Genomic DNA, 43,021 nt, shown 5'->3' on the forward strand with positions numbered 1-43,021 from the left:
AAAACACCCGGTAACCGATAATGCCCTTGAGGATGTCCATGCGTACCGGCTGCAGCAGCTTTTCCCGCTGTGCATTCGGAGCGAAGGCCACCACATCCACCTTGCCGGAACTCAATAGCTGTTCGGCCCGCCATTGCGTCACCTTGTCATTGAGCGGTAGCAGCGCGTAGTGGCGGTGATCCAGCTTTTCCATATGATCCAGCGCCAGCTTGAGCAAGGCCCAGCGGTAGGTGTAAATGCTGCCGCTGGGGTAATAGCGGATCACATTGTCGGCAGCCTGGGCCGGCAGGCAAGCCAGCAGGCCAATGAACGGCAACAAGCGATTACGCCACGGCTGCCGGCAAGAGAAAAACCTGGAAATACTGGATGATGGCATTGTGTCCCGTCCTGTGCCGCCTTAGCTTACGCAGACAATATGAAAGTTCATCGCTGTCTGCGTGAGGAGCGGTCTGTTCCCCCAGCATACTGCAGCACAGGGGAATGACAAGTTTTGTAAAGCGACGGAGTAATGCGAAGTTGGGCCGGTGGCGGCATGGCACCGCGGACGGAAAACTGCCAGGAACGATAAAAAGCGATGAGGACGGGATGCGCAGCCTGCTGCCACGCATCCCCTGCCATCAGAGTTGCGCTGTCGGCAATGCCAACTTGCGCACGGCCAGGCAGGCCGCCGGGCGCAAGTCTTGCGCTTCGCCCTGCTCCACCGCCTGGGCCAGCCGCTGGCGCATGGCCGGGGCCCAGAAGCGTTGCAGATGGCTGGCGATTTCTGTTGCAGCTTCTTCCTCGCTGCAATCGGCGCTGAAAAAGTCGCTGATCTGATTGGCCATCTTCACCAGGTGTGACGGGTTCATTGCACCACCTCCCCACGGCCTTGCCGTAGCAGTTCCTGTTGCTGACGGCTGAAATGGCGGTAACGCTGCTGCCATTCCGACGGCTGGTTGACCTTGATGATTTCCACCGCGGTCACTTTGTATTCCGGGCAGTTGGTGGCCCAGTCGGAATTATCCGTGGTGATGACATTGGCCCCGGATTCCGGGAACAGGCGCGTGCCGGTCACGAAGCCATCCTGGCGCTGGCCGATGTCGCCCTGCTGACCCTGGATGACGAACAGGCGCTCTACGGGCCGGAAAGTGCAGAAGCCGTCGCGGAACGCACGCTGGCGCTGGGCTGCAAGGAAGTGGTGATCAAGCGCGGCGGCGAACCCTGCCTGCTGGCCAGTTCCGGCCTGCGTGAGGAAGTATTCGCCACTGCCGTGCCACAAGTGGTGGATACCACCGCCGCTGGTGATTCCTTCGCCGCAGGCTATCTGGCCAGTCGCACCCTGGGCTACAGCCCGTCGCAAGCAGCTGCCTATGCCCACCGGCTGTCGGCCGCAGCCATTGCCCATGCCGGGGCGATCATTCCACCCACCGCGATGCCGCTACGCTAGTCACCTGTTGGCAGTGACAAGCCCGGACCACTTCATGGCTGCTTGCTGAAGTGATCCGGGCTGTTCTTTGTGACGGGGAAATTGGATAAAGAAAATTCTCAATAGATTAAGAGAATCATCCGATGCTAATTTTTATTATAAATCAATAGTCTGCTTCCAGACTCACGCATCAGCCAAACAAGCCTGATCGACATCCTTTCCCTCGCAATGGAACCGCGCCATGCGCAAAACAATGTTATTTCTTGCAGCCTTGCTGCTGGCCGCTTTCTGGCTTGGACCAATCCAGGCACGCTGCGCACCATGGATAATCACCTCCTCATCGGCAAGCACTGGTCCCCTGTTTACCATCACCGATACCAAGAGCAACATCGCCAGCAACCAGCCCAACTTCACCGCCATCAGCGGCTGGTCCAGTAACCGCCTGGTCTCCCCCCTAGGCATATGTGATCTATACGGTGCATATTGGATTCAGGACGGGACAACATCCCCGCTGGGGCTGACCGCAAGCGGGATGAGTAGCGCAGTGGGAAACTATAACGAAAGCGGCGTCAACTATCCGGTTTACCCCAGCTCGGTACCGGGCATCGGTTTCATCATCAAACACAGCATTGTCAACCCGGCCAGTGCCACCGTTCCCGGCGGCACGACTATCAGCTTCACGCCCACATCCAGCCAGATGAGTTTCAATAGCTATATTGCCGGCAAACTGATCAAAATTGGCAACATCAGCAATGTGAATGTCTCGGCCATCACACTGCCGGTCACCTACACCCTGACCTATACCGGCCGTTCCGTTGGCGACAACGCCACTGCCACTAGCAGTTTTGCAGGCATAGCCATTGGTAACTACACCGTGCAGAACGTCAGTTGCACGGTGAATACCAACTCCCTGCAAGTCGCACTCCCGGACGTCGCCCCAATCGACCTGCCCAGCCTCAACAGTACTGCCAAGCCGACGCCATTCAATCTGAGGCTGACTTGCCCGAGCACCAGCGTATCGATTTACATGACCATGACAGACAACAGCGATCCCGGTAATACCGGTAATCAGCTGAGCCTTAGCCCCGGCTCCAGTGCCAGAGGGGTCAAATTGCAGATTTTGCGCAATAGCGGCACGCCCGCCCTGGTCAACTTTGGCCCCGACTCCAGCGCAGCGGGTAATCTCAACCAGTTGCAGATGGCTACAAATGCCACCGGCAGCCAGTCCTTCCCCTTCCTTGTGCGTTACATTCGTACCGGTACGCTGTCAGGAGGCACCGTCAATGGCCTCGCCACTTTCACCATGAGTTATCAGTAACATGACCTGCCGCTTGCAGTAGGCTGTATGCCTTAATTGAAAAGCAAAGAGGCCCTTATGGGCCTCTTTTGGCGTTTAGCTGGTGGCGTGCGGGAAACCGGTTCAGCGCCGCTTCCACCACCAGCTGGTATCCGGTTTGATATTGCCGGGTGGTAATTCGGTATTGCTGATTTGCGTGGTTTGCCAGCCATTGTCGGTCAGCAGCTGGATGGCTTCGGCATGGTGACGCAGGAATAAGGCCTTGAAACTGCCATCACGCTCGGCCAGTTTAAGGCCCTGCAGCACGCGCTTGGCCAATGGCGTGTTTTCCTTGCTCACCCAGAAGTACACCGGGAAGGGAAAATAGATGGCCTTGGTTTTCTCCAGCGTCAGTCCGGGATAGCGCGGCAGTTGTTCCTTCATTTCGCTGCCCACCTCGTTCAGCCCGCGCGGGAAGGCATCAAAGCGGCCGGCGGCCAGCATCTCGAACAGGCTTTCATAGCCAATGGATGCGAGCATGTCGTAACCGTTGTTCTTCATGATGGGATAGTCGGCCCACTGGCTGTTAAGGCCCAGCCGGACACTGCTACGGAACTGCTGTGCATTCAAGCGGGCAATGCGGGCGGCATCTTCCTTGCGCACAAAAAACACCCGGTAACCGATAATGCCCTTGAGGATGTCCATGCGTACCGGCTGCAGCAGCTTTTCCCGCTGTGCATTCGGAGCGAAGGCCACCACATCCACCTTGCCGGAACTCAATAGCTGTTCGGCACGCCATTGCGTTACCTTGTCATTGAGCGGTACCAGATCGTAGTGGCGGTGATCCAGCTTTTCCACGTGATCCAGCGCCAGCTTGAGCAAGGCCCAGCGGTAGGTGTAAATGCTGCCGCTGGGGTAATAGCGAATGACATTATCGGCCGCCTGGGCCGGTATGCTCCCCAACAGGCAGCTGAGCGCCAATAGCCGCTTGTACCATGCGTGCCGGCAAGAGAAAAACCTGGAAATACTGGATGATGGCATGGTGTTCCGTCCTGTGCCGCCTTAGCTTACGCAGACAATATGAAAGTTCATCGCTGTCTGCATGACGGGCGGTCTGTTCCCCCAACATACTGCAGCACAGGGGAATGACAAGTTTTGTAAAGCGACGGAGTAATGCGAAGTTGGGCCGGTGGCGGCATGGCACCGCGGACGGAAAACAGCAAGGAACGATAAAAAGTAATGAGAACGGGATGCGCAGCCTGCTGCCACGCATCCCTTGCCATCAGTGTTGTGCTGTCGGCAATGCCAACTTGCGCACGGCCAGGCAGGCCGCCGGGCGCAAGTCTTGCGCTTCGCCCTGCTCCACCGCCTGGGCCAGCCGCTGGCGCATGGCCGGGGCCCAGAAGCGTTGCAGATGGCTGGCGATTTCCGCCGCAGCTTCTTCCTCGCTGCAATCGGCGCTGAAAAAGTCGCTGATCTGATTGGCCATCTTCACCAGGTGTGACGGGTTCATTGCACCTCCTCCCCACGGCCTTGCCGCAGCAGTTCCTGTTGCTGACGGCTGAAATGGCGGTAACGCTGCTGCCATTCCGACGGCTGATTGACCTTGATGATTTCCACCGCTGTTACCTTGTATTCCGGGCAGTTGGTGGCCCAGTCGGAATTATCCGTGGTGATGACATTGGCTCCGGATTCCGGGAAATGGAAGGTGGTGTATACCACTCCGGCGGCCACCCGTTCGCTTACCCTGGCGCGCAGCACGGTCTGGCCGGCACGGCTGGCCACGCCCACCCAGTCGCCATCGACGATGCCACGGTTCTCGGCATCGGCCGGGTGGATTTCCAGCCGGTCTTCCTCGTGCCAGGCCACGTTGTCGGTGCGGCGGGTTTGCGCGCCGACATTGTACTGGCTGAGGATGCGCCCGGTGGTGAGCAACAGCGGGAAGCGGCCGTTGACGCGCTCTTCGGTCGGCACATAGCGGGTTACCATAAAGCGGCCCTTGCCCCGTACGAATTCGCCGATATGCATGGTGACCGTGCCATCCGGCGCTGCCGCATTGCATGGCCATTGCAGGCTGCCGTGGCGGTCCAGCGCGGCATAGCTGACGCTGTTGAAAGTGGGGGTCAAGCGGGCGATTTCATCCATGATTTCCGATGGATGACGGTAGTCCATCGCATAACCCAAGGCCTGGGCCAGGGCCACGGTGACTTCCCAGTCAGCCTTGCCGCCCAGCGGGTCCATCACCTTGCGCACGCGCGAGATGCGGCGCTCGGCATTGGTGAAGGTGCCATCCTTTTCCAGGAAGGAGCTGCCCGGCAAGAACACATGGGCAAACTTGGCGGTTTCATTCAGGAAGATATCCTGTACCACCACGCACTCCATGGCCGACAGCGCGGCGGTAACATGCTGGGTGTTGGGGTCGCTCTGCGCGATGTCCTCGCCCTGGCAGTACAGCGCCTTGAAGCTGCCATCCAGCGCAGCTTCGAACATATTGGGAATGCGCAGGCCGGGTTCGTTATGCAAGGACACACCCCAGGCCTGTTCGAATTCGGCACGCACCACGTCGTCCGACACATGGCGGTAGCCGGGGAATTCGTGCGGGAAGCTGCCCATGTCGCAGGAGCCTTGCACATTGTTCTGGCCGCGCAGCGGGTTCACCCCCACGCCTTCGCGGCCTATATTGCCGGTGGCCATGGCCAGGTTGGCAATCGCCATCACCGAGGTACTGCCCTGGCTGTGTTCGGTCACCCCCAGGCCGTAATAGATGGCGGCATTACCAGCGCTGGCATACAGCCGGGCGGCGGCGCGGATGTCGTCCGCCGCCACGCCGCATACTTCAGCCATCGCTTCCGGCGCGTGTTCCGGCTGGGCGACAAAGTGCCGCCAGTGGCCAAAGGCTTCGCTATCGCAACGGGCGGCGACAAAGTCCTCGTCCAGCAGCCCTTCGGTGACGATGACATGGGCCAAGGCATTGAGCATGGCCACATTGGTGCCGGGGCGCAGCGCCAGATGATGGGCGGCGCGGGCGTGGATGGCGTCCACCAGATCGATACGGCGCGGGTCGATGACAATCAGCTGCGCACCCTCGCGCAGGCGGCGTTTCAATTGCGAGGCAAATACCGGATGGGCATCGCTGGGGTTGGCACCAATCACCAGCACTACGTCGGCCTGCATCACCGAGTCGAAACTCTGGGTACCGGCGGATTCACCCAGCGTCTGTTTCAGGCCATAACCGGTGGGCGAGTGGCAGACGCGGGCGCAGGTGTCGACATTGTTGTTGCCAAAAGCGGCGCGCACCAGCTTTTGCACCAGATAGGTTTCTTCATTGGTGCAGCGGCTGGAAGTGATGCCGCCCACCGCGTCTCGGCCATATTTTTGCTGGATACGGCGGAATTCGCTGGCGGCATGATTGAGCGCCACTTCCCAGCTGACCTCCTGCCACTGCGCGTCGATGCTGTGGCGGATCATCGGCTTGGTGATGCGGTCCGGGTGGGTGGCATAGCCCCAGGCAAAACGACCCTTGACGCAGGAGTGGCCATGGTTGGCCTGGCCGTTCTTGTCCGGCACCATGCGTACCAGCTGATTGCCCTTGAGTTCGGCACGGAAGGAGCAGCCCACGCCGCAATAAGCGCAGGTGGTGATGACGCTGCGCTCCGGCTGGCCCCACTGGATGACGCTCTTTTCCATCAGCGTGGCGGTGGGGCAGGCCTGCACGCAGGCCCCGCAGGACACACACTCCGAGCCGAGAAAATCCGCCCCGCCCGCCGCGCTGACACGGGATTCAAAACCGCGTCCGGCAATGGTCAGCGCAAACGTGCCCTGGGTTTCTTCACAGGCGCGCACGCAGCGGTTGCACACGATGCACTTGGACGGGTCGTAATCAAAATACGGGTTGGAAACGTCTTTCTTGTCCTGCAGATGATTGGCCCCGTCCATGCCATAGCGCACTTCACGCAGGCCCACCTGCCCGGCCACGGTTTGCAGCTCGCAATTGCCATTGGCACTGCAGGTGAGGCAATCGAGCGGATGGTCGGAGATATACAGCTCCATCACGCCACGGCGCAGCCTGGCCAGCTTTTCGCTCTGGGTGCGCACCACCATGCCGGGCGATACCGGTGTGGTACAGGAGGCCGGATAGCCGCGATGGCCGTCGATTTCCACCATGCACATGCGGCAGGAGCCAAACGGCTCCAGGCTGTCGGTGGCGCACAGCTTGGGAATGGCAGTGTCCAGCAGCGCCGCCGCGTGCATGACAGAAGTACCCGGCGGCACGCTGATGTTCTGGCCGTCGATGGTAAGGGTGATGCTGGCCTCGCCGGGGCGGGCCGGCGTGCCCATGTCCTTGTTGCAGGATGCACCTGCTCCGCATTGGCAGCTCATCGTGCTTGCTCCTGAGTGTCCAGCCCGAAATCGGCCGGGAAATGACGCATGGCACTTTGTACCGGGAACGGCGTCATGCCGCCCAGCGCGCACAAGGAACCGTATTGCATGGTGTCGCACAGATCATCCAGCAGCGCGCGCTGGCGTTGCCGCTCGGCACTATCCGGTGCAGCCAGCAGCCGCTCGATGACCTCCACCCCACGGGTGGAGCCGATACGACAGGGCGTGCACTTGCCGCAGGATTCCTCGGCACAGAACTGCATGGCAAAGCGTGCCATCTGCCCCAGGTGCAGGCTGTCATCACACAGCACTGCGCCACCGTGGCCCAGCATGGCGCCAATGGCGGCCAGCGCTTCGTAATCCAGCGGGGTATCAAACTGCGACGGTGGAATCCACGCGCCCAGCGGGCCGCCCAGCTGCACCGCTTTTACCGGTTTGCCGCTGGCAGTACCGCCGCCGTAATCGAACACCAGTTCGCGCAAGGTCAGACCGAACGCCCGCTCCACCAGCCCGCCACGCCGTACATTGCCCGCCAACTGGAAAGCCATGGTACCCAGCGAGCGGCCCATGCCGAAATTGCGATACCAGCTGGCCCCGCGCGACAGAATCAGCGGTACCGAGGCCAGCGACAGCACGTTGTGCACCAGGGTGGGCTGGCCGAACAGGCCGTGCAAGGCGGGCAGTGGTGGCTTGGCGCGTACCGTGCCGCGGCGGCCTTCCACCGACTCCAGCAGCGAGGTTTCCTCGCCGCAGATATAAGCCCCGGCGCCTTCGCGCACTTCGATATCAAATTCATGGCCGCCGTGGGCCACATCCTCGCCCAGATAGCCATGGGCGCGGGCAATGTCGATGGCCTGACGCAGCACGGCAATGGCCGGGGCGTATTCGGAGCGCACATAGATATAGCCACGGCTGGCACCCACCGCCAGCCCGGCAATGGTCATGCCTTCGATCAGCAGGAAGGGGTCGCCTTCCATCAGCATGCGGTCGGCAAAGCTGCCGGAATCGCCCTCGTCGGCATTGCATACCACGTATTTCTGTTCCGCCTGGGCCTGGCGCACGGTGCGCCACTTGATGCCCGCCGGGAAGGCCGCGCCACCACGACCACGCAAGCCGGATTCCAGCACCTCGGCCACGATTTCGTCGTGGCTCAGCCGCGCCGCGTGCTCCAGCCCCTGATAGCCGCCGTGAGCCAGGTAATGTTCCAGCGACAGCGGGCTGGTAATGCCGGCGCGGGCAAACAGCAGGCGCTGCTGGGTTTTCAGATAGGGCAGCTGTTCCACCAGCCCTACCGACAACAAATGATCGCCATTGGCGGCCAGGTCCACATCCAGCAGGCTGGCCACGTCATCCGGGCTGACTTCACGGTAACCGGCACGGCCTTGCGGGGTGTCCACTTCCACCAGCGGCTCCAGCCAGAACAGGCCGCGCGAGCTGGTGCGCACGATATCGATGTCCAGCTTGCGGCGTGCCGCTTCGGCGGCGAACGCTGCCGCCACGGCATCCGCGCCCACGGCACAGGCTACCGAATCCATCGGGATATACAGGGTCAGCATTTCGCCTCCTTGCTACATGATGCCAGCAGGGTGCTGAGTTTTTCCGGAGTGACGCGCGCATGCAGCTGTCCATCCAGCTGCAAGGCCGGGGCACAGGCACAGGCGCCCAGACAGTACACCGGGCGCAATTCAAGCTGGCCGTCCGCCGTGTGGCCGTGGTCGTCCACCCCCAGTTGCGTGCGCAGCTGGGCGGCCAGCGCCTCGGAGCCCATGCTCTGGCAGGCTTCGGCGCGGCACAGGCGCAGGCTGTGCGCGGCAGGCGGGGAGGTACGGAAATCGTGATAGAAGCCGATGACGCCATGCACCTCGGCCTGGCTCTGGTTCATGGCACGGGCAATGGCCGGGATGGCATCTGCCGGAATATGGCCCAGTGCATCCTGTACGGCATGCAGCAGCGGCAGCAGGCCACCGGGCAGGTCCCGGTATTGCTGCAGCAGTTGCTGGAGTGTCTCTTGTTGTTGTGCGTTCATGCTTGCGGTCCTGCGCGTGAGCCTTGCTTGAAAACATGCTGTTTGACTGCCAGACGGCAAGATTGCGCCGTCTGGCAGCGCACTGCAATGCCCAATTGGCGTTAGCTGCCAGTCGGGCATGTACTACTTGATGGTGAGCTCAGTGTCAGGCTGCGCGCAGCAGTTGCAGATGCGGGTCGATGACAAATTTCTTCGGCGCTCCGCCATCGAAAGCCGCATAACCCTGCGGGGCCTGATCCAGCGTGATCAGCTCCACGCCCACCACTTCGGCAATATTGATGCGGTCCCACAAAATGGCCTGCATCAGTGCACGGTTGTACTTCATCACCGGGGTCTGGCCGGTGAAGAAGGCGTGGGACTTGGCCCAGCCCAGCCCCAGCCGTACCGACAGGCTGCCCTTGCGCGCCGCTTCGTCCTTGGCACCTGGATCGTCAGTCACATACAGGCCGGGAATGCCGATGCGCCCTGCTTCGCGGGTGACTTCCATCAAGGAATTGAGCACCGTGGCCGGGGCTTCCTGCTGCGAACCGGCATGGCCGTGGCCACGCGCCTCGAAGCCGACTGCGTCGATGGCGCAATCCACTTCCGGCACGCCCAGGATGGCGGCAATCTGCTCGGCCAGTGTGGCGTCCTGCGACAGGTCGGCAGTTTCAAAGCCCACCGCCCGCGCATGCACCAGCCGCGCCGGGTTCACATCTCCCACTATCACCACCGCCGCACCCAGCAAGCGGGCGGAAGCCGCCGCCGCCAGCCCCACCGGTCCGGCACCGGCCACATACACCGTACTGCCGGGGCCGACACCCGCCGACACCGCGCCGTGATAACCGGTGGGCAGAATATCGGACAGGCAGGTGAGATCGCGGATCTTGGCCATGGCCTGATCGCGGTCGGGGAATTTCAGCAGGTTGAAGTCGGCATAAGGCACCATCACGTATTCCGCCTGCCCGCCCACCCAGCCGCCCATGTCGACATAGCCATAAGCGCCGCCAGCGCGGGAGGGGTTTACCGACAGACACACGCCGGTGTGCTGTTCCTTGCAACAGCGGCAACGGCCGCACGCCACATTGAACGGCACCGACACGATGTCGCCCTTTTTCAGGGTTTCCACATCGCTGCCCAGCTCGATGACCTCGCCGGTGATTTCATGCCCCAGCACCAGGCCGGAAGGCGCGGTGGTGCGGCCTCGCACCATGTGCTGGTCCGAGCCACAGATATTGGTGCTGAGTACTTTCAGGATGACCCCATGGCCCAGCTTGCGGCCCTGGGGGGATACCAGTTCGGGAAAGGGAATGGACTGTACTTCTACCTTGCCTGGCCCTACATAAACGACTCCGCGGTTACCCGTCATTGTTGTCTCCTCACTGCAACTGCATCGGAGCGCGCCCCGCTCCGGGGGGAGCCTGCGCCAGCCATGGCTGGCGGCCCACCCCAAGATAAGGGAGCGGCGGGTGGGCAACTTGAACAAATGCGACAGCTTTGCGGTGGATAACGTCTGTGGGCTGTTCGCCCGGTGGATAAAAAAACCTGTGTAATCATGGGGTTTTATGTATGAAAACGGTGGTCGACGGGGAATGGAGCGGGGTCGGTGCGGTGCTTATGTGCCTTCGCGCTCGCGGTTATCGCCACAAAGTAAAAACAGGTGTTGCATCCGCTCACGCGGATGATGATTCACATGCCGCTTCCGCGCGGCGGACGGGAAAGGGATCTTTGCTTGGCCAAAGATCCCTTTCATCCCTAAAGGCCACCCAGCAAGCATGGCCTGCGGCTGCCCGACAGGCCCCGTCCGGTGCGAGGCGCGCCTGAACTCGCGATTTGCTAACGTCAAATCGCTCAGACATTGCAGGCGCTTAAAACCTCGCCCCGGCCACCCGTCGGCATGCTTGACGGGGCCGGTTGGCGCGTTGGTACGGTGGTTTTCTTGCCAAGAAAATGGATTTATTCGGTAGCGTCTCGCGGTGGATCGCCCCTTCGGGGCATCCACCCTACGGGGTCGGTGCGTAGGGCGGAAGCCCCAGCCTTACCGGGGCGTTCCGCCGCCATGCTGGAACTCGCGATTGGCTAACGTCCAATCGCTCAAACAGCCAGCCGCTTAAAACCGCAGCAGCGCCACCCGTCGGCATGCTTGATGGGGCCATGGGCGCGTTGGTGCGGTGGTTTTTCGACGGAGAAATGGATTTATTCGGGAACGTTGAGCGGTGGATCGCCCCTTCGGGGCATCCACCCTACGGGGTCGGTGCGTAGGGCGGAAGCCCCAGCCTTACCGGGGCGTTCCGCCGCCATGCCTGAACTCGCGATTTGCTAACGTCAAATCGCTCAAACAAAGCAGGCGCTTAAAACCTCGCCCCGGCCACCCGTCGGCATGCTTGACGGGGCCATGGGTGGCATCGGTACGGTAGTTATTTGATGGGGGAAATGGATTTATTCGGGAACGTTGCGCGGTGGATCGCCCCTTCGGCGCATCCCCCCTACGGGGTAGACGCGTAGGGCGGAAGCCCCAGCCTTACCGGGGCGTTCCGCCGCAAAATATCCACTGTCCAAAAATTTCGTTTTCAGTTTGGCGTTGCTCCCCTGCCCTCTACCGCCTCCACCCGCCACGCCTGTTTGTTCATCCGTCTGGCCAATAGCTGATGGCAAGCCTCCGCCAGCCGCAGCAGCTCGGCATTGCTGCTGGGCAAACCATCCGGCGCGGCAATGTGCTGGGCCAGTGCCTGCAAGGGCGTGGCCTGGCTGTTGAGTGCCACCAGTCGGCCATGGGCATGGCGGCTGGCGTGGTTGGGGGTGAAGCGCAGCGTCAGCAGCCAATGGCCGTGCTGCCAGCCTTGTCCCTGTTCCAGTACCGCACGTAATACCGCATGGCTGATCTGCTGCCCTGCCTCGGCGGCCATGGCCAATGCCTGGTCGTGGCGTGGCGCGTCGCTTGGCCGTTGCTGCAGAGCGGGGAGGATTTGGCGGTTCAGCCAGTGGCGCAGCCGTTGTGTTGCGGGGCGGTGGATTTGGCGCAGCGCCTGTTGCAGGGTGTTTTCCGGCCAGTACTGTTGCGGGGTGTCGTGGTGTGGCTGTTGGCAGTTGGGGTGTTGTTGCAGGATGTGTTGCAGACGGTGGCGCAGGCGTGGGCCGAACAGTTGAAGGATGTCGTCGCCGTGGAAACAGCAGGTGTGAGGATGGAGGTGCAGGCGAATGGGTTTGCCGAGGTAGAACAGGGTAAGGGGTGGGGGAATAGCTGATGGTGAGTTTTGTGTCATGGGGCTGATCTCCAATTTCACCAACTAGATATACAGGTCGCCAAACCTGATTGCGCCTGGTGGCGCAACCGGGTAAGGCTAATCAGCGCTGTTGGCAGCGGCAAGGGTGGAGGGACGCGGAGACACTGGCAAGAGGTGCAGGTAAGGGGTTTGAATCCGCTGCGCGGATAGTGTTTTGTGTTGCCGCTTCCGCGCGGCAAACGGGAAAGAGGGCTTGCCTGGCCAAGCCCTCCTTCACCTCCAAGGCCACCCCACAAGCATGGCCTACGGCTACCCGACAGGCCCCGTCCGGTGCGAGGCGCGCCTGAACTCGCGATTTGCTAACGTCAAATCGCTCAGACAAAGCAGGCGCTTAAAACCTCGCCCCGGCCACCCGTCGGCATGCTTGACGGGGCCATGGGCGCATTGGTGCGGTGGTTCTCTGATCAGGAACACAGGTCGGAGCTGCCATAGGCTGCACACCAGCCCCCAGCAAAAAGCCCCGACCGGGGCCGGGGCTTTCAAAGGTGTGCTACCGATTAAATCAGTGACCCAGTGCCTTGTTCACAGCAGCCAAGCCCGGCTTGCCATCCAGCGTGGTAACACCAGCCAGCCAGGTTTTCAGGATGTCCGGGTTCTTCTTCAGGTAATCACGCGCGGCGGTTTCCGGCTTTACCTTGTCCATGATCGGGCCCATCACGCGGTTTTCGATGGTGGTGGTGAAGTGCAGGTTATGCAGCAGCTTGCCCACATTCGGACAGCGGGTTTCGTAATCCGGACTGATGGCGGTAAATACCTTGGCTTCACCCAGGTTGGGGCCGAATACGTCGTCGCCGCCGGTCAGGTAGGCCATCTTGTATTTCACGTTCATCGGGTGCGGTTCCCAGCCCAGGAACACAATCCACTTTTTCTGGCGGATGGAGCGTTCCACCTCGGCCAGCATGCCGGCTTCACTGGATTCCACCATCTTGAAACCAGCCAGGTTGAACTGGTTTTTCTTGATCATGCCGTCAATCAGCAGATTGCCGTCATTACCCGGCTCGATGCCGTAGATCTTGCCATCCAGCTTGTCCTTGAACTTGGCAATGTCCTTGAAATCCTTCAGGCCACCGGCAGCCACGTAGTCCGGTACTGCCAGCGTGTACTTGGCACCCACCAGGTTGGGGGTGTCCAGTACCTTGATCTGGCCGGCCTTGACGAAGGGCTCGATCACCGGGGTCATGGACGGGTTCCAGTAGCCCAGAAACACGTCGATCTGCTTGCTCTTGATGCCGGAAAAGGTGATGGGCACCGAGGCAATGGTGGTGGTCGGCTTGTAACCCAGGCCTTCCAGTACCACGCTGGCCATGCCGGTGGTGGCGGCGATATCGGTCCAGCCTACATCGGCAAAGCGGACATTGCGGCATTGCGCCGGGTCATTGGCCAGCGCACTGCCACAGGCAGCCAACAATACCGAACCCAGCATCAGCTTGCGAATTTTCATTACACCACTCCCGTATAAATGTTTTGATCAACCCGGTAACAGGATTGCCGTGCCAGCGCGATGAGCTGGCTGCGGAGAACAGGTGGAAAACCAAGGTCTTGCACAGGGTCAAGATTGCCATGCGCCTGAAGGGCTACTTGCGTCAGCACGACCCTGACTTGCGCGAATGCGCCGTAGAAAAAAGGCCAGTGCTGCAAGGAGTAACAGCACTGGCCGGCTGCCGGTTTTGCCGCCCGGCAGCTCAGGCAATGACTGCAGAATCAACCAGATACTGCTGCCGCTCGCGGCTGGGCGGATAGCCGAACAGGCCACGGTAGGACTTGGAAAAATGCGATGAGGACAGGAAGCCACAGGCCACGGTGACTTCCATCACGCTCATATTGGTTTGCAGCAGCAATTCGCGCGCGCGGCGCAGGCGCAAGTCCAGGTAGTACTGCGCCGGGGTGGTATTCAGATACCGCTTGAACAGGCGCTCCAGATGGCGCAGCGACACGCCCAGTTCATCCGCCAGGTTTTCCAGCGAGCGCGGGTTTTCGATATTGCTTTCCATCGACAGTGCGGCGTCCACCAGTGTTTCGTGGCCGGTGCCGATGCGGGCCAGCAGCGGGATGTGCTGCCGGTCGCCATTGTCGCGCAGGCGATCGACAATGAACTGCTCGGACACATCCGCCGCCAGGCTCTTGCCGCCCTTGTGGCGGATCAGGTGACACATGAAATCCAGCGGCGCAGTGCCGCCACTACAGGTAAAGCGGTCGCGGTCCAGCACGAACAGGTCGGAGGTGAACTTGGTCTTGGGGAATTCCTCGCTGATGGACAGCAGGTTTTCCCAGTGGATGGCGCAGCGGTAGCCATTGAGCACCCCGGCCTTGGCCAGCGCGAAGGTACCGGTACAGATGGCACCCAGCGGTACGCCCTGGGCAGCAAAACGGCGGATGACGGACAACACCTTGTCATCCACCGCGTCACGCACCTGCCAGCCGCCACAGACAATCAGCATGTCGTATTGCTGCGGGGCTTCGGGAGAGGTGATGGGGGAGAGTTCCAGCCCGTTACTGGCGGCCACCGGCTGGCCATCAGCCGACAGCAGGCTCCAGCGGTAGAGTTTTTTGCGCGACAGGTAATTGGCCATGCGCAGCGGTTCCACGGCGTTGGAAAACGCAATCATGGAAAACTTGTCCAGCAGCAGGAAACCAATATGCGACAACGATGCGATTTGTTGCGGACCCATGGTGACCTCGGTAGGTGATGTGTGATGGATGGTTTTTGTGTTGTCTTGCATCGGCCGGATGATGGTTGCCATCCGGCCTGCTGATACCGGCAGGGTCTAGCTGCCCTGCTCTGCCGCACGCGTGGTGGGCGTGTGGCCAAAACTCTCGGTAATGCGGTCCAGAATGATGGCGAGCAACACCACCGCCAGGCCACTTTCAAAGCCCAGGCCCACATCCAGCCGCTGGATACTGGCCAGTACATCGTTACCCAGACCACCCGCCCCCACCATGGAAGCAATGATCACCATGGACAGCGCCATCATGATGGTCTGGTTGACCCCGGCCATGATGGAAGGCAGCGCGATGGGCAGCTGCACCTTGAACAACAGCTGCCAGGAAGTACAGCCAAACGCATGGCCGGCTTCCACTTGCTCCTTGTTCACCATGCGGATGCCCAGGCTGGTGAGGCGCACTGCCGGCGGTACGGCAAACACCACGGTGGCCAGAATCCCCGGCACCCGGCCGAGGCCAAAGAACATGGCAGCCGGAATCAGGTAAACAAAGGCCGGCATGGTTTGCATGAAGTCCAGCACCGGACGCACCAGCATGCCCACCAGCTTGTTGCGGGCACACCAGATACCTACCGGCACGCCCAGCAGCAGGCTGACACAGGTGGCCGACAGGGTCAGTGCCAGGGTGGCGATGGTTTGCCCCCAGAAGCCAGTCGCCCAGATCAGGCCCAGTGCGGCACAGACAAACAGGGCAAATTTCCAGCCCAGCCGCCAGAAACCTACACAAGCAAAAATCGCGCCCATCACCAGCGGCGGAATGCCCAGCAACAGGAATTCCACCATGGTGGCAAACCAGTCGATGGTGTTGCCGATGGCGTCAAACGCCCCGGCGTTGTGGTCCAGCATGAAATGAATGATCTTGTTGACCCAGTCGCCAATCGGCAACATGTCTTGCGTGCTGATTTCAGCCATGACGGCGTACTCCTTCGGTGCGGCTCACGCACCATCCCGGCGCAGCGGCCGGCAGATGGAACGGTAGGCCTGTTGTCCGGTTCAGTGGGTGGCGGTGCTTTGCAGGCGGTGCTGGGAAATCTTGCTCAGCACGCTGCTGGGCGTGATCAGGCCCAGGCACTGGCCCTGATCGTCGCGTACCTGCAGGGGTTCGGTCTGGCCCAAGAGCTGCTGCAATACATCCGGCAGGCTGCAGGACGGCGGCACATGCAGGCCGGGGCGACCTGCATGCGGGGCATGGTTCACCTCGATCAGGTCCTTGGCTTGCAGGTAGCGCGAGGTATCCACGCTCTTGAAGAAGTTACGCACGTAGTCGTCGGCCGGGTTTTCGATGATTTCCTGCGGCGTGCCCACCTGTACCAGGCGGCCGCCTTCCATGATGGCGATGCGGGTACCGATGCGCAGGGCTTCTTCCAGATCGTGCGACACGAAGAAGATGGTGCGGCGCTGTTCGCGCTGCAGCTTGAGCAGGATGTCCTGCATTTCGGAACGCTTGAGCGGGTCCAGTGCCGAGAAGGCTTCGTCCATCAGCATCAGCGAGGGGTTGACCGCCAGCGCACGCACCAGGCCGACACGCTGCTGCATGCCGCCGGACAGTTCGTGCGGGTATTTGTGGGCAAACGGCGCCAGGCCCACTTGCTCCAGCACTTCCATGCCACGGGCTTCGCGGGACTTGCGATCCACGCCGGCAATTTCCAGGCCGAATGCCGCGTTATCCAGCACCGAGCGGTGTGGCATCAGGGCAAAGCTCTGGAACACCATGCTCATGTCGCGGCGGCGCAATTCCACCAGCTGCTTGTAATTGAACTTGGTGATGTCCTGACCATCCAGGATGATCTGGCCGTCGGTGGGGTCCATCAGGCGGTTGATCAGGCGGATAAGGGTGGACTTGCCGGAACCGGACAAGCCCATCAGCACGAAGATTTCCCCTTCCTGCACAGAAAACGACACATCGTTCACGCCGACCACACTGCCGGTCTGCTTGAAGATTTCATCCTTGTGCGCGCCGGATTTCAGCATGCGCATGACGTCTGAGGACTTGCCCCCAAACACCTTGTAGAGGTTCTTCACCACTATCTTGGCCGACTGCATTGTCTCTTCTCCTTCGTAGCGATCACACGCTGGGCCTGACTTGCGCCTGCTTCATTCACCGCTGTCCGGCAGTGCTGAAATCTTGTACGCCAGTCGGTTTGCCATCGTGTCCGGCACGGCAGTCCTGCTGCCGGCCGGGATATGGTCTACCCGGATACTTCGTGCCTGTTCCGGGCCTTTAAAACATTGCTGCCTGCCATTGCTGGCTGGCTTTTACCGGTGACCAAAACCAGAACCCTTTTGCCCGTCGGGCCACCGCAGTGTGGTATTCCCCATGGCCGTTGCCCGCCAGCTGTGCCGGGATACCGCCCGATCAGCTGACTGACCCGGCATGTTCCGCCACCTCTTCCACCGCCAACGATTTCGAAGAATGTTTAATGTAAATCAAGGATTACGATAGGGAGTTAGTGGTATTTAAAATAACCGCATTCCGACGCTGATCTGCCTGCAAACGACATCAGGTCGAGAAATGACAATTCTTCACCCCTGTACAGCAAAATCAGCTGCTTAGCGCCATCTGGCCGCTACAAGCTGCCCTTCTGACCCTGTCGTAAAAAAACAGCAATACTTCCCCAAGAAAAATCGCTGCTCGTAGTGGATTTTCCTGATGCAGCGCACCAATGGCATAAGAGCAGCAAATTCCACTGGCTAAAAGGTATAAAGCAAGAAAAATGCCTGCGCCCAAATGAGCAAGCAGGCATCAAGGGAGCCACACGACAGGCCCACTTCCGGGGGGAAAGCAGGCCCAGGGGAAATCAACGATCCACAATCAGGTCAGTCAAGGGCTTGCTGCAGCAAGGCAGGAAAAAGCCCTGGTCCACCTCGCGCTGGCGGATACCGCCTTCATGCTGCATGTCCACCTTGCCTTCCAGTAATTTGGTCTTGCAGGTGCCGCACACTCCACGGGTGCAGGACGCCGGCAGGCGCATGCCCTTGGCCAGCGCAGCGGCCAGCACGGTCTGGCCCGGTGCCACCGACAGGTCATCGCCCATCTTGGCAAAATGCACATTGAAGCCGCCGCCTTCACAGCTGGCGGATATTTCATCCACTGCGGCGTCCGGCGCTGCGGCCGCCAGCTCGGCAAAATTGAAGCTCTCTTCGTGGTAGTGCTGCATGTCAAAGCCGCAGTCCTGCAGCATTTGCCGCACCGAGGCCATATAGGGTGCCGGGCCGCAGCAGAACACCTGTCGTGCCATCAGGTCGGGCACCATGTGCAGCAGGCGCGCCGCGTCCAGCCGGCCGGTAAAGCCCGGCCATTCCGGTTCGCCCTGCCGGTTTTCACAGACAATGGCCTGGCTGAAGGTGGCATGGCTGCTGGCAAGCCCGGCCAGTTCCTTGCGGAAAATGATGTCGCGCGGCGAGCGCGCGCTGTGGACAAACACGATGTCCGCACCGCTGGCCAGGTCGGTCAATGCCCGGCTCATCGACATCAGCGGCGTGATGCCACTACCGGCGGACAAGAACAGGTACGGCGTGCTGGCGTGGCGCACATAGGTGAATTCGCCGGACGGCCCCAGCACATTCAGCTGCATGCCGGGACGCAGGGTGTCATGCAACCAGCCGGACACCACGCCACCGGGAATGCGCTTGACCGTGATGCTGATGCGGTCTGGCCGGGTGGGGCTGGAGGACAGGGTGTAGCAGCGGTTGACGCTTTCACCGTTGATGTCCAGCTCCAGCGTGATGAACTGGCCGGGCTGGTAATGAAAGCGGCGCGGCGGTTCGGCACGGAACACAAAGGTTTTGACGTCGTGGGTTTCCTCACGCACCTGCACGCATTGCAGCGTGCTGTCTTCGCCCGGCTGCCACCAGGGCAGGTCGGCGGCTTGCGGGTGGGTATCCGGATGTGTGTTGACGCTGCTCATGGCGATTCCTTTGCTGACTGGCTGATCGCCCGTTGGCGGGCTGTTGCTCTAAGAGTGGCAGGCCGCGCCAGGCAGCCTGCCGTTTACTACGTTTTACTGCGCGGAAAACCGGATCAACCCTGTTCCAGCCCTGCCCCCAGGCGGCCGATATACCAGTTGGTGAATTTCTCCACCAGCTCTTCGGTGTACGGCGAATACGGGCCGGGACGGTAGGCGGTGCTGTTGACGCCCACTTGCGACTCTTCCACCAGATGGCGGTCCTGGCCGTTGGTGGCATTCCACACGCGGGTGAGGTTGGCCACGTCGTAATCCACGCCTTCCACTGCGTCCTTGTGCACCAGCCACTTGGTGCGCACCAGGGTGGTGTCCGGGGTCAGCGGCAGTACGGTGAAGGTAACGATGTGGTCGGCCATGAAATGGTGCCAGGAGTTGGGCTGGGTCCAGAAGGACAGGCCACCCGAATCGGCATCCTTGATGTCGCCCAGCAGCTTCTTGCAGGCCGAGCCGGTGTCCATGGTTTGCGACTGGCCCTTGCGGTCCAGCGGCATGCGCATGGTGCGGAAGCCGGACACGTCGGACAGCTTTTCGATTTCGGCCGACGGCAGGCCACAGGCCTCCCAGCGCGCATGGCTGTCCTTGACGATGTTTTCGTAATTGGCCAGGCCCGCGGCCAGTTCGGCCTTGGGGGCAAAGCCGTAGCTGTAGGCATACAGCGAGATGGTGAGCTCGGGATGGTTGCCGGTGCAGTGGTAGCACTCGCGGTTGTTTTCCATCGTCAGCTTCCAGTTGCCCGCCTCGATGATGTCGATCTGGGCGGCCACCTTGGTGTTTTCAATCTGGTGCGGGGCGATATAAGGGCCCATCTGCTCCAGCATCACGTCGATGTCGGCCGGCGGCTCGTCGGCGAGACAGACAAACAGCAGACCTTCCAGATTCTTCAGATGCACCGGCTTCAGGCTGTGATGCGACAGGTCGAAGCCTTCGGGCATGTGGTCGGCAAAAATCAGCTTGCCGGCCAGGTTGTAGGTCCACTGGTGATAGGGACAGACCAGATTGCCCACCGAGCCTTTTTCGTCGGCGCACAGGCGCGAGCCACGGTGGCGGCAAACATTATGGAAAGCCTTGATCTGCATGTCGTCGTCACGCAGGATCAGGATGGGTTCCTTGCCGATTTCCACGGTGACATAGTCGCCCGGCTCCGGAATTTCCGACGCCACGGCCACGTAAATCCAGTGACGCTGGAAGATGTACTTGATGTCGGCATCAAACACTTCCTGCGAATTGTAGAACGGGGCCTCCAGGCTATACCCCGGCTGACGGCGGGCAACCAGCTCACGCAGTTTTTGTACCGGCTGGAAGCGAATGGCGCTTTCTTGCATTTCACGCATCTCCAAAACAAGTTTTTGCTCAGGCATCCTGCTAGCCGGTGGGTGGGGTGCTGGTCGGATGCTGCGGGGTTGTTGTCAGAAATCGACGAGCTGATGTTGCCTGAGGTAATCCAGCACAACTTGCGCTTTTTCGACAGAATCGCCCTGTTTTACGACCACCCCGGCAGCCTTGGCATCACCCCCGGCAATGGCACCTTGCATGCGGGCATGGCCACTTACCTTGCTGGCCGCCACCAGCGCGCGCGCGCGGCGGGCAGGCTCCAGTACCACCGGGGCCAAAGCCGCGCCAGTGGCGGCTTTGCGCAGAATCTTGCCCTGCTGCAGTCGGGCATAGCTCCAGCCCGGCGCAGTGGCCGCACGCGGGTTGACGCTGGCCACCAGCGGCAGGCTGGCCTGCAAGGTGCGGCGCACGCCCTTGGGCAAGGCCTGCACCGCCCGCCATTGCCGGTCGGATTTGGACAAGTCCAGTACATCCGGCAACAAGGCCGCGCCCAGTTGCTCGGCCAGCTGGTAAGGCAGCAGGCCGGAGCCATCACCACCACCGGAACGGGCACCACACAACACCATGTCCACCCCCTGCAAGGCCGAGCCCAGCGCAGACAGCACATCGCTGTCCGGGCTCAGGTTCAGGCTGTGGATGTTGTCGGCACCGCGTGCCAGATAATCGGCCAGCGCGGCATCGTCGGCAGCACCGGCATACCAGACTTGCAGCTCACCGGGCAGGCGCTGTGCCAGCGCCAGGGCGGCCAGATCGGCCTCACCGGCACAGGGGCGGCCGCTGACCGGATGCACGGCGGGGGAAACCAGGACGGCTATCTTCATGTTCATTTCTCCTTGCGCTCACGTCGCACCAGTTGTTCAAACGCACTGATGAAGGACTGGCAGTCGTCGATGATGCTGAGGTCGGCCCGCTTGATCATGGGGGCGGCGGCATCCAGGTTCACCGCAATCACATGGCGGCAGGACTTGATGCCTTGCAGATGCTGTACCGCACCGGATATGCCCAGCGCGATATAGGCGCTGGCCTGTACTGTTTTGCCGGTGGCACCTACTTGCTTGTCGCGGGTGAAGCGGCCATCATCCACCGCCACGCGGGACGCCCCCACCGCAGCGCCCAGCGCTTCGGCCAGTTGCAGGAAGCCCGGTACATTGCTGACGCCATTACCGGCAGAGACAATCAGGTCGGCCTCTTCCAGCGCCAGCTCGGAAGCCGGACTGGCTGCACTGCCCAGGTCCTGCACCTGCTCGCTGACGGCAGGCAAGGCAGCGGTTTGCAGCCGCTCGCCCTTGCCGACAAAAGGCAGTTTGGCTTCGGCCACGCCACGCGCCAGCAATAGCAACTGGGCACGTTCACGCAGGCTGAAACCGGCACCGGGCTGACGGCGGCGCACGCCATCGGCGGCGATTTCCACCACATCGGTCACCACCGACAGGCGGGCGCGACAGGCCAGACGACGCCCCAGATCGGCATCTTCGCCACGGTCGGCAAACAGCACGGTATGCGGGCTTTCCTGCTGCAACAGTTGTTGCAGCAGGGCCAGTTTCTGTTCCGGCGCGTAGCCGGGGTCGGCCACGGTCAGGGCGCGGTCTACCGCCAGTTCGGCCAGCGCTTCCGGCGCAGCGCCTTCCATGCCGTACAGCAAGGCCAGCACTTCACCGTCCTTGCCCGCCAGAATGGCGGCGGCGGCAATGGCTTCGCGTGCAGCATCATCCAGCTGGCCGCGTTCGGCATGGGCCACCACCAGCAGGCGCTGGCTGAACGGCCCAGTGCTGCGCAGCGGCTTGTGGGCCGGACCGTGAGCCAGCATGGCGGCATCGCGGCTGCCGCTGTCATCGCCCAGCACAATGCGCTTGAGGCCGCTGGGCCCCAGCACCCACGGGCGACGCGGGTCGATGCGCGGAATGGCCTGGGTAGAAAAATCCATCACTTTCTCCTTGTAAGCAGCAGCGGACGGGGCGAAGTCTGTGCTTCGGCCCCGGCTCGCCTCAGGCCAGGCGTTCGGCCACCAGTTCGGCCAGTTCGATCACGTCTGCCCGCTCACCCACCACGCCTTCCAGCATGGCCGTGCAATTGGGGCAGGCCACCGCTACCCGGCCGGTACCGGTTTCGCGGATGTCATCCATGCGCATGTCGGGGATACGACGCTGACCGGGAATATCGGTAAAGGCCGCGCCACCACCCCAGCCGCAGCAGCGGGCATCGCGCCCGGAGCGCTGCATGTCCACCACTTTGATGCCAATGCCCTTGAGCACATTGCGCGGCGCATTGAAGCCATCGTTGTAACGGCCCAGATAGCAAGGGTCATGGAAGGTGAGCGGCGGCAGCGGCGTGGCATCGACCTTCAGCGGAATGGCGCGACGCGCCAGCAGGTGTTCCAGCAGCTTGCTGTGGTGCCATACCTCGAACTGGCCACCCAGCGCCGGGTATTCATTGGCCAGGCAGTGGAATACATGCGGGTCCGGCGTGACGATACGGTCAAAGCGGTATTGCGCCAGCGTGGCGATATTGGCCTTGGCCAGCCGCTGGAAACCGGCTTCGTCGCCCAGACGGCGCGCCACGTCGCCGCAGTCGCGCTCGGCTTCGCCCAGCACCGCTACTTTCACGCCAGCGGCTTTCAGTACTTTCACCAGCGCGCGCAATGCACGCTGGTAACGCATGTCGAAAGCGCCCTCACCGGCCAGCAGCAGCCATTCGGTTTGATCGCCCGGCTGCAGCACAGGCAGGTCCAGATCAATCGCCCAGTTGTAACGCACCGCCAGCGGGTAGCCGCCCACGGTGTCGGTATTGCGCAGATTGGCCAGCGCCTCGCTGCCCTTGCCCGGCACTTCGCCACGGCTGAGGGTGACGTGACGACGCAGGTTGACCACGGTGTCCACGTGCTCGATCAGCATCGGGCAGTTTTCCACGCAGGCCCGGCAGGTGGTGCAGGACCACAGCGTTTCTGCCGCCAGCACGCTGCCGACGATGTCCTCGCCCGGCTTCACCACCACGGCCGCCTCGCGGCCCGGATGCGGGTTGCCGGCGTAGGCCGGGTCGGTGCCACGGCTTTGCGCTGCCACCATGTCCTGGATCAGCTTTTTCGGGTTGAGCGGCTGACCGGCGGCATAGGCCGGACAGGCGGCCTCGCACTTGCCGCACTGCACACAGGCGTCAAAGGACAGCAGGCGGTTCCAGGCAAAGTCCTCCACCTTGGCCACACCCAGCTCGCCCGCGGCGAGGTTCAGCGGTTTGAGGTCGGAGGATTTACCGGCAAAGCGTTCGGCACGCGGGTGAAAGGCCAGATGCAGCAAACCGGCCACCGCATGTTTCATCGGCCAGCCCAGGCCAATGCCCAGTGCCAGTTCGGCACCACCCAAGGCCAGCATCAGCAGCGCCACCACGGCAATCAGCTGCCCGGCCATGCCCAGCTGCGGGCCGGCAAACAGCAGGCCAGCGGCCAGCAGGCTGCCCAGCGCAAACAGGCGCAGGCGGGCGGGCAATACCTGCCAGCGGCCTTGCGACAGGCGCGGCGGGGCTTGCAGGCGACGGGCTTGCATCATGCGCGCCCCCAGCAGCATCATCGCGGCCATCAGCACCAGCAGTACGTCCAGCCAGCCCTGGTACAGCATCAGGCCGTAGTTGAGCGCCGACAGCAGCAGGATGGCCACGCCGCCACCGGCTGCCGCCACGTGGGCGCGGGCCACGGCGGGCTCGCGCGCCACCACGTGGTGGATATCGACAAAATAGCGCTTGGGCATGGCCAGAAGGCCAAGCCAGGACACACTGGCGCTGCGCCCCTGCTGCCACAGGCTGGCACGTCTGGCCAGGCCACCCAGCAGCAGGAGAGCACCCAGCCAGAACAGTCCGGTCAGGGCATGGGCAAGGGAGAAGCTCATGTCAGAAATCCTTCACCAGACGCAGGGCGTCGTAGATGGCACCGTGGATGTTGTGCATGGAAATGCAGTCACCCACGCGGAACAGCAGGAACTCACCCGCCGCCAGCGGCTGCGACAGGGAAGGCTGCGGCTGCGAAGCAAACAGGGTGTGGACATCGGTCTGGCCCTGGTTCTTCGACAGCTCCTTCATGTCCCAGTACAGGCTGTCATTGGGCAGGATGCCGTTTTCGATCACCACCTGATCCACCGCCCGTTCTTCCAGCGCCTCGGTGTATTCGTTGCGCAGCACGGCGATTTTCTTGTCGCCCTCGGCATACACCTTGTCCAGCCAGAAATTGGGGGTGGGGATGATGCCTTGTGCATACAGGCGACGGTAGAAAATGGGGAAAGTGGTGCCGCCGGTGTCGTCGCCCACTTTTACGTCCGGGGTGACGATTTCCACCGTGCTGCCACGGCTGGACAGGAAGTCGGCCACGCCGAAACCGGCCTGGGTGCTGACGGCGTCATACACCAGCACGTTCTTGCCCGGCTCCACCTTGCCGGACAGGATGTCCCAGCTGCTGACCGCCACGCCCTCTTCCACGCCCCAGTCCGGCACCTGGCTGGTATAGGGGATACCGCCGGTGGCCAGCACCACGATGTCCGGTTTTTCCGCCAGAATCATCGCCTTGTCGGCGGCCACGCCCAGACGGCGATCCACCCCCAGACGCTGGGTTTCCATGTCCAGCCAGCGCACGATGCCGGCCATCTGCTCGCGCTGCGGGGCCTTGGCGGCGAGTACGATCTGCCCGCCTACCTGCGGCTGTTTCTCGAACAGCACCACTTCATGGCCACGCTCGCGCGCCACGCGGGCGGCTTCCAGTCCGGCCGGGCCGGCACCCACCACCACCACCTTGCGCAGCTTGTCCGCCTTGGCAATGTCGTGCGGCATGGTGGCTTCGCGGCTGGTGGCGGCATTCTGGATGCACAGTACGTCCTGACCGTGATACTGGCGGTCGATGCAGTAGTTGGCCCCCACACACTGGCGGATCTGGTCTTCCTTGCCATCACGGATCTTGATCACCAGATGCGGGTCGGCAATGTGGGCGCGGGTCATGCCCACCATGTCCACCATGCCGCTGGCCAGAATGCGCTCGGCCTGCACCGGGTCGCGAATGCTTTGCGCGTGCATCACCGGCACCTTGGACACCGACTTGATGCCGGCTGCCAGATGCACAAACGGCTCCGGCGGCAAGGCCATCGGCGGCATGCAGTTGGCCAGGGTGTTATGGGTATCCGCCCCGGAACCCACCACCGACAGGTAGTCGATCAGGCCGGTTTCCGACATGGCCGCCGCAATGTCTTTCAACATGTCATGGCTGAGGCCGTCTTCATGGAATTCGTCGCCGCACATGCGCAGGCCGACGCAAAAGTCCGGGCCCACTTCGGCCCGTACCGCATTAAGCACTTCCACGCCAAAGCGCAGGCGGTTTTCAAAGCTGCCGCCCCATTCGTCGGTGCGGAAGTTGGTGCGCGGGCTCCAGAACTGGTCGATCAGATGCTGGTGGGCGGCGGAAATCTCGATGCCGTCCATGCCGGCGGCCTTTACCCGGCGCGCAGCCTGGGCAAAGTCGGCAATGATGCGGCGGATTTCATGCTGCTCGATCACCTTGGCATTGCCACGGTGTACCGGTTCGCGAATGCCGGACGGGCTGACCAGATGCGGCCAGTGCTCGCCGTAATAACTGGAGCGGCGGCCCATGTGGGTGGCCTGGATCATGATCTTGGCGCCGTGGCGGTGCATGGCCTCGGCCAGCCGCGCCAGCGGGTCGATAATGGCGTCGGTGGCCAGGTTCACCGACTTCCACCAGCTTTGCGGGCTGTCGATGGACACCGGGCTGGAGCCGCCACAAATGGCCAGGCCCAGGCCGCCCTTGGCTTTTTCTTCGTAATAGCGGATGTAACGGTCGCCGGGCAGGCCGCCCGGTTCGGCATACACCTCGGCATGCGCGGTGCTCACCACGCGGTTGCGCAGCGTCAGCTTGTTCAGGGTAATGGGCGCAAACAGGTGCGGATAGCGCATGGGACGACTCCCGGCTTACAAGGGATGAACGGTGAAAATGCAGTAGTCGGCACCCAGGCCGGCACACTGGCTTTCGCGGCTGACGGTGCGGTAGTCATGGCCCAGGTTTTCGCCCACCCAGTCCATGGCACCGGCAAACCAGCCGGCAAACAGATAGCAGGCCATGTGTTCGCTCTGCGGTGCACCGGCCACGCCCTGGGCCAGCACGAAACAGGAGTTGTCCAGGCGGATGCTGGCATTGCCGGTCACTTCGTCGGCTTCGATGAAGCTGAACTGGCCCCAGCCGCGCTGCGACAGGCGGGACAGATAGTGTTCGAACACCGCCATGCCCTTCAGGCCATGGGTTTGCGCTTCGCTGCCACACCAGAAATGGGCGGAACGGTAACCGGCTTCGTACAGCGAATCGGCGTACACGCGACGGCCCAGTGCTGCCTCGATGGCCAGATGGTTGTTGATGAAGAAATGCCGCGGCACATACAGCATGGGCAGGCCGTTGGTACTCCAGACGCCGGTGTCGGCATCCACGTCGATGGGAAGTTGAGGTTGCATGCCACTCTCCTGAGCAAGATGGGCGAGTCTGTCCGCCATTGCCTTGCATGGTGCCGGAGGGCATGCTGACGCTGTTCAGCGCTTGCGACAGGTATTTGCCCCATACCGACAAGCCGGTCGGCAACAGACAACGCAGCAAGCAGCGGGGCTGTCCAACTTTCGGCCAGTCCAAGCGCGTCATCAATCCGGGCATATTCAACGGTCATGTCACCGGCCCGGCCAGTGATGCCTCCCCACCTCCACTTTCCGACAGGTTCCTGACCATGCACACGCTTACCGACGACGGTACCCGCCTGTTCCTCAGCCGCATGGGAGACCGGGGCAGTCCGCCGCTGATCCTGGCCCATGGCACTTTTTCCAATCAACGCAGTTGCGCACCGCTGGCCAGCCATCTGGCCGCGCGCGGCTGGCAATGCTGGTTGTTTGACTGGCGCGGTCATGGCCACAGCGACACGCCGCGCCGCAGCTTCGATTTCGAAACCCTGGCCATGCAGGATGTCCCGGCCGTATTGCGCGCGGTGGAAGAAAACTGCGCGCCGCTGCGCCCCTTCTGGCTGGGCCATTCCGCCGGAGCGGTGATTGCCGCCATGTGGCTGGCCAGACAGGCCCCGGCCTGCGAGCGGCTGGCCGGTTTGCAGATGCTGGCTGCCCAGGCATCCAGCCGCCAGCGCAGCTGGGCCATGCAGCAAAAGATTCGCCTGATTTCCTGCTTGCTGCCCTTGCGCCGGCAAATTGCCAGCCACTGGATGCCACTGGCTACCGAAGCGGAAAGCAGCCGCCTGCTGCGCCAATGGTGCCGGTGGAATCTGCAAGGCCGCATGCAAGGCAAGGATGGTTTTGACTATCTGGCTGCACTGGGCAGGCAACAACTGCCGGTGCTGGCGCTGGCTGGCGGCGGGGATGACTTCATTTCACCGGCGGATGGCTGCCAGCGTTTGCTGGACAGCTTTGGCAGCACCAACAAGCGCTATGTGCTGTGCAGTCAGGCACAGGGCTTTGTGGAGGATTACAGCCACGAACGGCTGTTATTGTCGAAAAATGCCAAGAACGAAATCTGGCCCTTGCTGGAAAACTGGCTGCACCAGCATATGGCACGGTCCGAACCTGAACCATCGTCCAAGCAAAACAGCCTGCTGCTGACACCCACCAGCCGCGTTACGGTGCTGGCAGACAGCGGCAGCAACGGCCAGCACCAGTAAAGCCTGGCCATACAGCAGCAAACAGCCCGCCGCCATGAACCAGGCAGCGGGCTGTCGCCATTCAGGCCGTGATCAGTGTGTCCACTCGTTTACCTTGGCCGGATTAGCCTTGACCCAGCCATCGGCAGCGGCAGCCGGTTTGGCACCGTTTTCCACATCCAGCATCACCTTGCCGATTTCCTCCGGCTTCCAGCGGAATTTCTTGAAGAAGGCCACCACTTCCGGTGCTTTGGCGGTGAGGCCGGGGTTGATCACGCTATCCACATGCTCGGCATCGCCGTACACCTTCTGCGGGTCTTCCAGGAAGCGCAGCTTCCATTTGGCAAACATCCAGTGCGGAATCCAGCCGGTGACGGCAATGGACTTCTTGCTGTTGATGGAGCGGGCCAGTTCCGCCGCCATACCAGTGCCGGAGCTGGGCAGCAGGGTGTAGTCCAGCTGGTATTTCTTGATGGCTTCTTCGGTTTTCTTCATCACGCCGGCACCGGCATCGATACCGACAATACGGCCCTGGAAGGCAGCCTTGTTGGCATTGAGGTCGGCAATGGAATGCGCGGCCACGTAATCAGGCACGATCAGGCCGATCTTGGCGCCCGGATAGTTGACCGCCACATCCACCACCTTGTCCTTGAACTGGGTGTAATACGCTTCGTGGGTGGTGGGCAGCCAGGCCGACAGCGTGGCATCCAGGTCGCCACGGGCCACACCCTGCCACATGATGCCGGCAGCTACCGGCACCATTTCCACCGGATAACCCAGCTTGTTGCGGATGATGTTGGCCGCCACATTGGTGGTGGCCACACTGTCCGACCAGCCTTCTACATAGCCGATCTTGATGGTGGGCTTGTCAGCCGCATGGCTACAGAATGGCAGGGCCACACCGGCCAGCAGCAGGGCAAGAAATTGGCGTTTCAGCATTGCGTTCTCCAAAGATAGACAGGTTGAATCAAGGATGAACAACACAGAGCGGGTGCGGCATCATGCAAGTGCCGTGTTGTCAGCCCGCTTCCGTTACAGCACCGCACCAGAGTCTGCCTAAGGCAGCCCGGCATTCTTGTTGTAAACGGCAGCCCGCTGGTGACGGGCACAGTGGCAAGCGAATAAAAAAGCGGGGTCTTGCGACCCCGCTCAAGGCTCAACTACCCCAGACGTCTGCAAATACACGGAGCCAGTTTTCACCCAGCACCTTGCGGATCTTCCCTTCGGACCAGCCGGCTTTTTCCATGGCAGCGGTCAGATTCGGCGTTTCTCCGATGGTGCGGATACCTTCCGGATTGAGGATGGTGCCAAAGTTGGTCAGGCGGCGATGACGGCCCTTGTCGTGGGTGATCCAGTCAAAAAAGCCCTTGTCATAGCCCTGGGTGAAGTCGGTGCCGTAGCCCACGCAGTCCTCACCCACCAGGTTGATGATGTAGTCCATGGCCTCGACATAGTCGTCCACCGTGGCCTCGATGCCGCGCTTGAGGAAGGGCGGGAACATGGTGACGCCGATGAAGCCGCCATGGTCGGCAATGAAGCGCAGCTCTTCATCGCTCTTGTTACGCGGGTGTTCTTTCAGGCCGGACGGCAGGCAGTGCGAGTAGCACACCGGTTTTTTGGATTCCAGAATGGCCTCGCGCGAGGTGTTGCCGCCCACATGGGACAGATCCACCATGATGCCCACGCGGTTCATCTCGTTGATCACTTCGCGGCCAAAACCGGACAGGCCGCCGTCGCGCTCGTAACAGCCGGTACCCACCAGGTTTTGCGTGTTGTAGCACAGCTGCACCACGCGCACGCCCATGTCGGCAAAGGCTTCGATATAACCCAGGTTGTCCTCGAAGGCGTGGGCGTTCTGGAAACCCAGGATGATGCCGGTCTTGCCCTCCGCCTTGGCACGGCGCACGTCCTCGGTGGTGCGTACCAGGGTGAGGATGTCGCTGTAATCGCGAATCTGCTTTTTCATCTCCGCGATATTGGCCACGGTGTCCTGAAAGCCTTCCCATACCGACACGGTACAGTTGGCCGCCGACAGGCCACCACGGCGCATGTCGTCGAATACCTCACGGCTCCATTTGGCAATGATCAGCCCGTCAATCACCAGCGCGTCCTGATGCAGCGTCGTCATACACGTACTCCCCAACAGAAAAAAGTGGAACAACAAGCGGCTCAGGACACCTCGGCCAGCCGCACATGAACGGTTTCCGGCAGGCGCAGGCCGCCTGCCAGGGCAAACAGCGCCACCAGCATCAGATAAACAGCCGGGGCCAGATGACTGCCGGACACATCAATCAGCCAGGTCGCCATCAAGGGGGCGGTGCCACCAAAGATGGTGTAGGCCAGGTTATAGCTGATCGCACCCGCGGTATAGCGGATGCGGGTGGGAAAGCTTTCCGACAGCAAGGGCGCGGTCACCACCCCGGACAGCACCGCGGGCAAGGCCTGCAACATGCCGCCCAGCACCGCCAGCCACAGCTGACCGCTTTGCGCCAGCCAGAACGAAGGAAAGATGGTGAGCACAATCAGCCCGCACACCGTGGCCATGCTGCGCCGCCGCCCTACCCGGTCGGAATAGCGCCCGGCCAGCGGGCACAGCAGCGCAGCAAACAGCAGGGACAGCACCGACACCAGCAGGGCATTGCCGCGGCTCATGCCCGCCACCTGCTGCAAGTAAGTGCTCAGGTAAGTGGTGAAGGTGTAAAACGACAGCGCCGTCACCGAGATGAAGGCCGACAGCCAGGCAATGGGGCGGCCGTGACTGGCAAAAGCCTGCCGCAGCGGCGCGTGCTCGGTTTGCTGGCGCTGCTCCAGTGCGCGGAAAGCCGGGGTTTCCGCCAGACGGTTACGCAGATACCAGCCCACCAGCCCCAGCGGTGCGGCAATCAGGAAAGGCAGCCGCCAGCCCCAGTCGGCCAGCGCTTGCGGGCTGAGCCACTGGTTGAGGGCAAACACCAGCACCGCCGCACAGGCAAAAGCTGAAAAAGTGGAAACCGGCAGAAAACTGCCATAGCGCGCCCGGTGATGGCTGGGCGCATGCTCCATCACATAGGCACAGGCCCCGGCATATTCGCCACCGGCAGAAAAACCCTGCACACAACGCGCCAGCGTCAGCAGCACGGGAGCGGCCAGACCGATGCTGGCGTAGTCCGGCAACAGGCCGATCAGCGTGGTGGCACCAGCCATCAGCAAGATGGTGATGGCCAGCGTGCGCTTGCGGCCGATACGGTCGCCCAGCATGCCGAACACCACGCCACCGAGCGGGCGGAAGGCAAAGGCCACCGCGAACACGGCAAAGGTTTTCAGCAGGCTGATATCGGCGCTGCTGCCCGGAAAGAAATGCTGGGCAATCACCGTAGCCAGGAAACCATAGACGGCAAAGTCGAACCATTCGACGAAATTGCCGACCGAGGCGGCCAGAATCACCTTGAACAACACTTGCTGCTCGGCGCGATCAGTCATGCCAGCTCCCGATCAAGCCGGATCGACATCGATATGATTTGAGGTACATGCTTCTCTCCTACGCAAGATGGCCGATCCTGTCCGCCATTGCATGCATGGTGCCGGAGACGCTGCGGCCACTGTTCAGCGCTGGCGACAGGTATTTGCCACATACCGACCAGCCGGTCGAAGCAGGACAAACACGGCCGCCGTACTGAACAGGCAAAGATGCCTGACGGGAACAGTAAGAAAGAAAGAAGAAGCAGAACGGCAAGGGGATGGGGTGCACGGCCGACAACAAAAACCGGCCCTGCCAATGGCAGGGCCGCGCTGTGGTTTCAGGCAAGGATCAGGCTGGGCCTGGGCGCAGCCAGCTGGGCAAACAGCGGGTGGTCACTACGTGCTTCCAGCTGGCATACGGCAAAGCCGTAGGGCTGGGCAGCGCGGCGCAAGAGACGCCACACATAGTCGGCAAAGCTGCGGCGGAACAGCACGAACACGCCGTCGGTATCCAGGCGGATCACCTGCACCGTCGCCTTGCCCAGCACGGTGCTCACCATATGGCCCAGCGGGATGGATTCGAAGTCGTACACCCCCAGATGACGCAGCACGGTGATGTGCTCGGCCCCGCCCAGCCAGGCCAGGGTGAGGCCGCCGCTGGAATCCACCGTCTGGGCAAACAGCTGTTGCGCGGCAAAACCGGCATCCAGCTGCGCAGTCCAGTCAGCCAGGCGCTGGCGATGGCTCACCAGCAGCCATTCGTCCGGCGAGGTCCACATCAGCACACCTTGCGGGCCCTGGCTGACTGCCCCGGCTTTCAGCGGCAGGGCGAGGCCGGTGACCCGCTCCACCAGCTGGGCAAAACCGGCTTCGGCGGTATCGCCGCGCAGCACGGCATAGCCCAGGTGCGGCAGTTCGTTACACCAGATGCGGCCATCGGCACGGCGCGGTAGCGCCTCGGCATCCAGCTTGAAGTGTTGGAGCGGCGACTCCATGAATGGTTGGAAACCTTGCTTAGGCATGTTGACGCACCCCTTCCTTGTCCACGAACACTGACGACACCACCTGCGCCGGCACACTCTTGCCATGCGCCCAGACGAACACCGTGTCGCCCTCACGCTTGCTGCCATCCTTCAACACGGCCATGGCAATGGAGCGGCCAAGGAAGGCACTGTGATAACTGGAGGTGACATGGCCCTGCATGGCAGCCGGCACCGTGTCATCGGTATTGCTGAGAATCTGCGCGCCTTCGGCCAGCACCACTTTCGGGTCCAGCGGCAGCAGGCCCACCAGCTGTTTGCGGCCTTCACCTGCGGTATGCGAGCGCAGCAGCGAACGCTTGCCGAGGAAGCTGAACGGCTTTTTCATGCCGACAGCCCAGCTCATGGCCAGATCGTTCGGGCTCATCGAGCCATCGGTATCCTGACCGACGATGATGAAGCCCTTCTCGGCCCGCAGTACGTGCATGGTTTCGGTGCCATAGGGGGTGATATCGAACTCGGCACCCGCCTTCATCACTTCTTCCCACATATAGCGGCCGTAGTTGGCATCCACATTGATTTCATAGGCCAGTTCACCGGAGAAGCTGATGCGGAACACCCGCGCCGGCAGCCCGGCCACGGTGCCGCTGCGGCCATCCATGAACTTGAAGGCGTCCTTGTCGAAGTCGATGTCGGTGCACAGCTTTTGCAGCACCTTGCGGCTGTTCGGCCCCACCACGGCCACGGTGGCCCAGTGGTCGGTAGTGGTGGTGAAGCGTACTTTCAACTCCGGCCATTCAGTCTGGTGCCAGCGTTCCAGCCAGCTATACACACGGGCAGCACCGCCGGTGGTGGTGGTCATGTGGAAGTGGTCGTCTGCCAGGCAGGCGGTCACACCGTCGTCCATCACCATGCCGTTTTCGTCCAGCATCAGGCCGTAGCGGCACTTGCCGGGGTCCAGCTTGCTCCAGGCATTGCTATAGATGCGGTTGAGGAATTCACGCGCATCCGGGCCCTTGACGTCGATCTTGCCCAGGGTGGAGGCATCCATCACACCCACGCTGTTACGGGTGGCCAGGCATTCGCGGTTGACCGCAGCGTGCAGGTCTTCACCCGGCTTGGGGAAGTACCAGGGGCGCAGCCACTGGCCCACCACTTCGTATTCGGCCTTGCGTGCATCATGGCTGGCATGCATGGCGGTGTAACGGCGCGGGTCGAAGGTTTCACCCACGTGCGGGCCGGCCAGCGCACCAAAAGTCACCGGGGTGTAGGACGGCCGGTAGGTGGTGGTGCCCACTTCGGCAATGGGTTTGCCCAGCGCCTCGGCGGCAATGGCAAAGCCGTTGATATTGGACAGCTTGCCCTGATCGGTACCAAAGCCCAGCGCGGTGTAGCGCTTGACGTGTTCGATGGAGCGGTAGTTTTCGCGCACTGCCGTGTGGATGTCGGCGGCGGCCACATCGTTCTGGTAGTCGACAAAGGCCTTGGCACCATGGCCTTCCGGCTTGCCGTCCGGCAGGCGGAAGATGGCACGCGGTGCGGCCACTTCTTCGCTGGCGACTGCCGGGGCCTTGCCGCTGCTGCCACGGCCATGGCCCAGCAACAGGGCAGCCACGGCGGCGTGGGTCTGGCTCAGCGCATCGGACAACTCCCAGCGGCCGGTGATGGCACCGACACAGGCAATGTTTTCGCGGCCTTCATCCGGGCAGACAAAGGACAGCTGCTGCTGATTCCACACCGGTCGGCCACCGTTGTGGCAGAACAGATGCACGGTGGAAGTCAGGCCGCCGGAGGACAGCACGGTGTCCACGCTCAGGCGCGGGCCGGAGCCGACCACCTGATTGCTGCGACCATCCAGCTTCACCAGCTGTGCGCCGCTGACGCTCTTGTCGCCCAGCACCTTGGCAATGCCATGGCCCAGCAGCAATTCGGCACCGGCATTCTTCAGTGCTTGCTGACGCCATGCGGCAGCCCCGCCCTGACGGGCATCGGCCAGGGTTACCTTGACGCCGGACAGCGCCAGGTCCAGCGCGGCTTCGTAAGCGGCATCGTTCTGGGTTTGCACCAGCACTTCGCGGCCCACCGCCACGCCGTAACGGTTGAGGTAGCTGTGACCGGCGGCGGCAGTCATTACGCCCGGCACGTCGTTGTAACCGAACACCAGCGGGCGTTCGATGGCACCGCTGGCCAGAATCACCTGATGAGCGCGAATCTTGTGCAGACGCTGGCGCGGCAGCGCGGCATTACGCTCGGTCAGCGGCAGGTGGTCTTGCAGCAGTTCCACCGCCTGTACCAGGTTGAGGTCGTGCAGGGCAAAGGCGGTAGTGCGCGGCAGCACGGTGACATTGGGCAGGCTGGCCAGTTCGGCCAGACGCTGGCCCACCCAGTCCATGCCGGACAGGCCGTCGATGCGGCTGCGGCGTTCGGTCAGCAGCCAGCCGCCCATTTCGGCCTGCTCGTCCACCAGCAGGGTTTTCAGACCGGCACGGCCGGCCAGCGTGGCAGCCCACAGGCCAGCGGCACCACCGCCCACTACCAGCACATCGATATGGTGATGCAAGTGGTCGTAGCTTTCCGGGTCGGCTTCGACCGGGGCGCGGCCATAACCGGCGGCCTTGCGGATGTATTTCTCGTAGATGGGCCAGGCTTTCACCGGCTCCATGAAGGTCTTGTAGTAGAAGCCCGGCGGCATGAAGCGGCCAAACTTGCCAAGGAGGCCCTTGAGGTCGAAGTCCAGCGAGGGGTAGCCGGTGGTGCTGCCGGCCAGCAGGCCCTGGTACAGCTCCACTTGCGTGGCCTTGAGGTCAGGCACGGTATGCGCGCCGGTTTCCAGCTGGATCAGCGCATTGGGTTCTTCGGCACCAAAGCCGACGATGCCGCGCGGACGGCCATACTTGAAGCTGCGGCCGATCAGGCGCACGCCGTTGGCCAGCAGGGCCGAGGCCAGGGTGTCGCCGGAGAAGGCCTTGTACTGCACATTGTCGAAGATGAAGCTCAGCGGCTTCTGGCGATTGATGCGCTCGCCCGGGCGATGGATGCGATAGCCGCTCATGCTTGTTCCTCCTCATACAATGCCTTGCCGTCGGCCAGCGTCCAGCTGCCGGCAATTTCATAGCTGACGGTGTGGCGCTTGACCGCAAACACCTTGCGACAGCCGGCCACGTGCTGCCATTGCTCCCAGTGCCAGCCACGCGGGTTCTTGCGGTGGAACACGTAGTCGCCCCAGGTGGCGTCGTCCACTTCTTCGGGCACTGCCGGGCGGGCGATATAGGCTTCACCGGCGTAGCTGAACTCTTCTTCTTCCCTTGCCTCTTGGCAGTACGGGCAGGTAATCACCAACATAAGCCTCTCCCTAGTGAGCCACGGCGGCTGCGCCGTGCTCGTCGATCAGATGTCCGGTGGCAAAACGGTCCAGCGAGAACGCGCGATTGAGCGGGTGCGGATCGTCATGGGCGATGGTGTGGGCAAACACATTGCCCGAGCCCGGCGTGGCCTTGAAGCCGCCGGTACCCCAGCCACAGTTGAAATACAGGCCCTTGATGCGGGTTTTGCTGATGATGGGGCAGGCGTCCGGCGAGACATCCACAATGCCGCCCCACTGGCGGTTCATCCGCACGCGGGAGAAGGACGGGAACATCTCGATGATGGCGGCGGCGGTGTGTTCGATCACATGCGGGCTGCCGCGCTGGCCGTAGCCCAGATAGCTGTCGATACCGGCACCGATCACCAGCTCGCCCTTGTCGGACTGGCTGACATAGCCGTGCACGGCGTTGGACATCACCACGGTGTCGATACAGGGCTTCATGGATTCGGACACGAAAGCCTGCAAGGGGTGGCTTTCCAGTGGCAGGCGCAGCCCGGCCATCCTGGCCAGTACCGAAGAATTACCCGCTGCCACACAGCCCACGCGGTCGGCCATGATGTCGCCGCGGCTGGTATTCACGCCCTTGATGCGGCCGCCTTCGATGATCAGGCCAGTCACTTCGCACTGCTCGATGATGTCCACGCCCAGTTCGGACGCGCCGCGGGCAAAGCCCCAGGCCACCGCATCGTGCCGCGCCACGCCGCCACGCGGCTGGAAGCTGGCCCCCATGATGGGGTAGCGGGTGCGGTTGCTGATGTCGATCAGCGGCACCATGTCCTTGATTTCCTGCGGGGTCATCACCACCGCGTCCACGCCGTTGAGCAGGTTGGCATTGGCGCGGCGTTCGATGTCGCGCATGTCCTGCAGGGTGTGGCCCACGTTCATCACGCCGCGCTGGCTGAACATCACGTTGAAGTTGAGGTCCTGCGACAGGCCTTCCCACAATTTCAGGCCGTGTTCGTACAAGTGCGCCGCTTCATCCCACAGATAATTGGAACGGATGATGGTGGTGTTGCGGGCCGTGTTGCCGCCGCCCAGATAGCCCTTCTCCAGCACGGCCACATTCTTGATGCCATGCTCCTTGGCCAGGTAGTACGCCGTGGCCAGGCCGTGGCCGCCACCGCCGACGATGATCACATCGTAGTTTTTCTTCGGCTGCGGGCTCTTCCAGGCCGGCTGCCAGCTTTCATGATGCTTGAGCCCGTTCTTGATCAGGCTCCACAGGGAGTATCGGTTTGCCATCTGCGGCTCCAGCGGGGTGGATGTATTCGGACAAGGCTCATTCTCCAGACCTGAGCCCCAAGCCGTTTGGCTGAAAAGGACAAGCACTTGCCCAGACACGACACTGCGTCACATGTCTGAAATGGACGCAAAGCGGACGCATTGAAGCCAGCCCGCACGGCAGCCAGGCCTTAGGGTTAGCGCACACAGGACAGGCAGCACGCCTGCCACACGACAAGGAAAGACCCGCTCATGAAAGCCACTGCACCGTCCTACATCCTCAGCTTCACCTGCCACAGTGCTTCCGGTCAGGTGGCCCGTTTCTCCGCCCTGCTGGAGTCCCAGGGCTGTTATATCGACGAACTGGCGGTGTTTGACGATGCCGTCAGCCAGCGCTTTTTCGTGCGTTGCGTGTTCCACCCGCAAACCGAGGTGTTCGACCCGGCACGGCTGAACCAGGGCATGCGCGACATGGGCAGCCACTACCAGGACCTGCGCTGGCAATTGCAGGACCGGCGCGAACAGGCGCGGGTGATGATCATGGTGTCCAAGCTGGACCACTGTCTGAATGACTTGCTGTACCGGCAGAAAATGGGCGATCTGGACATGACTGTCACCGCCGTGGTGTCCAACCACCGCGACCTGGCCCCGATTGCCGAAACCTACGGCCTGCCCTTCCACCACCTGCCGCTGGACCCGGCCAACAAGGCCGAGCAGGAAGCCGCGCTGTTGGCGCTGATCGAGGAAACCGGCTCCGAGCTGGTGATTCTGGCGCGCTACATGCAGGTGCTCACCAGCGCCACCTGTGCCCGCCTGTCCGGCCGCGCCATCAACATCCACCACTCCTTCCTGCCCGGCTTCAAGGGTGCCCGCCCCTATCTGCAAGCGCATGAGCGCGGGGTAAAACTGATTGGCGCCACCGCCCACTACATTACCGACGACCTGGACGAAGGCCCCATCATCGAACAGGTGGTGGACCGGGTGGACCACGCCTACACCCCGGAAGACCTGCAAGCCACCGGCCGCGACATGGAATGCCAGGCGCTGGCCCGCGCCGTGCGCTACCACCTGGAACGCCGGGTGTTCCTCAACGACAACCGCACGGTGGTGTTGCGCTAGTCAACTCGTCTACATGCACAGGCAGCAAGCGGTGCCAGCCTTGGCTGGAAGGCCGCTTGCCTTGCCCATATCCGACACACCCGGCCACACCCCAGCCCACGCGCATTGCCCGGTACTCTCCCTTCCGCACCACATTCACTTTGATAAGATGGCAAACGCCATGCCTGATGGCAGGCCAGCGCTGACACCGGCTTGCAGCACCGGCAGAGCACCATGATCAAACAGCATGTTGGGAGGAGCACACCATGCATGAACTGAGCGGGGCTTGCCATTGCGGCAACATCCACCTCCAGCTTGAATTAAGCCAGCCACTGGCCGATTACACGCCCCGGGCATGTGATTGCGATTTCTGTCGCAAGCATGGCGCGTCCTACCTGTCCGACCCGCATGGCAGTTTGCAAATAACGGTGAGCGATGCGGACGGCTTGGGAAAATACCGGCACGGCAGCCAGCTGGCCGACTTCCTGTTTTGCACCCATTGCGGGGTGTTGCTGGGCGTGTTGTATCAGGATGGCAGCCGTCTGTATGGCACGGTGAATTGTGCGGCACTACAGCCGGCAGAAGCGCTTGGTACATCCGTCTCCGTGTCGCCCAAGCGGCTGGAGAGCAGCGAAAAAATAGCCCGCTGGAGCACGCTGTGGTTTCCGGATGTCCGCATCACCACCCATCAACGCTGAATACAACGCAGGCCCTGTTTATCGGCTCGCGCTGACGGGACTGGTCTGCTCCGGAAAATGTCTTGCTCCAAAGCCAGAACAGTTGATTTTTGTTGTGTGCTGGGATGACCCGCATGACGGCGGAACGCCCCGAAGGGGCGATCCACCGTGAAACGCTACCGAATAAACCTACTTTCCCGACTGGAAAACCACCGCACCGATGCGTCCACTGGGCCCCGTCAAGCATGCCGACGGGTGGCCGGGGCGAGGTTTTAAGCGCCTGCCCTGTCTGAGCGATTTGACGTTAGCAAATCGCGAGTTCAGGCGCGCCTCGCTCCGGACGGGTCCTGTCGGGCAGCCGCAGGTCATGCTTGCTGGGGTGGTCTTGGAGGTGAAGGAGGGCTTGGCCAGACAAGCCCTCCTTCCCGTTTGCCGCGCGGAAGCGGCAATGCAAATCATCATCCGCGTGAGCGGATTTCTACAGTCCGAACAATTGATTTTTCGTTGTGTGCAGGGATGGTCCGCATGACGGCGGAACGTCCCGGTAAGGCTGGGGCTTCCGCCCTACGCGCTGGCGCCCATATCGTCGCCAAACAAACACGCATCCCGTCCGCCGCGCGGAAGCAGAAATCAAAACAAGCCCCCTACCTGCACCTCTTGCCAGTGTTTCCACTCCCCTCTAGTCTTGCTGTCCCCGATGGTGCTGATTAGCCTTGTCCCGTTGCGTGTTCACACGCAGCCAGGTTTGGCGACCTGTAGCTCTACGGGAAAGCCGTGTCAAAGCGGCTTTTTCTGCTTGCGTCTGCACCCTCTTCAATGGCAGGCCAGGCGGGGAGACCTATACGGTCTGCCGGTGTCGTGGAGCTTCCGGTTCGCCAACCCCGCTTTGGCCTGCCACCCGCGTTTTCTTGCGTGCGTGGCAGCCTTCATCCTGCAACGGAGGGCAGAACCATGACGCATCCCGACCCTAACATCCCCCAGGCCCCGCCCCTGACGCTGTACTACCAAGGCAAGCCCGTCCGGGTGCTGCTGCACCACGGCCACTGCTGCCTGCTGGCGGACGACATCCTCGCCCTCTCCCCACCCCGCTTGCGCCACCAGCTGCAACAGCAACTGACCGATTACCCCGGCTGCACCCTCACCCTGCCGCAACACGACAGCCCGCAAAGCGGCTGGCCAGCACCAGCCCTGCAACGCGCACTTCAACAAAGCAAACGCCCCGCCGCCCGCCAACTGCAACACTGGCTGCAACAACAGGTGCTGCCCGCCCTGCAGCAACTGCCACCCGATGCCCCGCGCTGGGAACAGGCGCTGGCCATGGCGGCCGAGGCCGGACAACAAATCAGCCATGCGGTGCTGCAAGCCGTGCTGGAACACGGCAGCGACTGGCAGCACAGCCATTGGCTGCTGACCCTCAACTACACCGTCAGCCACCCGCGCCGCCATGCCCATGGCCGTCTGGTGGCACTCAACAGCAGCGCCACGTCATTGCAGGCACTGGCGCAACATATTGCCGGGCCGGACGGCAGTGCCAGCCGCAATGGCGAGCTGCTCCGCCTCGCGGCGGCTTGCCATCAACAATTGGCCAAGCGCACGGAGAAACAGGCGTGGCGGGCAGAGGCGGCGGAACAGCCTCGCGCCAAGCCGGCTGCCTGACGTCCCTGACAGCCGTACTCAACACGGGCAGGCTGCGCGCATTGACCGCGCTCGCCCTATCCATCCATCATCAAAGCACCCGAGTACCGGCGATGGCATGTCGCCACAATTGGCCCCCATGTCGGCTTTTGACACGCAAGGCATCTGCCGTCGTGGCTCAATGAGCGGCATCACGGGCAATGCCCCACCCAGAATACAAGGAAGACAACGTGCAAGATGGCATCCTGAAAAGCTATATCGGCGGTCGCTATATCGATAATCCGGCCCTGCCGCTGGCCGACAACTTCAACCCGGCCAATGGCGAACTGCTGTGCAAGGTGCAGCAGGCTGGCGCGGCCGAGGCCGAACTGGCGGTCAAGAGCGCCGAGGCCGGTTTTGCGGTGTGGAGCGAGATGACCGGTGCCGAGCGTGGCCGCATCATGAACAAGGCGGTGGGCATTCTGCGTGCGCGCAACCGCGAGCTGGCCGAGCTGGAAGTGCGCGACAACGGCAAGCCGATTCAGGAAGCCGAGGTGGTGGATGTGCTGTCCGGCGCCGACTGCATCGAATACTTTGCCGGCATGGCCGCCGGCATTCACGGCGAACATTTCCCGCTGAAAGGCGCGTTTGCCTATACCCGGCGCGAGCCCTTGGGCGTGTGCCTGGGCATTGGCGCTTGGAACTACCCCATCCAGATTGCCTGCTGGAAATCCGCCCCGGCGCTGGCCTGTGGCAATGCGATGATTTACAAGCCATCGGGCATGACGCCGATGAGCGCGGCCCTGCTGGCGGAAATCTACAGCGAAGCAGGCGTACCGGATGGCGTGTTCAACGTGATTCAGGGCAGCTCTGCCGTGGCGCGCCAGTTGATTGCCGACGAACGCGTGGCCAAGGTGTCGATTACCGGCTCGGTGGATACCGGCAAGGCCATCATGAAAGACGCGGCAGGCACGCTCAAGCGCGTCACCATGGAGCTGGGCGGCAAGTCGCCGCTGATCATCTTTGACGATGCCGACATCGAACAGGCGGTGTCCGCCGCCATGCTGGCCAACTTCTACACCCAGGGCGAAATCTGCACCAACGGCACCCGCGTGTTCGTGGCGCGCAGCATTCACGCCGCCTTCATGCAGCGCCTGAAAGAACGCACTGCGCTGCTGAAAATTGGCGATCCGATGCACCCGGACACCCAGGTGGGCGCGCAGGTTTCACCCAGCCATGCGCAAAGCGTGCTCAAGTACATCGACATCGGCCAGAGCGAAGGCGCGGTACTGGCGGCCGGTGGCCAGCGCGTGATCGTGCCCGGTTGCGAAGCAGGCTGGTTCATCGCCCCGACGATTTTCGACCAGTGCCGTGACGACATGCGCATTGTCAGCGAGGAAATCTTTGGCCCGGTGATGTCGGTACTGGTGTTCGATGACGAGGCGGAAGTCATCCAGCGCGCCAATGCCACCCGGCTGGGGCTGGCGGCGGGGGTGTTCACCCGCGACCTGGCGCGCGCCCACCGCGTGGTGGCCAAGCTGCAAGCCGGGGTGTGCTGGATCAACAACTACAACATCACGCCGATTGAAATGCCATTTGGCGGTTATAAGGAATCCGGCCTCGGCTATGAAAACAGCCTCACCGCCATCGACTGCTACACCCAGCGCAAGAGCGTGTATGTGGAACTGACCGGCGTGGCCAGTCCTTACGCCTGAGCGCTGCCAGCAGAACGCCTGTTGCGGCCGCTGCGCGCTTGTCAGCCGCGCCAGGCGGCTCACCCTGTCATCCACACGATAAAGGCAGACCTCACGGCCTGCCCTTGTCTTGTCTGAACCATCCGTAGCAAGGAGCACCCATGTCGCAACAGTTCGATTACATCATCGTCGGGGCCGGTTCTGCCGGTTGTGTGCTGGCTGCCCGCCTCACCGAAGATGCCGATGTCAGCGTGCTGCTGCTGGAAGCCGGCGGGCCGGACTGGCGGCTGGACTGGCGCACCCAGATGCCGGCGGCGCTGGCCTACCCGCTGCAAGGCACCACCTATAACTGGGCCTACACCACGCTGCCGGAGCCGCACATGGGCAACCGCATCATGACCCAGGGCCGGGGCATGGGGCTGGGTGGTTCGTCCCTGATCAACGGCATGGTGTACATCCGTGGCAATGCGCTGGATTTTGACGGCTGGGCGGAAAACAAAGGGCTGGAAAACTGGAGCTATCTGGACTGTCTGCCCTATTTCCGCAAGGCGGAAAGCTACGACAAGGGTGCCAATGACTTTCACGGTGCCGCTGGCCCGCTGCATGTCACCACGCCACGGCCGGACAACAACCCGTTGTATCAGGCCTTTATTGCAGCAGGCGAGCAGGCCGGTTACCCGCGCACCGACGACCTCAACGGCTACCGCCAGGAAGGCTTCGGGCCGATGGACCGCACCACCACGCCATCCGGCCGCCGCTGCAGTACCTCGCTGGCCTATCTGGACCAAGCCCGCACCCGCGCCAACCTGACGGTGAAAACCCGCGCACTGGCCGACCAGATCCGCTTTGCCGGTAACCGTGCGGTGGGCGTGAGCTATCTGCAAGGCGGCAGCCTGCATCAGGC

General features: G+C 62.2%; 35 protein-coding genes and 1 pseudogene. 8 read left to right on the forward strand and 28 right to left on the reverse strand.

The features are described 5' to 3' along the window. Positions 1–319, reverse strand: a pseudogene (locus JHD62_RS12265) (hypothetical protein); the annotation flags it as partial. A 298-nt stretch (positions 320–617) separates the two neighbouring features. Then, positions 618–848 carry a formate dehydrogenase subunit delta gene (locus JHD62_RS12270; protein WP_199103139.1) on the reverse strand — a complete coding sequence of 77 codons (231 nt, stop codon included), beginning with the start codon at positions 846–848 and terminating at the stop codon, positions 618–620. Between the two features lie 38 nt (positions 849–886). On the opposite strand from JHD62_RS12270, the gene JHD62_RS12275 reads away from it, so the two are divergent. Continuing rightward, on the forward strand, positions 887–1,426 hold the full coding sequence (locus tag JHD62_RS12275; RefSeq protein ID WP_199103140.1) for a PfkB family carbohydrate kinase: 540 nt from the start codon (positions 887–889) through the stop codon (positions 1,424–1,426). Positions 1,427–1,588: 162 nt separating this feature from the next. Here the strand turns inward: JHD62_RS12275 and JHD62_RS12280 are convergent, their stop codons facing one another. Continuing rightward, entirely contained in the window at positions 1,589–1,825 is a 237-nt protein-coding gene (locus JHD62_RS12280; RefSeq protein WP_199103141.1) for a hypothetical protein, read from the reverse strand. A gap of 124 nt (positions 1,826–1,949) precedes the next feature. Here JHD62_RS12280 and JHD62_RS12285 point away from each other — a divergent pair, with 124 nt between their 5' ends. Next, on the forward strand, positions 1,950–2,723 hold the full coding sequence (locus JHD62_RS12285; protein ID WP_199103142.1) for a fimbrial protein: 774 nt from the start codon (positions 1,950–1,952) through the stop codon (positions 2,721–2,723). Positions 2,724–2,825: 102 nt separating this feature from the next. Here JHD62_RS12285 and JHD62_RS12290 read toward each other — a convergent pair whose 3' ends face one another. From JHD62_RS12290 to JHD62_RS12375, 18 genes are all read right to left on the reverse strand, one after another. Continuing rightward, on the reverse strand, positions 2,826–3,722 hold the full coding sequence (locus JHD62_RS12290) for an ABC transporter substrate-binding protein (protein ID WP_199103143.1): 897 nt from the start codon (positions 3,720–3,722) through the stop codon (positions 2,826–2,828). 241 nt (positions 3,723–3,963) lie between these two features. Further along, positions 3,964–4,194: a formate dehydrogenase subunit delta gene (locus JHD62_RS12295; RefSeq protein ID WP_199103144.1), complete on the reverse strand. Its 231-nt coding sequence runs from the start codon at positions 4,192–4,194 to the stop codon at positions 3,964–3,966. Further along, entirely contained in the window at positions 4,191–7,061 is a 2,871-nt protein-coding gene (fdhF, locus tag JHD62_RS12300) for a formate dehydrogenase subunit alpha (RefSeq protein WP_199103145.1), read from the reverse strand. The genes JHD62_RS12295 and fdhF overlap by 4 nt, the downstream gene beginning before the upstream one ends. After that, positions 7,058–8,617: an NADH-ubiquinone oxidoreductase-F iron-sulfur binding region domain-containing protein gene (locus JHD62_RS12305; protein WP_199103146.1), complete on the reverse strand. Its 1,560-nt coding sequence runs from the start codon at positions 8,615–8,617 to the stop codon at positions 7,058–7,060. Before JHD62_RS12305 ends, fdhF begins: the two co-directional genes overlap by 4 nt. Continuing rightward, complete coding sequence (locus JHD62_RS12310) at positions 8,611–9,087, reverse strand: formate dehydrogenase subunit gamma (RefSeq protein ID WP_199103147.1); 477 nt, start codon at positions 9,085–9,087, stop codon at positions 8,611–8,613. The genes JHD62_RS12305 and JHD62_RS12310 overlap by 7 nt, the downstream gene beginning before the upstream one ends. A gap of 145 nt (positions 9,088–9,232) precedes the next feature. After that, the gene (gene fdhA, locus JHD62_RS12315; RefSeq protein WP_199103148.1) at positions 9,233–10,435 is read right to left on the reverse strand and encodes a formaldehyde dehydrogenase, glutathione-independent; all 1,203 of its coding nucleotides are present in this window, start codon (positions 10,433–10,435) and stop codon (positions 9,233–9,235) included. Between the two features lie 1,201 nt (positions 10,436–11,636). Then, positions 11,637–12,329: a hypothetical protein gene (locus tag JHD62_RS12320; RefSeq protein ID WP_199103149.1), complete on the reverse strand. Its 693-nt coding sequence runs from the start codon at positions 12,327–12,329 to the stop codon at positions 11,637–11,639. A gap of 523 nt (positions 12,330–12,852) precedes the next feature. Next, a complete protein-coding gene (locus JHD62_RS12325) occupies positions 12,853–13,791 on the reverse strand; it encodes a choline ABC transporter substrate-binding protein (RefSeq protein WP_199103150.1) in 939 nt (312 codons plus the stop codon). Between the two features lie 241 nt (positions 13,792–14,032). Continuing rightward, positions 14,033–15,019 (reverse strand): GlxA family transcriptional regulator, encoded by a 987-nt coding sequence (locus JHD62_RS12330; RefSeq protein WP_045847928.1) that lies wholly within the window; start codon positions 15,017–15,019, stop codon positions 14,033–14,035. 96 nt (positions 15,020–15,115) lie between these two features. Continuing rightward, complete coding sequence (locus JHD62_RS12335) at positions 15,116–15,982, reverse strand: proline/glycine betaine ABC transporter permease (RefSeq protein WP_233160894.1); 867 nt, start codon at positions 15,980–15,982, stop codon at positions 15,116–15,118. An 81-nt stretch (positions 15,983–16,063) separates the two neighbouring features. Next, complete coding sequence (locus tag JHD62_RS12340) at positions 16,064–17,113, reverse strand: glycine betaine/L-proline ABC transporter ATP-binding protein (RefSeq protein ID WP_089085800.1); 1,050 nt, start codon at positions 17,111–17,113, stop codon at positions 16,064–16,066. A gap of 755 nt (positions 17,114–17,868) precedes the next feature. After that, positions 17,869–18,978 carry a hybrid-cluster NAD(P)-dependent oxidoreductase gene (locus tag JHD62_RS12345; protein ID WP_199103151.1) on the reverse strand — a complete coding sequence of 370 codons (1,110 nt, stop codon included), beginning with the start codon at positions 18,976–18,978 and terminating at the stop codon, positions 17,869–17,871. Between the two features lie 113 nt (positions 18,979–19,091). Then, positions 19,092–20,357 carry an SRPBCC family protein gene (locus tag JHD62_RS12350; RefSeq protein ID WP_199103152.1) on the reverse strand — a complete coding sequence of 422 codons (1,266 nt, stop codon included), beginning with the start codon at positions 20,355–20,357 and terminating at the stop codon, positions 19,092–19,094. A gap of 84 nt (positions 20,358–20,441) precedes the next feature. Beyond that, entirely contained in the window at positions 20,442–21,188 is a 747-nt protein-coding gene (locus JHD62_RS12355; RefSeq protein ID WP_233160895.1) for an electron transfer flavoprotein subunit beta, read from the reverse strand. A gap of 2 nt (positions 21,189–21,190) precedes the next feature. Then, complete coding sequence (locus tag JHD62_RS12360) at positions 21,191–22,291, reverse strand: electron transfer flavoprotein subunit alpha/FixB family protein (RefSeq protein WP_199103154.1); 1,101 nt, start codon at positions 22,289–22,291, stop codon at positions 21,191–21,193. Between the two features lie 61 nt (positions 22,292–22,352). Continuing rightward, positions 22,353–24,242 (reverse strand): DUF3483 domain-containing protein, encoded by a 1,890-nt coding sequence (locus tag JHD62_RS12365; protein WP_199103155.1) that lies wholly within the window; start codon positions 24,240–24,242, stop codon positions 22,353–22,355. Position 24,243: 1 nt separating this feature from the next. After that, on the reverse strand, positions 24,244–26,304 hold the full coding sequence (locus tag JHD62_RS12370) for an NADH:flavin oxidoreductase (RefSeq protein WP_110313658.1): 2,061 nt from the start codon (positions 26,302–26,304) through the stop codon (positions 24,244–24,246). A gap of 15 nt (positions 26,305–26,319) precedes the next feature. Beyond that, positions 26,320–26,853, reverse strand: coding sequence for a DUF5943 domain-containing protein (locus JHD62_RS12375; RefSeq protein ID WP_045847926.1), 534 nt, complete (start codon positions 26,851–26,853; stop codon positions 26,320–26,322). Between the two features lie 62 nt (positions 26,854–26,915). On the opposite strand from JHD62_RS12375, the gene JHD62_RS12380 reads away from it, so the two are divergent. Further along, positions 26,916–28,052: an alpha/beta fold hydrolase gene (locus JHD62_RS12380; protein WP_199103156.1), complete on the forward strand. Its 1,137-nt coding sequence runs from the start codon at positions 26,916–26,918 to the stop codon at positions 28,050–28,052. 72 nt (positions 28,053–28,124) lie between these two features. Here the strand turns inward: JHD62_RS12380 and JHD62_RS12385 are convergent, their stop codons facing one another. From JHD62_RS12385 to JHD62_RS12415, 7 genes are all read right to left on the reverse strand, one after another. Continuing rightward, on the reverse strand, positions 28,125–28,970 hold the full coding sequence (locus tag JHD62_RS12385) for a glycine betaine ABC transporter substrate-binding protein (RefSeq protein WP_199103157.1): 846 nt from the start codon (positions 28,968–28,970) through the stop codon (positions 28,125–28,127). A gap of 217 nt (positions 28,971–29,187) precedes the next feature. Beyond that, entirely contained in the window at positions 29,188–30,159 is a 972-nt protein-coding gene (locus JHD62_RS12390; protein WP_199103158.1) for a dipeptidase, read from the reverse strand. A 41-nt stretch (positions 30,160–30,200) separates the two neighbouring features. Further along, positions 30,201–31,490 carry an MFS transporter gene (locus JHD62_RS12395; protein ID WP_131357922.1) on the reverse strand — a complete coding sequence of 430 codons (1,290 nt, stop codon included), beginning with the start codon at positions 31,488–31,490 and terminating at the stop codon, positions 30,201–30,203. A 317-nt stretch (positions 31,491–31,807) separates the two neighbouring features. Continuing rightward, positions 31,808–32,464, reverse strand: a complete 657-nt coding sequence (locus JHD62_RS12400) for a sarcosine oxidase subunit gamma (protein WP_199103159.1) — start codon at positions 32,462–32,464, stop codon at positions 31,808–31,810. A 19-nt stretch (positions 32,465–32,483) separates the two neighbouring features. Then, entirely contained in the window at positions 32,484–35,501 is a 3,018-nt protein-coding gene (locus JHD62_RS12405; protein ID WP_199103160.1) for a sarcosine oxidase subunit alpha family protein, read from the reverse strand. Beyond that, the gene (locus JHD62_RS12410) at positions 35,498–35,791 is read right to left on the reverse strand and encodes a sarcosine oxidase subunit delta (RefSeq protein ID WP_059285245.1); all 294 of its coding nucleotides are present in this window, start codon (positions 35,789–35,791) and stop codon (positions 35,498–35,500) included. The genes JHD62_RS12405 and JHD62_RS12410 overlap by 4 nt, the downstream gene beginning before the upstream one ends. A 10-nt stretch (positions 35,792–35,801) precedes the next feature. After that, positions 35,802–37,055, reverse strand: coding sequence for a sarcosine oxidase subunit beta family protein (locus JHD62_RS12415; RefSeq protein WP_199103161.1), 1,254 nt, complete (start codon positions 37,053–37,055; stop codon positions 35,802–35,804). Positions 37,056–37,286: 231 nt separating this feature from the next. On the opposite strand from JHD62_RS12415, the gene purU reads away from it, so the two are divergent. From purU to JHD62_RS12440, 5 genes are all read left to right on the forward strand, one after another. Continuing rightward, entirely contained in the window at positions 37,287–38,153 is an 867-nt protein-coding gene (purU, locus tag JHD62_RS12420; protein WP_199103162.1) for a formyltetrahydrofolate deformylase, read from the forward strand. Between the two features lie 245 nt (positions 38,154–38,398). Further along, positions 38,399–38,830, forward strand: a complete 432-nt coding sequence (locus JHD62_RS12425; RefSeq protein ID WP_199103163.1) for a GFA family protein — start codon at positions 38,399–38,401, stop codon at positions 38,828–38,830. Positions 38,831–39,760: 930 nt separating this feature from the next. Continuing rightward, a complete protein-coding gene (locus tag JHD62_RS12430; RefSeq protein ID WP_199103164.1) occupies positions 39,761–40,465 on the forward strand; it encodes a hypothetical protein in 705 nt (234 codons plus the stop codon). 179 nt (positions 40,466–40,644) lie between these two features. Continuing rightward, positions 40,645–42,138 carry a betaine-aldehyde dehydrogenase gene (betB, locus tag JHD62_RS12435; protein WP_233160897.1) on the forward strand — a complete coding sequence of 498 codons (1,494 nt, stop codon included), beginning with the start codon at positions 40,645–40,647 and terminating at the stop codon, positions 42,136–42,138. Between the two features lie 140 nt (positions 42,139–42,278). Further along, a partial coding sequence (locus JHD62_RS12440) for a GMC family oxidoreductase N-terminal domain-containing protein (RefSeq protein WP_199103165.1) occupies positions 42,279–43,021 on the forward strand: 743 nt, incomplete at its 3' end.

It is taken from the genome of Aquitalea sp. ASV11, from assembly GCF_016429185.1.
Classification (GTDB): Bacteria; Pseudomonadota; Gammaproteobacteria; order Burkholderiales; family Chromobacteriaceae; genus Aquitalea; species Aquitalea pelogenes.

What these genes read in the sequence shown, in the direction of transcription:
- JHD62_RS12270 (WP_199103139.1), bottom strand. Translation starts at nt 848, where the DNA reads ATGAACCCGTCACACCTGGTGAAGATGGCCAATCAGATCAGCGACTTT.
- JHD62_RS12280 (WP_199103141.1), bottom strand. Translation starts at nt 1,825, where the DNA reads ATGGCGGTGAAGTTGGGCTGGTTGCTGGCGATGTTGCTCTTGGTATCG.
- JHD62_RS12290 (WP_199103143.1), bottom strand. Translation starts at nt 3,722, where the DNA reads ATGCCATCATCCAGTATTTCCAGGTTTTTCTCTTGCCGGCACGCATGG.
- JHD62_RS12295 (WP_199103144.1), bottom strand. Translation starts at nt 4,194, where the DNA reads ATGAACCCGTCACACCTGGTGAAGATGGCCAATCAGATCAGCGACTTT.
- fdhF (WP_199103145.1), bottom strand. Translation starts at nt 7,061, where the DNA reads ATGAGCTGCCAATGCGGAGCAGGTGCATCCTGCAACAAGGACATGGGC.
- JHD62_RS12305 (WP_199103146.1), bottom strand. Translation starts at nt 8,617, where the DNA reads ATGCTGACCCTGTATATCCCGATGGATTCGGTAGCCTGTGCCGTGGGC.
- JHD62_RS12310 (WP_199103147.1), bottom strand. Translation starts at nt 9,087, where the DNA reads ATGAACGCACAACAACAAGAGACACTCCAGCAACTGCTGCAGCAATAC.
- fdhA (WP_199103148.1), bottom strand. Translation starts at nt 10,435, where the DNA reads ATGACGGGTAACCGCGGAGTCGTTTATGTAGGGCCAGGCAAGGTAGAA.
- JHD62_RS12320 (WP_199103149.1), bottom strand. Translation starts at nt 12,329, where the DNA reads ATGACACAAAACTCACCATCAGCTATTCCCCCACCCCTTACCCTGTTC.
- JHD62_RS12325 (WP_199103150.1), bottom strand. Translation starts at nt 13,791, where the DNA reads ATGAAAATTCGCAAGCTGATGCTGGGTTCGGTATTGTTGGCTGCCTGT.
- JHD62_RS12330 (WP_045847928.1), bottom strand. Translation starts at nt 15,019, where the DNA reads ATGGGTCCGCAACAAATCGCATCGTTGTCGCATATTGGTTTCCTGCTG.
- JHD62_RS12335 (WP_233160894.1), bottom strand. Translation starts at nt 15,982, where the DNA reads ATGGCTGAAATCAGCACGCAAGACATGTTGCCGATTGGCGACTGGGTC.
- JHD62_RS12340 (WP_089085800.1), bottom strand. Translation starts at nt 17,113, where the DNA reads ATGCAGTCGGCCAAGATAGTGGTGAAGAACCTCTACAAGGTGTTTGGG.
- JHD62_RS12345 (WP_199103151.1), bottom strand. Translation starts at nt 18,978, where the DNA reads ATGAGCAGCGTCAACACACATCCGGATACCCACCCGCAAGCCGCCGAC.
- JHD62_RS12350 (WP_199103152.1), bottom strand. Translation starts at nt 20,357, where the DNA reads ATGCAAGAAAGCGCCATTCGCTTCCAGCCGGTACAAAAACTGCGTGAG.
- JHD62_RS12355 (WP_233160895.1), bottom strand. Translation starts at nt 21,188, where the DNA reads ATGAAGATAGCCGTCCTGGTTTCCCCCGCCGTGCATCCGGTCAGCGGC.
- JHD62_RS12360 (WP_199103154.1), bottom strand. Translation starts at nt 22,291, where the DNA reads ATGGATTTTTCTACCCAGGCCATTCCGCGCATCGACCCGCGTCGCCCG.
- JHD62_RS12365 (WP_199103155.1), bottom strand. Translation starts at nt 24,242, where the DNA reads ATGAGCTTCTCCCTTGCCCATGCCCTGACCGGACTGTTCTGGCTGGGT.
- JHD62_RS12370 (WP_110313658.1), bottom strand. Translation starts at nt 26,304, where the DNA reads ATGCGCTATCCGCACCTGTTTGCGCCCATTACCCTGAACAAGCTGACG.
- JHD62_RS12375 (WP_045847926.1), bottom strand. Translation starts at nt 26,853, where the DNA reads ATGCAACCTCAACTTCCCATCGACGTGGATGCCGACACCGGCGTCTGG.
- JHD62_RS12380 (WP_199103156.1), top strand. Translation starts at nt 26,916, where the DNA reads ATGCTGACGCTGTTCAGCGCTTGCGACAGGTATTTGCCCCATACCGAC.
- JHD62_RS12385 (WP_199103157.1), bottom strand. Translation starts at nt 28,970, where the DNA reads ATGCTGAAACGCCAATTTCTTGCCCTGCTGCTGGCCGGTGTGGCCCTG.
- JHD62_RS12390 (WP_199103158.1), bottom strand. Translation starts at nt 30,159, where the DNA reads ATGACGACGCTGCATCAGGACGCGCTGGTGATTGACGGGCTGATCATT.
- JHD62_RS12395 (WP_131357922.1), bottom strand. Translation starts at nt 31,490, where the DNA reads ATGACTGATCGCGCCGAGCAGCAAGTGTTGTTCAAGGTGATTCTGGCC.
- JHD62_RS12400 (WP_199103159.1), bottom strand. Translation starts at nt 32,464, where the DNA reads ATGGAGTCGCCGCTCCAACACTTCAAGCTGGATGCCGAGGCGCTACCG.
- JHD62_RS12405 (WP_199103160.1), bottom strand. Translation starts at nt 35,501, where the DNA reads ATGAGCGGCTATCGCATCCATCGCCCGGGCGAGCGCATCAATCGCCAG.
- JHD62_RS12410 (WP_059285245.1), bottom strand. Translation starts at nt 35,791, where the DNA reads ATGTTGGTGATTACCTGCCCGTACTGCCAAGAGGCAAGGGAAGAAGAA.
- JHD62_RS12415 (WP_199103161.1), bottom strand. Translation starts at nt 37,055, where the DNA reads ATGGCAAACCGATACTCCCTGTGGAGCCTGATCAAGAACGGGCTCAAG.
- purU (WP_199103162.1), top strand. Translation starts at nt 37,287, where the DNA reads ATGAAAGCCACTGCACCGTCCTACATCCTCAGCTTCACCTGCCACAGT.
- JHD62_RS12425 (WP_199103163.1), top strand. Translation starts at nt 38,399, where the DNA reads ATGCATGAACTGAGCGGGGCTTGCCATTGCGGCAACATCCACCTCCAG.
- JHD62_RS12430 (WP_199103164.1), top strand. Translation starts at nt 39,761, where the DNA reads ATGACGCATCCCGACCCTAACATCCCCCAGGCCCCGCCCCTGACGCTG.
- betB (WP_233160897.1), top strand. Translation starts at nt 40,645, where the DNA reads ATGCCCCACCCAGAATACAAGGAAGACAACGTGCAAGATGGCATCCTG.